General features: G+C 61.3%; 58 protein-coding genes and 1 tRNA gene (1 of these 59 cut by a window edge). 24 read left to right on the top strand and 35 right to left on the bottom strand.

Annotated elements, in window-relative coordinates; genetic code table 11:
• Positions 1-670 carry the 5' portion of a bifunctional phosphopantothenoylcysteine decarboxylase/phosphopantothenate--cysteine ligase CoaBC gene (coaBC, locus tag ACNQ62_RS14670; protein WP_064216354.1) on the bottom strand. It extends 524 nt beyond the left edge of the window, so 670 of the gene's 1,194 nt are visible here — the first part of the coding sequence; the start codon lies at positions 668-670; the stop codon falls past the left edge of the window.
• A 107-nt stretch (positions 671-777) separates the two neighbouring features.
• Entirely contained in the window at positions 778-1,665 is an 888-nt protein-coding gene (locus tag ACNQ62_RS14665; RefSeq protein ID WP_418095148.1) for an RNA polymerase factor sigma-32, read from the bottom strand.
• Between the two features lie 172 nt (positions 1,666-1,837).
• Between ACNQ62_RS14665 and ACNQ62_RS14660 the strand changes: the two genes are divergently transcribed.
• Entirely contained in the window at positions 1,838-2,419 is a 582-nt protein-coding gene (locus ACNQ62_RS14660) for a histidine phosphatase family protein (RefSeq protein WP_348001348.1), read from the top strand.
• Between the two features lie 120 nt (positions 2,420-2,539).
• The gene (locus tag ACNQ62_RS14655) at positions 2,540-4,054 is read left to right on the top strand and encodes a YifB family Mg chelatase-like AAA ATPase (protein ID WP_180828650.1); all 1,515 of its coding nucleotides are present in this window, start codon (positions 2,540-2,542) and stop codon (positions 4,052-4,054) included.
• Here the strand turns inward: ACNQ62_RS14655 and ACNQ62_RS14650 are convergent.
• From ACNQ62_RS14650 to rsmI, 4 genes are read right to left on the bottom strand one after another with little or no spacing between them, the layout of a single operon-like run.
• Positions 4,020-4,937 carry an alpha/beta hydrolase gene (locus ACNQ62_RS14650; RefSeq protein ID WP_418095147.1) on the bottom strand — a complete coding sequence of 306 codons (918 nt, stop codon included), beginning with the start codon at positions 4,935-4,937 and terminating at the stop codon, positions 4,020-4,022. The genes ACNQ62_RS14655 and ACNQ62_RS14650 overlap by 35 nt on opposite strands.
• A complete protein-coding gene (gene gshB / locus ACNQ62_RS14645; protein WP_418095146.1) occupies positions 4,934-5,869 on the bottom strand; it encodes a glutathione synthase in 936 nt (311 codons plus the stop codon). Before gshB ends, ACNQ62_RS14650 begins: the two co-directional genes overlap by 4 nt.
• Positions 5,870-5,927: 58 nt before the next feature.
• Positions 5,928-6,317: a YraN family protein gene (locus ACNQ62_RS14640; protein WP_005851276.1), complete on the bottom strand. Its 390-nt coding sequence runs from the start codon at positions 6,315-6,317 to the stop codon at positions 5,928-5,930.
• A 1-nt stretch (position 6,318) separates the two neighbouring features.
• Entirely contained in the window at positions 6,319-7,179 is an 861-nt protein-coding gene (gene rsmI / locus ACNQ62_RS14635) for a 16S rRNA (cytidine(1402)-2'-O)-methyltransferase (RefSeq protein WP_260004764.1), read from the bottom strand.
• A gap of 89 nt (positions 7,180-7,268) precedes the next feature.
• On the opposite strand from rsmI, the gene ACNQ62_RS14630 reads away from it, so the two are divergent.
• The 3 genes from ACNQ62_RS14630 (at position 7,269) to murJ (ending at position 12,950) form a co-directional block, all read left to right on the top strand.
• On the top strand, positions 7,269-8,453 hold the full coding sequence (locus tag ACNQ62_RS14630; protein ID WP_418095145.1) for a penicillin-binding protein activator: 1,185 nt from the start codon (positions 7,269-7,271) through the stop codon (positions 8,451-8,453).
• Between the two features lie 12 nt (positions 8,454-8,465).
• Complete coding sequence (locus ACNQ62_RS14625) at positions 8,466-11,249, top strand: [protein-PII] uridylyltransferase (protein ID WP_317937590.1); 2,784 nt, start codon at positions 8,466-8,468, stop codon at positions 11,247-11,249.
• A gap of 108 nt (positions 11,250-11,357) precedes the next feature.
• Entirely contained in the window at positions 11,358-12,950 is a 1,593-nt protein-coding gene (gene murJ / locus ACNQ62_RS14620; protein WP_306285426.1) for a murein biosynthesis integral membrane protein MurJ, read from the top strand.
• Positions 12,951-13,037: 87 nt separating this feature from the next.
• On the opposite strand, the gene ACNQ62_RS14615 is transcribed toward murJ, so the two are convergent.
• The gene (locus tag ACNQ62_RS14615; protein WP_037943134.1) at positions 13,038-13,724 is read right to left on the bottom strand and encodes a rhomboid family intramembrane serine protease; all 687 of its coding nucleotides are present in this window, start codon (positions 13,722-13,724) and stop codon (positions 13,038-13,040) included.
• Between the two features lie 75 nt (positions 13,725-13,799).
• On the opposite strand from ACNQ62_RS14615, the gene trpS reads away from it, so the two are divergent.
• The 4 genes from trpS (at position 13,800) to ACNQ62_RS14595 (ending at position 17,369) form a co-directional block, all read left to right on the top strand.
• Positions 13,800-14,816 (top strand): tryptophan--tRNA ligase, encoded by a 1,017-nt coding sequence (gene trpS, locus ACNQ62_RS14610; RefSeq protein ID WP_064216346.1) that lies wholly within the window; start codon positions 13,800-13,802, stop codon positions 14,814-14,816.
• A gap of 137 nt (positions 14,817-14,953) precedes the next feature.
• Positions 14,954-16,060 carry a class II histone deacetylase gene (locus ACNQ62_RS14605; RefSeq protein WP_418095144.1) on the top strand — a complete coding sequence of 369 codons (1,107 nt, stop codon included), beginning with the start codon at positions 14,954-14,956 and terminating at the stop codon, positions 16,058-16,060.
• Between the two features lie 11 nt (positions 16,061-16,071).
• Positions 16,072-16,644 carry a nitroreductase family protein gene (locus ACNQ62_RS14600; protein WP_064216344.1) on the top strand — a complete coding sequence of 191 codons (573 nt, stop codon included), beginning with the start codon at positions 16,072-16,074 and terminating at the stop codon, positions 16,642-16,644.
• Positions 16,635-17,369 carry an EI24 domain-containing protein gene (locus ACNQ62_RS14595; RefSeq protein WP_037964839.1) on the top strand — a complete coding sequence of 245 codons (735 nt, stop codon included), beginning with the start codon at positions 16,635-16,637 and terminating at the stop codon, positions 17,367-17,369. Before ACNQ62_RS14600 ends, ACNQ62_RS14595 begins: the two co-directional genes overlap by 10 nt.
• Here ACNQ62_RS14595 and ACNQ62_RS14590 read toward each other — a convergent pair.
• Complete coding sequence (locus tag ACNQ62_RS14590) at positions 17,302-17,595, bottom strand: DUF1467 family protein (RefSeq protein ID WP_005851259.1); 294 nt, start codon at positions 17,593-17,595, stop codon at positions 17,302-17,304. The genes ACNQ62_RS14595 and ACNQ62_RS14590 overlap by 68 nt on opposite strands.
• A gap of 2 nt (positions 17,596-17,597) precedes the next feature.
• Positions 17,598-18,002 (bottom strand): methylmalonyl-CoA epimerase, encoded by a 405-nt coding sequence (gene mce / locus ACNQ62_RS14585; RefSeq protein WP_005851258.1) that lies wholly within the window; start codon positions 18,000-18,002, stop codon positions 17,598-17,600.
• A 134-nt stretch (positions 18,003-18,136) separates the two neighbouring features.
• Between mce and ACNQ62_RS14580 the strand changes: the two genes are divergently transcribed.
• Positions 18,137-18,856, top strand: a complete 720-nt coding sequence (locus ACNQ62_RS14580; protein WP_005851256.1) for a response regulator — start codon at positions 18,137-18,139, stop codon at positions 18,854-18,856.
• Between the two features lie 7 nt (positions 18,857-18,863).
• Here ACNQ62_RS14580 and ACNQ62_RS14575 read toward each other — a convergent pair whose 3' ends face one another.
• A complete protein-coding gene (locus ACNQ62_RS14575) occupies positions 18,864-19,589 on the bottom strand; it encodes a GNAT family N-acetyltransferase (RefSeq protein WP_132997524.1) in 726 nt (241 codons plus the stop codon).
• A gap of 165 nt (positions 19,590-19,754) precedes the next feature.
• Between ACNQ62_RS14575 and ACNQ62_RS14570 the strand changes: the two genes are divergently transcribed.
• Entirely contained in the window at positions 19,755-19,916 is a 162-nt protein-coding gene (locus tag ACNQ62_RS14570) for a hypothetical protein (protein WP_418095143.1), read from the top strand.
• Positions 19,917-20,032: 116 nt separating this feature from the next.
• Here the strand turns inward: ACNQ62_RS14570 and aspS are convergent, their stop codons facing one another.
• The 4 genes from aspS to ACNQ62_RS14550 form a co-directional block, all read right to left on the bottom strand.
• On the bottom strand, positions 20,033-21,883 hold the full coding sequence (gene aspS / locus ACNQ62_RS14565; protein ID WP_418095142.1) for an aspartate--tRNA ligase: 1,851 nt from the start codon (positions 21,881-21,883) through the stop codon (positions 20,033-20,035).
• Between the two features lie 193 nt (positions 21,884-22,076).
• The gene (locus ACNQ62_RS14560; protein ID WP_005851249.1) at positions 22,077-23,255 is read right to left on the bottom strand and encodes a type III PLP-dependent enzyme; all 1,179 of its coding nucleotides are present in this window, start codon (positions 23,253-23,255) and stop codon (positions 22,077-22,079) included.
• 246 nt (positions 23,256-23,501) lie between these two features.
• The gene (locus ACNQ62_RS14555) at positions 23,502-24,605 is read right to left on the bottom strand and encodes an endonuclease/exonuclease/phosphatase family protein (RefSeq protein WP_005851247.1); all 1,104 of its coding nucleotides are present in this window, start codon (positions 24,603-24,605) and stop codon (positions 23,502-23,504) included.
• Positions 24,606-24,713: 108 nt separating this feature from the next.
• Entirely contained in the window at positions 24,714-25,475 is a 762-nt protein-coding gene (locus ACNQ62_RS14550; protein WP_009825939.1) for a DUF1013 domain-containing protein, read from the bottom strand.
• A 128-nt stretch (positions 25,476-25,603) separates the two neighbouring features.
• On the opposite strand from ACNQ62_RS14550, the gene ACNQ62_RS14545 reads away from it, so the two are divergent.
• Positions 25,604-26,248, top strand: a complete 645-nt coding sequence (locus ACNQ62_RS14545; protein ID WP_418095141.1) for a ribonuclease T2 family protein — start codon at positions 25,604-25,606, stop codon at positions 26,246-26,248.
• On the opposite strand, the gene ACNQ62_RS14540 is transcribed toward ACNQ62_RS14545, so the two are convergent.
• Complete coding sequence (locus tag ACNQ62_RS14540; RefSeq protein ID WP_064216337.1) at positions 26,241-26,861, bottom strand: response regulator; 621 nt, start codon at positions 26,859-26,861, stop codon at positions 26,241-26,243. The two genes, ACNQ62_RS14545 and ACNQ62_RS14540, sit on opposite strands and share 8 nt — an antisense overlap.
• Positions 26,862-27,074: 213 nt before the next feature.
• On the opposite strand from ACNQ62_RS14540, the gene ACNQ62_RS14535 reads away from it, so the two are divergent.
• Together ACNQ62_RS14535 and ACNQ62_RS14530 are read left to right on the top strand one after the other, a co-directional pair.
• On the top strand, positions 27,075-27,554 hold the full coding sequence (locus ACNQ62_RS14535; protein ID WP_306285419.1) for a molybdopterin-dependent oxidoreductase: 480 nt from the start codon (positions 27,075-27,077) through the stop codon (positions 27,552-27,554).
• An 18-nt stretch (positions 27,555-27,572) separates the two neighbouring features.
• A complete protein-coding gene (locus ACNQ62_RS14530; protein ID WP_418095140.1) occupies positions 27,573-30,125 on the top strand; it encodes an ATP-binding protein in 2,553 nt (850 codons plus the stop codon).
• A 67-nt stretch (positions 30,126-30,192) separates the two neighbouring features.
• Here the strand turns inward: ACNQ62_RS14530 and ACNQ62_RS14525 are convergent, their stop codons facing one another.
• The 4 genes from ACNQ62_RS14525 to ACNQ62_RS14510 all read right to left on the bottom strand — a co-directional run bounded on the left by ACNQ62_RS14525 (position 30,193) and on the right by ACNQ62_RS14510 (position 33,366).
• Positions 30,193-31,185, bottom strand: a complete 993-nt coding sequence (locus ACNQ62_RS14525) for an NAD(P)H-quinone oxidoreductase (RefSeq protein ID WP_278374858.1) — start codon at positions 31,183-31,185, stop codon at positions 30,193-30,195.
• A gap of 101 nt (positions 31,186-31,286) precedes the next feature.
• Positions 31,287-31,883, bottom strand: coding sequence for an energy-coupling factor transporter transmembrane component T family protein (locus tag ACNQ62_RS14520; protein WP_037943106.1), 597 nt, complete (start codon positions 31,881-31,883; stop codon positions 31,287-31,289).
• Entirely contained in the window at positions 31,858-32,583 is a 726-nt protein-coding gene (locus tag ACNQ62_RS14515; RefSeq protein WP_418095300.1) for an energy-coupling factor ABC transporter ATP-binding protein, read from the bottom strand. Before ACNQ62_RS14515 ends, ACNQ62_RS14520 begins: the two co-directional genes overlap by 26 nt.
• 84 nt (positions 32,584-32,667) lie before the next feature.
• Positions 32,668-33,366: a COQ9 family protein gene (locus ACNQ62_RS14510; RefSeq protein ID WP_418095139.1), complete on the bottom strand. Its 699-nt coding sequence runs from the start codon at positions 33,364-33,366 to the stop codon at positions 32,668-32,670.
• Between the two features lie 115 nt (positions 33,367-33,481).
• Between ACNQ62_RS14510 and rpsU the strand changes: the two genes are divergently transcribed.
• Together rpsU and trhA are read left to right on the top strand one after the other, a co-directional pair.
• A complete protein-coding gene (gene rpsU, locus ACNQ62_RS14505; protein ID WP_005851231.1) occupies positions 33,482-33,688 on the top strand; it encodes a 30S ribosomal protein S21 in 207 nt (68 codons plus the stop codon).
• Positions 33,689-33,843: 155 nt separating this feature from the next.
• Complete coding sequence (gene trhA, locus ACNQ62_RS14500; protein ID WP_009825931.1) at positions 33,844-34,494, top strand: PAQR family membrane homeostasis protein TrhA; 651 nt, start codon at positions 33,844-33,846, stop codon at positions 34,492-34,494.
• Here trhA and ACNQ62_RS14495 read toward each other — a convergent pair.
• A complete protein-coding gene (locus ACNQ62_RS14495; protein ID WP_005851227.1) occupies positions 34,491-34,952 on the bottom strand; it encodes an Lrp/AsnC family transcriptional regulator in 462 nt (153 codons plus the stop codon). The two genes, trhA and ACNQ62_RS14495, sit on opposite strands and share 4 nt — an antisense overlap.
• A gap of 141 nt (positions 34,953-35,093) precedes the next feature.
• On the opposite strand from ACNQ62_RS14495, the gene ald reads away from it, so the two are divergent.
• Entirely contained in the window at positions 35,094-36,212 is a 1,119-nt protein-coding gene (gene ald / locus ACNQ62_RS14490; RefSeq protein WP_418095138.1) for an alanine dehydrogenase, read from the top strand.
• Positions 36,213-36,284: 72 nt separating this feature from the next.
• Here ald and mscL read toward each other — a convergent pair whose 3' ends face one another.
• The 6 genes from mscL to pheS form a co-directional block, all read right to left on the bottom strand.
• The gene (mscL, locus tag ACNQ62_RS14485; protein WP_005851224.1) at positions 36,285-36,716 is read right to left on the bottom strand and encodes a large conductance mechanosensitive channel protein MscL; all 432 of its coding nucleotides are present in this window, start codon (positions 36,714-36,716) and stop codon (positions 36,285-36,287) included.
• Positions 36,717-36,875: 159 nt separating this feature from the next.
• On the bottom strand, positions 36,876-37,325 hold the full coding sequence (locus ACNQ62_RS14480) for a YtoQ family protein (protein ID WP_243251119.1): 450 nt from the start codon (positions 37,323-37,325) through the stop codon (positions 36,876-36,878).
• A gap of 16 nt (positions 37,326-37,341) precedes the next feature.
• On the bottom strand, positions 37,342-39,741 hold the full coding sequence (gene pheT, locus ACNQ62_RS14475; protein WP_418095137.1) for a phenylalanine--tRNA ligase subunit beta: 2,400 nt from the start codon (positions 39,739-39,741) through the stop codon (positions 37,342-37,344).
• An 83-nt stretch (positions 39,742-39,824) separates the two neighbouring features.
• On the bottom strand, positions 39,825-40,628 hold the full coding sequence (locus tag ACNQ62_RS14470; RefSeq protein WP_418095136.1) for an alpha/beta hydrolase family esterase: 804 nt from the start codon (positions 40,626-40,628) through the stop codon (positions 39,825-39,827).
• Between the two features lie 186 nt (positions 40,629-40,814).
• The gene (locus ACNQ62_RS14465) at positions 40,815-41,345 is read right to left on the bottom strand and encodes a hypothetical protein (protein WP_418095135.1); all 531 of its coding nucleotides are present in this window, start codon (positions 41,343-41,345) and stop codon (positions 40,815-40,817) included.
• Entirely contained in the window at positions 41,346-42,419 is a 1,074-nt protein-coding gene (gene pheS / locus ACNQ62_RS14460; protein ID WP_037954562.1) for a phenylalanine--tRNA ligase subunit alpha, read from the bottom strand. It lies immediately after the preceding gene.
• Between the two features lie 138 nt (positions 42,420-42,557).
• On the opposite strand from pheS, the gene ACNQ62_RS14455 reads away from it, so the two are divergent.
• Positions 42,558-43,781, top strand: a complete 1,224-nt coding sequence (locus ACNQ62_RS14455; RefSeq protein WP_418095134.1) for a YbfB/YjiJ family MFS transporter — start codon at positions 42,558-42,560, stop codon at positions 43,779-43,781.
• A 72-nt stretch (positions 43,782-43,853) separates the two neighbouring features.
• Here the strand turns inward: ACNQ62_RS14455 and rplT are convergent, their stop codons facing one another.
• The 4 genes from rplT to pyk form a co-directional block, all read right to left on the bottom strand.
• Complete coding sequence (gene rplT / locus ACNQ62_RS14450; protein WP_005851211.1) at positions 43,854-44,219, bottom strand: 50S ribosomal protein L20; 366 nt, start codon at positions 44,217-44,219, stop codon at positions 43,854-43,856.
• Positions 44,220-44,234: 15 nt separating this feature from the next.
• Positions 44,235-44,435 (bottom strand): 50S ribosomal protein L35, encoded by a 201-nt coding sequence (gene rpmI / locus ACNQ62_RS14445; protein WP_005851209.1) that lies wholly within the window; start codon positions 44,433-44,435, stop codon positions 44,235-44,237.
• 131 nt (positions 44,436-44,566) lie between these two features.
• A complete protein-coding gene (locus ACNQ62_RS14440) occupies positions 44,567-44,794 on the bottom strand; it encodes a hypothetical protein (protein WP_005851207.1) in 228 nt (75 codons plus the stop codon).
• A 44-nt stretch (positions 44,795-44,838) separates the two neighbouring features.
• Entirely contained in the window at positions 44,839-46,284 is a 1,446-nt protein-coding gene (gene pyk, locus ACNQ62_RS14435) for a pyruvate kinase (RefSeq protein ID WP_418095133.1), read from the bottom strand.
• Between the two features lie 280 nt (positions 46,285-46,564).
• On the opposite strand from pyk, the gene ACNQ62_RS14430 reads away from it, so the two are divergent.
• Positions 46,565-46,879, top strand: a complete 315-nt coding sequence (locus ACNQ62_RS14430) for a DUF1244 domain-containing protein (protein WP_132997512.1) — start codon at positions 46,565-46,567, stop codon at positions 46,877-46,879.
• A gap of 31 nt (positions 46,880-46,910) precedes the next feature.
• On the opposite strand, the gene ACNQ62_RS14425 is transcribed toward ACNQ62_RS14430, so the two are convergent.
• Genes ACNQ62_RS14425 through dgcN form a run of 3 tightly spaced genes read right to left on the bottom strand, consistent with a single transcriptional unit; the run spans position 46,911 to position 49,787 of the window.
• On the bottom strand, positions 46,911-47,771 hold the full coding sequence (locus ACNQ62_RS14425) for a D-amino-acid transaminase (protein WP_005851201.1): 861 nt from the start codon (positions 47,769-47,771) through the stop codon (positions 46,911-46,913).
• A 3-nt stretch (positions 47,772-47,774) separates the two neighbouring features.
• A complete protein-coding gene (gene dgcA, locus ACNQ62_RS14420) occupies positions 47,775-48,740 on the bottom strand; it encodes an N-acetyl-D-Glu racemase DgcA (RefSeq protein ID WP_418095132.1) in 966 nt (321 codons plus the stop codon).
• A 45-nt stretch (positions 48,741-48,785) separates the two neighbouring features.
• The gene (dgcN, locus tag ACNQ62_RS14415; RefSeq protein WP_064216388.1) at positions 48,786-49,787 is read right to left on the bottom strand and encodes an N-acetyltransferase DgcN; all 1,002 of its coding nucleotides are present in this window, start codon (positions 49,785-49,787) and stop codon (positions 48,786-48,788) included.
• A gap of 249 nt (positions 49,788-50,036) precedes the next feature.
• Here dgcN and ACNQ62_RS14410 point away from each other — a divergent pair, with 249 nt between their 5' ends.
• The 3 genes from ACNQ62_RS14410 (at position 50,037) to ACNQ62_RS14400 (ending at position 52,727) form a co-directional block, all read left to right on the top strand.
• The gene (locus ACNQ62_RS14410) at positions 50,037-50,996 is read left to right on the top strand and encodes an L-malyl-CoA/beta-methylmalyl-CoA lyase (protein ID WP_283647047.1); all 960 of its coding nucleotides are present in this window, start codon (positions 50,037-50,039) and stop codon (positions 50,994-50,996) included.
• 74 nt (positions 50,997-51,070) lie between these two features.
• Entirely contained in the window at positions 51,071-51,700 is a 630-nt protein-coding gene (locus ACNQ62_RS14405) for a LysE family translocator (RefSeq protein WP_132997509.1), read from the top strand.
• Positions 51,701-51,764: 64 nt separating this feature from the next.
• Positions 51,765-52,727 (top strand): acetyl-CoA carboxylase carboxyltransferase subunit alpha, encoded by a 963-nt coding sequence (locus ACNQ62_RS14400; RefSeq protein ID WP_005851191.1) that lies wholly within the window; start codon positions 51,765-51,767, stop codon positions 52,725-52,727.
• A gap of 21 nt (positions 52,728-52,748) precedes the next feature.
• On the opposite strand, the gene ACNQ62_RS14395 is transcribed toward ACNQ62_RS14400, so the two are convergent.
• Together ACNQ62_RS14395 and ACNQ62_RS14390 are read right to left on the bottom strand one after the other, a co-directional pair.
• Entirely contained in the window at positions 52,749-53,399 is a 651-nt protein-coding gene (locus ACNQ62_RS14395) for a GntR family transcriptional regulator (RefSeq protein WP_005851189.1), read from the bottom strand.
• A 56-nt stretch (positions 53,400-53,455) separates the two neighbouring features.
• Positions 53,456-54,154 (bottom strand): M48 family metallopeptidase, encoded by a 699-nt coding sequence (locus ACNQ62_RS14390; protein WP_418095131.1) that lies wholly within the window; start codon positions 54,152-54,154, stop codon positions 53,456-53,458.
• A gap of 112 nt (positions 54,155-54,266) precedes the next feature.
• Between ACNQ62_RS14390 and ACNQ62_RS14385 the strand changes: the two genes are divergently transcribed.
• Together ACNQ62_RS14385 and ACNQ62_RS14380 are read left to right on the top strand one after the other, a co-directional pair.
• Positions 54,267-54,593, top strand: a complete 327-nt coding sequence (locus ACNQ62_RS14385) for a TIGR02300 family protein (RefSeq protein ID WP_005851186.1) — start codon at positions 54,267-54,269, stop codon at positions 54,591-54,593.
• Positions 54,594-54,709: 116 nt separating this feature from the next.
• A tRNA-Ala gene (locus ACNQ62_RS14380) sits at positions 54,710-54,785 on the top strand.
• Positions 54,786-54,839 lie beyond the last annotated feature (54 nt).

The following is a 54,839-nucleotide window of genomic DNA, read 5'->3' as shown; positions in this document are numbered from 1 at the left end:
CCGCCAACGCGCGCGCGATCGCTGTGCCCTGCGCGCCCGAGGACCGGTTCGCGATATAGCGGACAGGATCAATCGGCTCATGCGTCGGGCCGGAGGTCACCAGAATACGCCGCCCCTTCAGCGGACCATCGGCCAGCTGCGCCTCTACCGCGGCGACGATCTCAAGCGGTTCGGACATGCGCCCGGGGCCGAATTCCCCGCAGGCCATATCACCATCATTCGGGCCGACCACATGGATGCCATCACCGCGCAGGGTCGCAAGGTTGCGTTGCGTCGCGGGGTGGTCCCACATGCGCACGTTCATCGCCGGCGCAATCAGCACCGGCGTATCTGTCGCCAACAATAGGGTAGAGGCCAGATCATTCGCCACGCCGCTCGCCATCTTGGCCATCAGATCCGCCGTGGCAGGAGCCACCACAACCAGATCCGCGACACGGCTGAGCTGGATATGTCCCATCTCGGCCTCGTCACCCAGATCGAACAAGTCGCGATACAGCTTCTGCCCCGCCAACGCCGAAACAGACAAAGGCGTTACAAACTCTTCGCCCGCGCGGGTCAGCACGGGCGTCACAGTGGCCCCGCGTTCGCGCAGGCGACGGATCAGATCAAGGGATTTGAAAGCGGCAATGCCGCCCCCGATTATCAGCAGAATATGTTTGCCAGCCAGCATGATCGCCCCCGTCGTCGGTATTCGTCCCGACCATAGGGGGGCGGTTCATTTTCCGCCAGCCCGTTCCTGCGGCAGAGCGCGCAGACCGCGGGATCATATCTGGGGGGTCACATCAGGAAATGGCGCACCTCGGAGGATTGTGTCTCAAGCGTTTTGCGCATCTTGCCAAAGGCCGCGGCCTCTAGCTGGCGCACGCGTTCTTTCGACAGGCTCAGCTCGGCACCCAGACTTTCAAGCGTGCGTGGCTGATCGCGCAGCTTGCGTTCGCGCACAATGAATTGTTCGCGTTCGTTCAGGGCCTGCATCGCCGACAAGAGCCAGCTGCGCAGCGTCAGCGTGTCGTGGCTTTCCTCGACACGTTCGGCGGCCTGCGCACTGTCATCGACCAGCGCGTCGATCCACTCGCGGCCCTCATCCTCTGCCGATTGCGTCGCGTTCAACGAAAAGTCAGAGCCGGACAAACGCCCTTCCATCATCTCGACGTCATGCATCGGCACGCCAATCTCGGTAGAGATCATCTGACGCAGCTGATGCTTGTCCAGGGACTCGCCCGCGGCCTGGGCCTCGCGCTCAAGGCGTGCCTGTACACGGCGCATGTTGAAGAACAGCGATTTCTGAGAGGACGTAGAGCCGGTGCGCACCATCGACCAGTTGCGCATGACGTGATCTTGAATGCTCGCCTTGATCCACCAGACGGCATAGGTAGAAAAGCGCACCCCGCGGTCGGGGTCGAACTTGTCGGCAGCTTTCATCAGGCCCAACCCGGCCTCTTGGATCAGATCGTTCATCGACGCGCCATAGCGCTTGAATTTACCCGCCATCGAGATAGCTAGACGCATGTAAGCTGTGATCAGCCGATGCAGCGCTTCCTCGTCGCGTTCGTCCCGCCAGGCATAGGCAAGCTTCAGCTCTGTCTCCGCATCTAAAAGCTCTGCTTTCATTGCGGTGCGGGTCAAAGAAAATTCACGTGATTGCGCCAGCGTCATGATGTCCATCCCTACTATTGAGGCACATCTGTCTGCGCCTTTTCATCTAAACGCGGAAAACCGCCAGTTGGTTCACGCGGAATCAAAAAAGAATCGGCTTTTTTCCGCGCAGCTTGCTTTGACTTTGTGACAATGACGCTAAATAAATCGCAAACCACTGGGCAAATAAGGCGCGCTGATCATGACTATCTGGCATTGGGTGCGCCACGGCCCGACCCACGAGAAAAACTTTGTCGGCTGGCGCGATGTCCCTGCCGATCTGTCCGATGTCGCGCAGCTCGGTCGGCTCAACGCGCATCTCCCGCAGAGGGCCGTGATGGTATCCTCGGACCTCATCCGCGCTTCTGCCACCGCCGATACGCTGGCCTCTGCCAGCCGCCTGCGCCTGCCCCATGACCGCGACCTGCGCGAGCTTGACTTCGGGCTGTGGGACGGCATGCACGCCCGCGATGTATCGCAAAACCACCCCGAGCTCAGCCGCGCCTATTGGACCACCCCGGGTGACATCGCCGCTCCCGAGGGCGAAAGCTGGAACGACGCGGCCCGCCGGATCAACGCCGCCGTTGACCGGATCACACAGGCCCATCCGAACACAGACATCATCGCCGTGGCGCATTTCGGCGTGATCCTGACACAGGTCCAACGCGCGCTTGGCGTGGATGCCCATGCCGCGATGGCCCATAAGATCGACAACCTGTCGGTCACGGATATCCACATCACCCCGCAGGGGTGGGACATCGGCACGATCAACCATCAGGTCTGACGGCCCCGCCCCTACCTTCATTTTGCCAATTAAACTCAAATCCCGCGCTTTCCACGTTCGTTAACGCTTATTAAACACCCCCGCCCTACCCCTGAGGTATCGCAAGACATCAGGGGTAGAATGGTCGCACGGGCATATACGGTCGCATTCCAGGGCATCGACGCGCGCATCGTCGAGGTGCAGTGCGCGCTCTCTGCTGGCATGCCCGCCTTTTCAATCGTGGGCCTGCCCGACAAAGCGGTGTCGGAAGCGCGCGAAAGGGTCCGCGCCGCGCTTGGTGCGATGGCCATCGCCCTGCCTAGCAAACGGATCACGATCAACCTCAGCCCTGCCGACCTGCCCAAAGAAGGCAGCCATTTCGACCTGCCGATCGCGCTGGCCCTGCTGGGGGCGATCGATATCCTGCCGAATGATGTCATCCAAAGCACCGTCGCCTTGGGCGAACTGTCGCTGGACGGGAGCCTGATCCCCGTGATCGGCGCGCTGCCTGCGGCGATGGCTGCGGCGGAAAACGGGCGTAGCCTGCTTTGTCCCGCTGCCTCTGGTGCCGAAGCGGCATGGGTCGGCAATGCGCAGGTGATCGCGGCTCCTAGCCTCGGCGCGGTGGTGCGGCATTATACCGGCCAAACCCCGCTGCCGCCTGCCACACCGGGCGAAGTCTCTCAAAGCCCCAGCCAGCATGACCTGCGTGATGTCAAAGGTCAGGAACGCGCCAAACGCGCCTTGGAAATCGCGGCCGCGGGACGTCATCACCTGATGTTTGTCGGCACGCCCGGCTCGGGTAAATCCATGCTGGCGGCGCGTTTGCCCTCCATCCTGCCCCCGCTGACCCCACAAGAGGCGCTCAGCACCTCTATGATCCACTCGCTTGCCGGGCTTCTGGATGACGGCGGCATCTCGCGTCTGCGCCCGTTCCGCGAACCGCACCACACGGCGTCTATGGCGGCGATCATTGGCGGCGGGCGGCTGGCCAAACCGGGGGAGGTCAGCCTCGCCCATAACGGCGTGCTGTTCATGGATGAATTTCCCGAATTCCCCCGCACCGTGCTGGAAACCCTGCGCCAACCCGTCGAGACGGGCGAGGTGATGATCGCCCGCGCCAATGCACATGTGAAATACCCATGCAAATTCATGCTCGTCGCCGCCGCGAATCCCTGCAAGTGCGGCTATCTCAGCGATCCGTCCCGCGCATGCAGCAAAGCCCCCGCTTGCGGTGAGGATTATATGAACCGCGTCTCGGGCCCGCTGCGCGACCGCTTCGACCTGCGCATAGACGTGCCGCCCGTGGGCTATACCGACCTCGACCTGCCCCCCAGTGCGGAAGGCTCGGCGGAAGTCGCCCAAAGGGTGCAAGCCGCACGCCGCCGCCAGCACGACCGCTTTGCCGACCATCCCACAGCGGCACTGAACGCAGATGCCGAAGGGGACCTGTTGGAACAGATCGCCGCCCCGGATACGGAGGCGCGGCAGCTGCTGTCCCGCGCGGCAGAGCGGTTTCACCTATCGGCACGTGGGTATCACAGGGTATTGCGTGTGGCGCGCACCATCGCGGATCTGGACGGGGCCGGCGACGTGCGCAAACCGCATCTGGCCGAAGCGCTCAGCTTTCGGTTGCCGTCGGTGGCAGTTGCGTGATCCAGCGCGCCAATGCGTCCAGCGTGGCCCGCGCTTCGGGCAAGGTATTGTGGAAGATCGGCCAGACGTGGGGCAGGCCATGCTCCTCTTCCAACGACGCGCTAACACCTTGATCCCGCAAATGCGCTGCCATCCGGCGCGCGTCATCGCGTAGAATCTCTGTGGAACCGACAGTGATCCAGACTGGCGGCGCCTCCGGATAGCTCGCAAGCAAGGGGCTTATATCGGGATCTCGGGGGTCGGCACCGGCCAGATACATCTCTGCCATAAGACCGGCCTGCGCGGCGGGCAATACGGCCTCTCGTGCCGCATTCTCGCGGAAGCTGGCCCCCTCGTGCAGAAAATCGGTCAGCGGTGAAAAGGCAAAAAGCGCGCGCGGCAGGGGGCCACTGCCCGCACAAAGCCGGCTAAGCAGATTGAACGCCAGCGCGCCGCCCGCGCTATCGCCGCCGACAATGATATTCTGCGCCGACACACCGCTGTCGAGCAACGCCTGATAGGCCGCCGCGACATCTTCGATTGCGGCGGGAAACGGCGCTTCGGGGGCAAGACGGTAATAGGGCAATACCGCCACAGCCCCCAGACGCTGCGCCAAGGCCCCCAGCATCGCGCCGTGGGTATCGGGGCTGCCAAACACGAAACCGCCCCCATGAATGTAAAAGATCACCAGATCAGAGCGTGTCTGCGCAGGGGTCACCCGCAGAACCTCGCCCGCGCCAACCAAGCGGCTGCGGGTGATCTGGGTGCCGCGCGGTGCGCGAAACAGCAGCCGCGCGGTCTTCGCAAAATCACGACGTATCTTGTGCACATCACGCGTGCGCGCCAGCTTGCGCTTCTCTACCAAACGTAAATAGCCGTTCAGCAGAGGGCGCAGCACGCTCATGCGCGCTTACGCTCGATCGCTTCCCATATCTTAGCCGCGATATTGGCGCCGTCGAAACGTTCCAGTTCTTGTATGCCCGTGGGGGAGGTCACGTTGATCTCTGTCAGATAGTCGCCAATGACATCGATGCCGACGAAAATCTGCCCCTTCTCGCGTAGCAACGGGCCGATGGCGGCGCAAATTTCAAGGTCACGCTCTGTCAGGCCGACCTTCTCGGGGCGGCCGCCCACATGCATGTTCGACCGGGTTTCCCCCTCTGCCGGGACGCGGTTGATGGCCCCGACGGGTTCGCCATCCACGAGAATCACCCGTTTATCGCCCTTGGACACAGCAGGCAGGAATTTCTGTACGATCAACGGCTCGCGCGAGAAACCGGTGAACAGTTCGTGCAAAGAGCTGAGGTTGCGATCATTCGTGTCCAGACGGAAGACCCCCGCGCCCCCGTTCCCGTATAGCGGCTTGAGGATGACATCCTTATGTTTCGCCTTGAACGCTTTGATCGTGTCCAGATCACGGGCGATTGTGGTGGGCGGGGTCAGCTCCGGGAAATCGAGCACCAGCAGTTTTTCGGGGTAGTTCCGCACCCAGAACGGGTCATTCACCACCAGCGTTGTCTCTTTCAGACGGTCCAGCAAATGGGTCGAGGTGATGTAATGCATGTCGAACGGCGGATCCTGCCGCAGCCAGACCACGTCGAAATCCGCCAGATCAACCTCGCGTTCAGGCCCCAAGGTGGCGTGATCGCCCTGCACCCTCTGCACGGTCAGATCATGACCCCGCGCGGTTATGCGCCCCTCTTGATAGGCGAGGTGATCGGGGGTGTAGTAGAACAGCGCGTGCCCGCGCGCCTGTGCTTCCTCGGCCAGGCGAAAGCTGCTGTCCGCGTTGATGTTCACGTCCCCGATCGGGTCCATCTGAAAGGCGATTTTCATAAGGGGTCTCCCTGTTGTTCCTTTCTAGATGGCGCAGCAGGGCGTGGGGTGCAATGGGTCAGTCGTGCCCGAAGGCGTTTTCAAGGATACGCAGGTCACCGGTCTGATCGACCAACGCCACGTCAAACCGCACATCCGTCAGCGCGCCTTTGGGTTCGCCGCCAATGAATTCTTCGGCGGATCGATAGATACGGCGCATCTGTTTCCGGTTCAGACGCTGCAGGGCGCTGTCATGGCTTTTGCTTTTCTTCACTTCGACAAAGACGATCCCGTCGCCGTCGCGCATGATCAGATCAATTTCGCCTGCCTTACCGCGCCACCGTTCGTGTGCCAGATCAAAGCCGCGGCGGCGGTAGTCATCCGAGACCTGCAGTTCAGCCGCACGACCTGCGTGATAGGAAACAGCGCCTTGAACGGATTTCGCCAATGTCGTCAGTGTGTCGGTCATCTTAGGTTTCTTTCCCCAGTTCCAATGCCGCCTGATACACCTGTCGGCGCGGCACATCATATGCCTGCGCCACCATATCGACGGCATCGCGCATCGAATTCGTTTCCAATGCGTTCGCAAGGTCAGAGGTTAGATCACTTTCGCTAACAGCCGGTAAACGCCCGCGATCGATCAGCACAACAATCTCGCCCTTCGGGGCTTTACCGCTGTAGTGTTCGGTCAACTCATCCAGGGTACCGCGCTGAATTTCCTCGAACTTCTTGGTCAGCTCGCGACAGACAGCCGCCGGACGTTCCGCGCCCAGCGCCTGTGCGGCATCGCGCAGCATCGCCCCCACCCGCTTGGGTGATTCGTAGAAAACCAGCGTGCCTTGGACCTCTTTCAACTTTTGCAGCGCCGTGAGCCGTGCGCCTTTCGCATTGGGCAGGAACCCTGCGAAAAAGAAGGCATCCGTCGGCAGCCCTGCCAAAGCCAGCGCGGTCAGCACCGCCGAGGGGCCCGGGGCGCAGGTCAGCATGAGCCCTGCCTCGCCGACACCGCGGGACAGTTCGAACCCCGGATCCGCGATCAGCGGCATGCCAGCCTCAGAGGCATAGGCGACGGATTGCCCATCGCGGATCGCGGCGACAAGCTTGTCCTGCACGCCACTGCCCGAATGGTCGTGCAGCGCCACAATCTGCCGCCCGTTGAGAGGCACCCCATGGATATCCATCAACTTACGCAGGCTCCGCGTGTCTTCCGCCGCCAGCACATCAGCCGAGGCCAGCACGTCGAGCGCCCGCAAGGTTATGTCGCGGGCAGAGCCGATCGGCACCCCGACAAAGTAAAGCCCCGCCGCAAGGGGAATCTTTTGGTAATTCAAGCTGGACCCGCCTTTCGCACCCTCTATGATCAGTGCATATGTCCCCGGGGCCATCGCCGCCGACCTGCCACCAATGGAGTGACACTGTTATGATCGCTGTTTTCAACATCCTTCGCAAGCCACTGCGGCTTTTGATCCTGCCACTGATCGCATTGGCGCTTGCCGCCTGTGAACCTGTGGCGCTGACCAATATGAACGGGTCCAAGGGCCCCAAAGTCGACTCGAGCAAACCTATTCCGGTGGCCTTGCTGATCCCGCGTGGCGGTTCGGCGGCAGATAACCAGCTGGCGCAAGAGCTTGAGAACGCCGCGCGTCTGGCGATCCGCGATCTGGGCGGCGTGCAGATTGACCTGCGGGTCTATGGCACGGGCGGCAATGCTGGCACTGCGGGCACCGCGGCGGCGCAGGCTGTCACCGACGGGGCTCAGATCATTCTGGGGCCGCTTTATGGCGAGGCCGCAAATGCGGCGGGTAACGCGGTTGCCGCGCAGGGCGTGAATGTCCTGTCCTTCTCGAACAACCCCAGCATCGCGGGCGGCAATGTCTTTGTGCTGGGTCAGAACTTTAACGACACCTCCAACCGTCTGGTCCGCTACGCCAAGAGCAACGGAAAAGACAAGATCCTCGTACTGCACGGTCAGGATCTGGCCGGTCAGCTGGGCCGCGATGCCATCCTCAAGGCGATTGCCGCAAACGGGGCGACCTCTGCCGGTACGGTTGATTACGCGCTGAGCCAAGAAGCCGTAATGTCTGCCGTGCCGCGCGTGAAAGCTGCCGTAGAAAGCAACGGGGCGAATGCGATCTTCCTGACAACATCCTCGGCCAGTGCCCTGCCGCTCTTCGCACAGATGCTGCCAGAGGCAGGGATCAGCGGTGCCACCACGCAGTACATCGGTCTGACCCGCTGGGACATCCCGCCCCAAACGCTGGCCCTGCCCGGCGTGCAAGGTGGCTGGTTCGCCCTGCCCGATCCCGGTGCGACAACCGCATTTTCGCAGCGCTATGCCGCAGCCTATGGCGACACACCGGGCCCGATCGCAGGTCTGGCCTTTGACGGGATCGCAGCCGTGGGGGCCTTGGCGAAATCCGGCAAATCCGACGCGTTGTCCGCGGCACGTCTGACCCAAGGCGCGGGCTTCCGCGGGGCGAGCGGCGTGTTCCGCCTCAAGGCGGACGGCACCGCCGAACGCGGCCTTGCCGTTGCCACGATCCGCAACCAGCAGGTCGTCATCATCAGCCCTGCCCCCCAAGCCTTTGGCGGGGCCGGTTTCTAAGGGACGCCTTTTGTGAAACCCCTTGTTGCACCAGCAGAATCAGGTGAGGCCACCGCGCGTCACCTGATCAGCACCCCCAAACGCATCTTTGACGAAGCGGCTGTTTCCGCCGCGCTCAAGGACGTGCTGGACGGTTTGACCGATCCGGCAGAGATACAGGCCGCCGCCGTCGCCGTTCTGCAAGACGCGCAAAAGAACGGGCGTGCCGAAATCGCCCGCGCCTTTGCGGCGTCACCGTTCAACGCGCGCCCCATGACGTCGGCCTATTGCTACCTCACCGATCAGCTTGTCCGCACGACCCTGCAGATCGCCGGACAACGGCTCCACCCGGTTGACACGCTTGGCCCGAACGACCGGCTCGCCGTGATCGGCGTCGGCGGGTATGGCCGCGGAGAGATGGCCCCCTATTCCGATGTGGACCTACTGTTCCTCATCCCCCAGACGCCCAGCCAGCGCACTGAAAACCTGATCGAATCCATGCTCTACATGCTATGGGATCTCAAGTTGAAGGTCGGCCATTCCACCCGCACCATCCGCGACTGCGTGACCCTTGGCCGCGAGGATTTTACGATCCAGACAGCCCTGCTGGAGCACCGCTTTATCGCCGCCGATGTGGCTTTGGCGCAGGATTTGGATGAAACGCTCAAGACCGATCTTTTTGCAGGCACCGGTCGCAGCTTTATCGAAGCCAAGCTGGAGGAACGCGACGCGCGGCACCGCAAGCAGGGTTTACGTTATGTGGTCGAACCCAATGTCAAAGAGGCCAAGGGCGGCTTGCGCGATCTGCAATCGTTGTTCTGGATCGCCAAACATATCTACAGCGTCGAACATGCCGCCGATCTTGTCGACCGCGGCGTGTTTCTAGAGGAAGAATTCAAGACCTTCGTCGCGGCCGAGAATTTTCTTTGGGCGGTACGCGGACACCTGCACCTCATTTCAGGACGCGCGACCGAACAGTTGACCTTTGACATGCAGGTCGCCGTGGCCGAGGCGATGGGATACCGCGACACGCGGGGCCGCCGCGGGGTCGAGGTGTTCATGCAGGCCTATTTCCGCCACGCCACCGAAGTGGGCGAGCTGACGCGCATCTTCCTCACCAAGCTCGAAGCCTTGCACGTCAAGGCCGAACCCCTGCTCGAACGTATCTTTCGCCGTCGCCCCAAGCTGCGGGACGGCTATGAGGTCGTGGGCGGGCGGCTGGCCGTCACCGATGGCAAGGCGTTCATCAGCGACAAGCTGAACCTGCTGCGCATCTTCGAAGAGGCATTGCGCACCGGCATGTTGATCCACCCCGATGCGATGCGTCTGGTCAAAGCGAACCTCGCCCTGATCGACGACGACATGCGCAACACGCCCGAAGCGCGGCGGATCTTCCTTGATCTGATGCTGAAACACGGCAACCCCGAACGCGGCCTGCGCCGGATGAACGAACTGGGCGTGCTGTCGGCCTTCATCCCCGAGTTTGAACCCATCGTGGCGATGATGCAGTTCAACATGTACCACAGCTATACGGTGGACGAGCATACGATCCAGTGCATCACAAACCTTGCCCTGATCGAGAAGGGCGAGCTGGAAGAAGACCTGCCCGTCGCCTCGTCGATCCTGCAACGTGGGGTGAACCGCAAGGTGCTATATGTGGCTCTCTTGCTGCATGATATCGCCAAAGGCCGCCCCGAAGACCATTCGATCCTCGGAGCCCAAATGGCCCGCAAGATCGCGCCCCGTCTGGGCCTCAACAAGGCCGAGGTCGACACGGTCGAATGGCTGGTGCGCTACCACCTGCTGATGTCGGATATGGCGCAAAAACGCGATATTTCCGATCCGCGCACCGTGCGGGACTTTGCCAAGGCGGTGCAGACCGTCAAACGGCTTGATCTGCTGTGTGTGCTGACCGTCTGCGATATCCGCGGCGTCGGCCCGAACACATGGAACAACTGGAAAGCCGTGCTGATCCGCGGGCTCTACCGGCAAACCAAACGCGCGCTTGAAACCGGGCTCGAAGACCTCAACCGCGAGAACCGCGGCGCGGGGGCCAAAAAGGCCCTGCGTGCGGCCCTTGCCCATTGGCCGCGCAAGGATCTTCAGGCCGAGACCGCACGCCACTACCCGCCCTATTGGCAGGGGCTTCATACGGCATCGCAGGTGGTATTCGCCGAACAGCTCCGCGATATTCAGGACGGTGAAATCCGCATTGATCTGCACCCTGACGATGACCGCGACGCCACCCGCGCCTGCTTTGTCATGGCTGACCACCCGGGCATCTTTGCACGGCTCGCCGGTGCGCTGGCGCTGGTCGGGGCCAATGTCGTCGATGCCCGCAGCTATACCACCAAGGACGGCTGGGTGACCGATGCGTTCTGGATCCAGGACGCCGAGGGCAACCCCTACGACGTCTCGCGCCTGCCACGGCTGCGGCAGATGATCTCCAAGACGCTCAAGGGTGAAATTCTGGCCCGCGATGCGCTGAAATCCCGCGACAAGGTGAAAAAGCGCGAGAAAGTGTTCAAGGTGCCCACGCATATCACCTTTGATAACGAAGGCTCCGAGATCTACACGATTATCGAGGTGGATACCCGCGACCGCCCCGGCCTGCTCTATGACCTCACGCGGTCGCTGTCTGAATCCAACGTCTATATCGCCAATGCGGTGATCGCGACCTATGGCGAACAGGTGGTCGATACCTTCTACGTCAAGGATATGTTCGGGCTGAAATACTATACTGAAAGCAAACAAAAGACGCTCGAGAAACGGTTGCGTGCGGCGATCATCGACGGTGTTGCGCGGGCGCAGGACTGACATCGGCGCTTTCGCGCGGGCATGACGGCTGTGTTCGCATTTCCCTGATTGCGCAGTGCGGCGCCAACGGCTAGGCCATTTGCACCGCAGTTACGGGGCAGCACCACCATGAAACCTATCCGCCTTATGTCCGGCTTCTTCACCGTCGGGATCTGGACCCTCCTCAGCAGGGTCATGGGGTTCGTGCGCGATGTGATGATCGCGGGCTACCTTGGCTCCGGCCCCGCCGCCGAAGCGTTTCTGGTCGCCTTTTCCCTGCCCAACATGTTCCGCCGCTTCTTTGCCGAGGGTGCGTTCAACATGGCCTTTGTGCCGATGTTCTCGAAAAAGCTCGAAAGCGGCGATGATCCGGAGAAGTTCGCGCAGGATGCTTTCGTCGGCATGGCGTTCATCCTGACGCTGTTCACCATCATCGGGATCGTCGCGATGCCGGGGCTGGTGCTGCTGATGGCCTCGGGCTTTGCGGGGGACGAACGCTTCGATCTAGCGGTCGAATACGGGCGTCTGGCCTTCCCCTATATCCTGTTCATCTCCCTCGCCGCACTTGTATCGGGCGTGCTGAACGCCACGGGCCGCTTCATGGCAGCGGCGGCAGCTCCTGTGGTGTTGAACGTCATCTTCATCCTCGCCGTCCTGATCGGGGCCGCCCTTGGCCGCGACGGATCAGAGGCGATCGGCATGGGAATCGACAAGGCCCTTGGCCTGCAGATCGGCGACACGCTGGCGCTGTCTGTCCCGCTGGCGGGGATCGCGCAACTGGCGCTGGTCTGGTGGGCCGCGAAACGCGCGGGCTTCACACTGACCTTCGGCCGTCGCCCCCGCCTGACGCCCGAGCTGAAACGCCTCGCCATCATCGCCGCCCCTGCGGCCTTGGCAGGCGGAGTTATGCAGATCAACCTACTGGTCGGCCGTCAGGTCGCCAGCTTCTACGAAGGGGCCGTGGCCTGGCTCAATTACGCAGACCGCCTCTACCAACTGCCCTTGGGCGTGGTGGGGATCGCGATTGGCGTGGTGCTGCTGCCCGACCTGTCACGACGGCTCAAGGCCGGAGACGAACACGGATCGCACACCCAGATCAGCCGCGCCGCCGAGGTGTCGCTGGCGCTGACCATCCCTTCGGCGGTTGCGTTGATGGTGATCCCCTTCACGCTGGCCACGGTGCTGTTCCAACGCGGGGCCACAACCACAGATGACGCCGCGGCCATCGCCATTGCGGTGGCGATCTACGGGCTCGGCCTGCCGGCCTTCGTGCTGCAAAAGATCCTGCAACCGCTTTACTACGCGCGTGAAGACACCCGCCGCCCCTTCTACTTTGCAGTGGTGGCAATGGTGGTGAACGTGGTACTGGCCGTCGGCCTCAGCCCCGTGATCGGCTGGATAGCCCCTGCCATCGCAACGACATTGGCGGGGTGGGCGATGTTTGCCTTGCTGGCCTATGGCGCACGTGGCTTCGGGTTGGCCGCGAAATTTGACGCGCGTTTTCACAAACGCATCTGGCGCATCATGGCGGCGGCGGCGGTCATGGGCGGCGCGCTCTGGATCGGCAACCTGGCCCTGCAACCCCTGCTCGCCGAAGCCTGGTGGCGCGGGGTCGCCCTGGTGATCCTCATTGCCCTGGCGGCCGTCAGCTACTTCGGCACCGGCCAGCTCATCGGTGCGTTCAAACTGGCCGAATTCAAACGCGCCCTAAAACGCGGCTAACCCGCCCCACTTCTAAATGGCATTAAATCCCGGGGGTCAGGGGGCTGGCCCCCTGCCTGTCACGCCTGCCTGTCCCGCCTGCAAGCCTCACCGATGCCGAATACGCTCCCGCAGCCTGCCCCATTCGCCCGGCGCAAAAACAAAGCTCAGCGCGAAACCACAGGCAAAGCCCAAAAGCTCCGCCACCCACTGGGTGCCCGCGTCAAAGAACACGCCCCAGATCAGTTGCAACCCCATCAGCACGGCAATCAGCGAAAACGCGCGGTACTGCTGTTCCCCTTGCCCCGCCAGCTTGCGCCACATGACAAAGGAATAGCCGCCGATCAGCCCATAAACCGACGGATAGGCACCGACCAGCCAGACCGGATCATCCAGCACCAGCGCATAGACCACCGCCCCGAAAATGCCCGACACAAAGAAGATCGCCAGAAACGCCACCTGCCCCATCGCCTCCGCCACCATCTTGCCAAGCGCCAGCAACAGCACGCAGGCAAAGATCGCATGGGTGAACCCCAGATGGATGAAACTATAGCTCACCACCCGCGACAGGTCGCGCAGGGGGAACTGCATGTTGGCGACCATCCAGTCGAAGACATCGCCCGAAAATCCGAAGTCGCGGATCAAGGCCAGACGCCAGCCCACAGCAGCAGGGCCACCGATGATCCCGGCCTCGGCCAGCGACAGCACGACCTCTATCCCCGCCAGCGCCAGAAAAAGCAGCGTGACGGTTGCGGGCATCGGGTTCACGGGGGGGTGAAAATCTGGGTCTTCCATAGGGCCTCCTTGACGGGCATGGTGCGCATGGGTAAGCCCATCTGGCCGTAGTTTCCAGCCTTATCGGAGCATCCAATGACCGACACCTCTTTCACCCCGCGTGTGTTTTCCGGCATCCAGCCGTCGGGCGATTTGCATCTTGGAAACTACCTGGGCGCGCTCAAACGTTTCGCCGATGCGCAGGACAAGGGGGTGCAGTCGATCTACTGCATGGTCGATCTGCACGCGATCACCGTCTGGCAGGACCCTGCAGACCTCAAGCGCAGCACGCGCGAGCTTTGCGCAGGTTTCATCGCGTCGGGCATCGACCCCGATAAATCCATCCTGATCAACCAAAGCCAGGTACCCGAACACGCGCAACTGGCCTGGGTCTTCAACTGCGTGGCGCGTATGGGCTGGATGGGCCGCATGACCCAGTGGAAGGACAAGGCCGGCAAGAACGCCGAAGCTGCCTCGCTGGGGCTCTTTGCCTATCCCGCGCTGATGGCCGCCGACATCCTGATCTATCACGCGACCCATGTGCCCGTGGGCGAGGACCAGAAACAGCACCTTGAACTGACCCGCGACATCGCGGCCAAGTTCAACCATGACTACGGCGTCGATTTCTTCCCGTTGACCGAACCGGTGATCGAAGGGGCTGCGACCCGCGTCATGTCCCTGCGCGACGGCTCCAAGAAGATGTCGAAATCCGACCCTTCCGACGCCAGCCGTATCAACCTGACCGACAATGCCGACACCATCGCCAAGAAAATCCGCAAGGCCAAGACCGACGCCGATGCGCTCCCCTCCGAAGTGGACGGCCTCAAGGACCGGCCAGAGGCGCGCAATCTGGTGAATATCTTTGCCGCGCTGAACGACCAGACCGTTGAACAGGTTCTGGCCGATGTGGGCGGCCAGCAGTTCGGCACCTTCAAACCCAAACTGGCTGAACTCGCCGTCGCCAAAATGGCCCCGATCAGCACCCGCATGGCAGAGCTGATGGCCGACGAGGCAGAGATCGACCGCATTCTGGCCCACGGTGCCACCCAAGCGCGCGAGATCACCGCGCCGATCCTCAAGAAAACCTACGAGATTGTGGGCATGGTGGGCTAAACCAGCCCGCCCCTTCACCCTTTCCCAAATACTCACTCCACAGGTCCCCCCGCAGCACCAAGGCTGCGGGCCTTGCCCCCATGGACAATCCTTTAGCGTTTTGCCAGCCTTCGCCCGAACCACGAAGGGGATAGACGATGACCACCGGTTTTTTCATGGATGAACGCTGCTTTTGGCACGCAGGTGGCAACTATGCCTTTACCATGCCCGTGGGCGGCTTGGTGCAGCCGCTGGCCGCGGGCGGCCTGCCGGAAAACCCCGAGACCAAACGCCGCCTGCGCAATCTGATGGAGGTCACCGGCCTGATGGCCGAACTCGACGTGCGCAGCGCAGCACCTGCCACCCGCGACGATCTGCTGCGCGTCCATCCGGCTGCCTATCTCGACGACTTCAAGCGCCTTTCCGACGCGGGCGGTGGAGAGCTGGGGTTGCGCACCCCCTTCGCCGCGGGCGGGTTCGAGATTGCGGCGCTGTCCGCGGGCCTCTCCATCGCCGCGGTAGAGGCCGTCGCCCAAGGTGACCTCGACAATGCCTATGCGCTCAGCCGTCCACCGGGGCACCATGCGCTGCCTGATTTCCCCAACGGCTTCTGCCTGCTCGCCAATATCGCCATCGCGATCGAGGCAGCAAAGGCCAAGGGACTGGTGCGCCGCGTTGCCGTGCTGGACTGGGATGTGCACCACGGCAATGGCACCGAGGCGATCTTTTATGACCGCGACGACGTGCTGACGATCTCGCTTCATCAAGAAGGGAATTACCCGCTTGATACTGGCGCGCTGGCGGATCGGGGCGACGGCGCGGGAGCCGGTTACAATATCAATCTGCCGATGCATGCGGGGTCGGGGCATACGGCCTATCTGCATGCGCTCGATCGCGTGGTGCTCCCCGCGCTCGACGCGTATCAGCCCGATATGATCATCGTCGCCTGCGGTTTCGATGCCTCTATCGTGGATCCGCTGGCGCGCATGCAGGCCACAGCGGAAACCTTTGCCGAGATGACACAGCGTATCAAAGCCGCGGCGCAAAAACTTTGCGGCGGCAAGCTGGTGCTCGTCCATGAAGGCGGCTATTCAGAGGCCTATGTTCCCTTCTGTGGCCACGCCACCATTGCAGCCCTCGCAGACAGTGACATCACAGCGCCAGATCCCCATGCGAAGAACTTTCGCATCCGCCAGCCAAGCCCCGCATTCGACGCTTTCCTGCGCGCGTCCATTGACGACATGGCGCAAGAGCTGAACCTATAAGAGAGACCCCGATGCCGACACCCAATCCCGACGCGCTGCATTTCCTGCAAACCCGCCGTTCGCGCCCCGCCAAGACCCTGACCACACCGGTCCCCGACCGCGACACGCTGACCGAGCTGTTGACCGTGGCCTCGCGCGCGCCGGATCACGGGATGCTGGAGCCGTGGCGTTTTATCGTGATCGAAAAGCCTGCGATGGCGCGTCTGGCCGACATCGCCGAGGCACGCGGCACCGCCCTGGCGCTCGACGCCGAGCAGATCCAGAAGGGCCGCGGGCAATTTGATCAGGGCGATCTGGCGGTTGTGGTGGTCGAGGTGCAGAAACCCTCGCCCAAGATCCCGCCGTTGGAACAGACCTATGCCGTGGGCGGGGTCTGCCTTTCGCTGGTCAATGCCGCGCTCGCCTCTGGCTGGGGCGCGAACTGGCTAAGCGGTTGGGTCAGCCACGACCGCGCCTTCATGACCGAGGCTTTCGACCTCGCGGAACATGAACGCATCGCCGGCATTATCCATATCGGCACCGAAACCTCCGCCCCGCCAGAGCGCGGGCGCCCCGACATCACGGCGATCACCACATGGCAATAGCACAGATTTTTCGCGCCTTCGGGCTGGCCGTTGGACAGGTTGGCGATCCAAGCTTTCGCCGCGTGCTGCTGCTGGGTGTCGGCTTGGCGTTGCTGCTGCTCGTCGGTGCGTCTGCGGGCTTTGTCTGGCTGATCGACTGGCTGACCGGAGAGGACAACTGGCTGCCCGTCCTGGGCGAGGTTTCGTGGCTTGACGATCTGTTCAGCTGGGGGGCAGCGCTGCTGCTGATGGTGCTGTCGGTGTTCCTGATGGTGCCCGTCGCCTCGGCCATTACGTCGATGTTTCTGGATGATGTGGCCGACGCGGTAGAGGCCGAACACTACCCCCATCTGCCCCCCGCCACCCCCGTGCCCTTTGGCGATGCGCTGCGCGATACGGTGAACTTCATGGGGGTGCTGATCGGCGTGAACGTCGTGGCGTTGGTGCTGTACCTGATGTTCGCCCCCTTCGCGCCCCTGATCTTCTGGAGCGTGAACGGTTTCTTGCTGGGGCGCGAGTATTTCACGCTTGCCGCGATCCGGCGGGTGGGCCGGACCGAGGCAAAGCGTCTGCGCGGGAAACATGGCCTTACAATCTGGGCCGCCGGCGTGTTGATGGCGATTCCCCTGTCGGTGCCGCTGCTGAATCTGGTGATTCCGATCCTAGGGGCGGCGACCTTTACCCATTTGTTCCACCAATTGGTGTCGGCGCCCCGTGGAGCCACTGCTCCACATCCGCCACGGTGAACCAGCCCGACAGGATGATCCCCGCGATGATCGCCCAAAGCACGATCGACACAGCGGTCGTCCACAGCGCTTTCTTTTTAAGATGGTGATGTTCGGGGGCCCCCGCGTGAGTGCCCTCGACGATCTGGCCCAGATCCCCCTGGGTCTGCACCCGTACTGGCAGCAGGATCATAAAGACCATCGACCAGATCACGGTGAACAGAACGATACCTGACATGACGGCCATGGTTACACCTGCTCCAGCTCGACCAGCGCGCCGTTAAAGTCTTTGGGGTGCAGGAAAATCACCGGCTTGCCGTGGGCACCGATCTTGGGCTCTCCGTTCCCCAGAACACGCGCGCCGCTTTCCTTCAGGCGATCCCGCGCCGCGATGATGTCTTCGACCTCATAGCAGATGTGGTGGATGCCACCGGCGGGGTTCTTTTCCAGAAAACCGTTGATCGGGCTATCGTCCCCCAGCGGGTAAAGCAGTTCGATCTTGGTATTGGGCAGTTCGATAAAGATCACGGTGACGCCGTGGTCGGGTTCGTCCTGCGCAGGACCGACATTCGCACCCAAAGCGTTGCGGTATTGATCCGCAGCGGCCTCAAGGTCCGGCACGGCGATGGCTACGTGGTTTAGGCGACCGATCATCATTCTTCTCCCTCAAATCAACATTTGACCCGGTTTATGGGCTGCCGCTGCCGCAAGAGCAATGCGTCACGTTAACACCGTATTAGCGAAGCGCGCCTAACCATAGGTCACCCACAAAGCATAACGGAGGAATCATGGATACGCTTGAACATCAGGCCCAAAGCCTGCCCGCCCCCACGGCCGACCGCCCGCTTTTGGGCCTTACCGTTCTGGTGATCGAAGACAGCCGCTTTGCCTGCGAGGCGATGCGCCTGCTCTGTCTCCGCTCTGGCGCGCGGATCAGACGGGCCGACAGCCTGCGCGCGGCGCGGCGGCATTTGCAGGTCTACCGCCCGTCGATCGTGATTGCCGATCTGGGGTTACCAGACGGAAACGGCATTGATCTGATTGCGGAACTGGCACAATCGCAGCCCCGCGTGGATGCGCTACTGGCGATTTCGGGGGACACCCACCTGGCGGCGGATGCGCTGGCCGCAGGGGCAGACCGTTTCATGAGCAAACCGTTGCAGTCTTTGTCACAGTTTCAACAGGTCGTGCTGGCCGCCCTGCCCCAGCATCACCGTCCGCTGGGGCTATCCGTGCTTGCCGATGAAACGATCACACCCGACACTATCGCGTTGCAGGATGACATGGCGCATATGGATGACGTTCTGTCCGGCCCCTGTACGCCTCAGACGCTGGAATATGTCGCGCAGTTTCTGACCGGCGTGGCGCGCAGTGCGCGGGACGCAGCACTGGAACAGGCGGCGACAGCGCTGGCAGCACGCAGTACCTTGGGCCTGCCGGCGATAGAAGAACAACGGGTGATCCGGTCGGTCTTGCGCCAACGCCTGATGCGGCAGATCGCGATATAGTCGCGGGTCACGTCAGCGGGTCACTGGACACCCGCACGAGGCTGGTCAGGTCGCCCAACCGTTCGCGCTGCTTGCCCTCTGCGTCAAAGTTTGCAGGGGAAAGCCACGCCTCGAAGGCTTCGCGCAGGCCCGGCCATTCGGCGTCAATCGCCGCAAACCAAGCCGTATCGCGGTTGCGGCCCTTAACGACAGCCGCCTGTCGAAAGATGCCTTCGTAGCTGAAGCCCAAGCGTTGCGCGGCACGGCGCGACGGCATGTTCAGCGCGTTACACTTCCATTCATACCGACGGTATCCCGCCTCGAACGCCCATTTCATCATCAAATACATGGCATCCGTCGCCGCCCGCGTGCGCTGCAACGCCGGCCCAAAGGTGATTGACCCGACCTCTATCGATCCGGCCTCTGGCGCGATGCGCAGATAGCTTGCCACCCCTTCGATATGCCCTGTCTCTAGGTTCTTGATCGCATAGAAAAGCGGGTCGTCTTTGGTTTCGACCTCGCGCACCCAGCGGTGAAACTGGGCAGAGGATGAGAACGGCCCGTCATACATATAATGCCACAGTTGATCCTGACCTTCAAAAGCGCGGAACAGCAGGGCGGCGTGGGCCTCGGCGTTCAGCGGTTCAAGCTGGGCGTAGCGGCCCGTCATCACCGTCCGCGGCGGGCGCGGCGGGACGGAAAAATCTGCAACAGGGGCACCAAGTGGGCCGGGGGGCTGGTCATCTTGTTTCATGCGCTTACGTTAAGGCCAAGCGCTGTCAGCGCCAAGACCCGAATGTCATATGACATCACCCAATCTGGAGCGCAGAAAGGTCCTGTTTTTGCCACAAACGCCTGCGAGGCTGATGGCATCCGCAACCACCAACCCACCCACGTCACCCATCCCAAGGGGCACATCATGTTCACCAAACTGCGCCGCATCTACGCCAAGGAAACCAGTTTCGACTGGACCGTCTTTGCGGCAAATGTGGTGGGTGTGGCGATCGTGGCACTGGCTTTTGCCCATGCGCGCGACTTTGGCGCGCAGGCCGTGGTAGAGGTTGCGCACGCCGGTTTCTGACCTTTGGGCGCAGGCCGGCATGACATAGACCGCCACCCCGACACCACGAGATTCAAACGAAAAAGCCCGCCTTTGGAATATCCAAGACGGGCTTTTCTATGGGTATGTTGCAGGGCTTAGTCCTGCGGGATGACCCGCAGACCCAGCTCCATCAACTGATCCGACTGTGGTTCGCTTGGCGCGTTCATCATCAGGTCTTCGGCGCGCTGGTTCATCGGGAAGAGGATCACCTCGCGGATGTTCGCCTCTTCCGCCAGCAACATGACGATCCGGTCGATACCGGCCGCACACCCACCGTGGGGCGGGGCACCGTATTGGAACGCGTTCACCATGCCGCCGAACCGCTTTTCGACTTCGTCCTTGCCATAGCCTGCGATCTCGAACGCCTTGAACATGATCTCGGGCTTGTGGTTCCGGATGGCGCCAGACACCAGTTCGTAGCCGTTGCACGCAAGGTCATACTGATAGCCAAGCACTTCAAGCGGGTCGCCCATCAGCGCGTCCATCCCGCCCTGCGGCATGGAGAACGGGTTGTGTTCAAAGTCGATCTTGCCGGTTTCTTCGTCTTTCTCGTAGATCGGGAAATCGACGATCCAGGCAAAGGCGAAACGGTTTTCGTCCGTCAGACCCAATTCGGCACCGATAACGTTACGGGCACGGCCCGCGACACCTTCGAAGGACTTGGGCTTGCCGCCAAGGAAGAACGCCGCATCGCCCACGTCCAGACCCAATTGCTGGCGGATCGCCTCGGTACGCTCTGGCCCGATGTTCTTGGCCAGCGGGCCCGCTGCTTCCATGCCACCTTCGACCTCACCGGCTTTCAGCTTGGCTTGGGCTTCTTTCACCGTGATGCCCAGTTCCTGTGCCACGCTGTCGGCGGTTTTCTCGCGCCAGAAGATATAGCCCATGCCGGGCAGCCCTTCTTTTTGCGCAAAGGCGTTCATGCGGTCGCAGAACTTGCGGCTGCCGCCTGTGGGCGCGGGAATGGCGCGGATTTCGGTGCCTTCCTGTTCCAGCAGTTTCGCGAAGATCGCAAAGCCGGAGTCGCGGAAATGGTCGGACACGACCTGCATCTTGATCGGGTTGCGCAGGTCGGGCTTGTCAGAGCCATACCACAGCGCCGCATCTTTATAAGAGATTTGCGGCCATTCCTTATCCACAGCCTTGCCGCCGCCGAATTCTTCGAAAATGCCAGTCAGCACGGGCTGGATGGTGTCGAACACGTCTTGCTGTTCGACAAACGACATCTCGAGGTCGAGCTGGTAGAAATCGGTGGGCGACCGGTCAGCGCGCGGATCTTCGTCGCGGAAACACGGCGCGATCTGGAAATACTTGTCAAAACCGGACACCATCAGCAGCTGTTTGAACTGCTGCGGGGCCTGCGGCAAAGCGTAGAACTTGCCCGGGTGCAGACGCGACGGCACGAGGAAGTCGCGCGCGCCTTCGGGGGAAGACGCGGTGATGATCGGCGTCTGGAATTCTTTGAAGTTCTGGTCCCACATGCGCTTGCGGATCGACGACACAACGTCGGACCGCAGCACCATGTTGTCCTGCATTTTTTCGCGACGCAGATCGAGGTAGCGATAGCGTAGGCGGGTTTCCTCGGGATATTCCTGATCGCCAAAGACCTGCAAAGGCAGTTCTTTCGCCGGCCCCAGCACTTCGATGTCGCGCACGAAAACTTCGATCTCGCCGGTGGGGATCTTGGTGTTGACCAGATCGGCGTCGCGGGCCTTTACCTCGCCATCGATGCGGATACACCATTCGGACCGCACCTTCTCCACCTCGGCAAAGACGGGGGAATCAGGGTCGCACAGCACTTGGGTCATGCCGTAATGGTCGCGCAGGTCGATAAACAGGATACCACCGTGGTCGCGCACACGGTGCACCCACCCGGACAGGCGAACCTTGTCGCCAACGTTTTCCTTGCTCAGATCGGCGCATGTATGGCTGCGATATGCGTGCATGACGGGTCCCTTTCGAGGGCTAGAATTGTTCGGGGCAGGTACACCGTTTGGGGCCGCGGAAGTCAAGAGTTTCCCGTAAAAACGGCACAAACCGCGGGTAAAACCCCCGCGTTAAACCATAGCGCTGAAAATAGATGGGCCGCCTGCTCCTCCCAAAGCAGACGGCCCTTCCCGCGCGACGTTGATGATCCTCTTACAGGACCAGTACATCAAGCGGCGGAAACCCGTTAAAGCCGACCGAACTGTACGAGCTTGTGTAAGCGCCGCAGTTCTTGATCATGACTTTGTCACCGTCCCTTAGGTCAAGTGGAAGGTCAACCGGATTTTTTTCATAAAGCACATCGGCACTGTCGCAGGACGGGCCAGCAAGCACACAGGGGCCGACGGGCTTGCCGTCATGCGGGGTCACAAACTGATAGCGGATCGCCTCGCCCTCGGTTTCGGCCAGACCGGAAAAACGCCCGATATCCAGATACACCCAACGGCGCGCCGCCTCTGCCGATTTGCGCGACACCAGCAACACTTCGGCCGCGATATGCCCTGCCTCTGCGACCATGCCGCGGCCCGGCTCTGCCATCAGGACCGGAATCTCGCCAAAGCGTTCTTTGACAGCGGCAACGACTGCGGCGGCATAGCCGCGCGGCGCATCCACCGGATCACCGTGATAGGCAGGAAAACCGCCGCCGATGTTCAGCAGTTGCAGGTCGTGCCCTGCTTCTTTCGCGGCGTGCCACAGCGGGGCGACCTGATCCAGAACGGGGTGCCAGTATTCGGCGCGACGGGTTTGCGACCCGACGTGAAACGACAGACCATAAGGCACGAGACCCACGGATTTGGTGTACTCCAGCAGGCTTGGCAGCAGCGAGCCCGCGCAGCCGAACTTGCGGGTCAGCGGCCAGTCCGCCATGGAATTCTCGACGATCAGACGGATATAGACGCGCGCGCCGGGGGCGTGCTCTGCGATTTTGTCGAGCTCTGCCTCGCAGTCGGCGGCGAACATGGTCACCCCGATGGAATGGGCAAAGGCGATATCAACGCCGCGTTTGATGGTATTGCCAAAAGAGATTTTCGCAGGATCCGCCCCTTGGGACAAACACAGCTCGATCTCCTGACGCGACGCCGCATCAAAGCCCGAGCCGCGTTCGACCAGCATACGAATGATCTCGGGGGCGGGGTTCGCCTTTACCGCATAGTGGATTCGCGCATCGCCCAGACCGGCTTGCAGCGCGTCGTATTGAACACCCACACGGGCGCGGCTGACGACGAGAGTCGGTTTGTCGAAGCTGTTGTTCCAGATGTAATCAGCCGCTTCGTCATAGTTCGATGCTGCGGATGTGTTCACGGTGGCGGTAGCTGTGGCGTTCATGGTCATCTCCAAAGAGCAAGGAAGGGCGGGAGTACCCTAACATGTCGTTTCAAGAGACGTTACCGTCGCTGCATAGGCGCGGGGTCAATCCGCGGACAGACGGACCGGCCAGAGGCGCGTGCGTTGGCGTCTGTAAGCGCGCATTTACGCTGTTTTCAGATTCGCGCAAGTGGCAAAATACTTGATACGACAATTCGTTTTTCAAGGAGGCACGCAAAGCGCTGCGTACCGGTGAGCGGTGACGGATCGGGGCTATTTTTCCCAATCCGTGCCGATGGCTTCGCGGTCCTTTTCGCGTTCTTCGGCTGCCATTTCCCGCACCTCCGCGCGCTCTTCGGCGTCGCTTTGTTCGGGCGTGGAATTCGACTGTGGCTCCCCTGTCAGGGCAAGCGAGAACAGGATCGGGAAGTGGTCGGACCCGATATTGGGCAAGCGCGACATACGGATCAGGCGGAACTCTGCATCATGGAATAGGTGGTCAAGGGGCCAGCGCATGACGGCAATACCCGCGTGAAACGTGTTATAGAACCCACGTCCGACCCGTGGGTCCAGCAATCCCGATAGCCGCTGAAACCGGCGGGTGGTGGTGGACCAGGCAACGTCGTTCAGATCACCTGTCACGATCGCGGGCAGATCGTCCTTGCTGGCTTCGATGCCGACCAACGCGATCTCTCCGTCGCGGCCTTTGGTGTCGTGATAGGGCACGGGTGGTTCGGGGTGCACGATATACAAACGCCACATCCGCCCTGACGGCATCGCGACCTTGGTCCGGATCGACGGCACATCATCAACCAGCAGGTCCCGCACCTGCGTCTCTGACGGCTCCATCTTGGACATCATGACCACGCCATAGGAGTTATCCTTGGGCACTTTCACCCAATGCGGGTACTGGTCTTTCAGCGCGTCATAAAGCGCATCGACCCAGTCCGGGTCCACCTCAAGCGCGGCGGCGATATCGGGGTCTTCGGTGCGGATCAGGTCGATCAGACGCTGATACTGGCGATTGGATTGTTTCACGTTTGACGCGAGGATGGTGACACGGTTTTCCGCATCGGCGGCCTGTGCCTCGGTCGCATCCACCGATTGGCGCGGCCAGAGCGGCGTGAATTTCAGGATGTAGCCCGTGTGGATTGCCGCAATCACAGCGAGGATCGCCAGCGCCGGGTTGCGATGGTCGGGCTCAAGAAACACCAGCGCCACGGCAGCCAGCGCGACGGTCAACACGAACAGCTGCTCACGGGGGAACGCCATCCCCCGGATCGCGCCGTGCGGTATCTTGCTAAAGGGAAGCACGCTGATCGCAGCAACGAGTGCGACAACGCCCCAAAACAGACCGAGTAGTATCGTCGCCAGCATGCATGCCCCCTACGTCAAAAAAGGGGCGCAGAGCGGTTGCCCTGCACCCCTAGCTCAACACAAGGTTAAGCGGATTTGTTCCGAAGCCGCCAGATGGGCGGAACCGAATTACTTGTCGTCGTCTTCATCCGCGTCGGAACCGCCCTCGGGCAGCTTGAAGAAACTGTCGGCGTCAGAATAGTCGCCGTGGTCTTTTTCTTCGTCATCCGCAGGGTTGCCGGACAGGGTGAACGTTTCCAGACCTTCGATAGAGGTCGGCATCTTCGGTTCCGTATCCATGCCAAGCGATTGTTCGGTGCTGACCAAACGGCGGCGTTCGTCATCGGTCATCAAACCACCTTCGGCGGCTTTCTTGGCAGCGGCTTTCTGGACGGCAGCGTCCAGTTCGGACTGTTTGCACAGCCCCAAAGCCACGGGATCGATCGGTTGGATGTTCGCAATGTTCCAGTGCGTCCGCTCGCGGATCGCCTGAATGGTTGGCTTGGTAGTGCCGACCAGCTTGCTGACCTGACCGTCGGAGAGTTCGGGGTGGAACTTGACCAGCCAGTAGATCGACGCGGGGCGGTCCTGACGTTTGGACAGCGGCGTATAGCGCGGGCCGCGACGTTTCTCTTCGCCTTGGGCAGACGCGTTGAACTTGAGCTTGAGCTTGTGCAGCGGGTTCGCCTGCCCTTTTTCGATCTCTTCTTCGGTCAGCTGGTTGTTGGCAATCGGGTCAAAGCCCTTCACGCCTTGCGCCACGTCGCCATCCGCGATGCCCTGCACTTCAAGCTCGTGCATTTCCACGAAATCCGCGATCTGTTTGAAGCTCAAGGTTGTGTTGTCCACCAGCCATACGGCAGTGGCGCGGGCCATAATCGGTTTTGCCATGTCGGTCTCTCCTTAAAACGCACTTTCCCCGTCGCCTGAAATAGGCTGTCCTGCGGGGCAGAACGGTTTCCATTGTGGGGGAACTTGAACGCCTTATACTCGGACCGGCAAAATAAGGAAAGACCCCAATGCGATTGCTGATCCTGTGCCTGTGTCTGTTGCTGGCCCCGATGCCCCGCCCCGCGGCGGCCAAGGGCGAAATTGCGGGGGGATTTGACTATTACGTGCTGGCGCTCAGCTGGTCGCCCAACTGGTGCGCGCTGGAAGGCGATGCGCGCGATTCCGCGCAATGCGACGCGCGCCACGATCACGGCTGGATCATGCACGGGCTTTGGCCGCAGCTGCATCGGGGGTTCCCCTCCTACTGCCGCACCGCCGAACGCCCCCCCACCCGTGGCATGACCGCCGCCATGGCTGACATTATGGGAACGCCCGGTCTGGCGTGGCATCAATGGAAGAAACACGGCAGTTGTACCGGCCTGTCTGCCACCGGATATTTCGATCTGTCGCGTCAGGCCTATGATGCCGTGACCCTCCCCGCGGTCTTTCGCAAGATCACGGGCGACATCCGCCTGCCCGCCTCGGTGGTGGAGGAAGCGTTCCTGAAAGCAAACCCGACGATGGAGGCCGATGGCGTTACCGTCACCTGCAAAAGCGGCTACATTCAAGAAGTGCGTCTATGCCTGTCAAAAACGCTGGAGCCGGTGCCTTGCGGGCGCGACGTGATCAAGGATTGCACGCTGGATGACGCGCTGTTTACCCCGATCAGATAAACCCGGCACTACGTGCGATCATTGCGGCGTCGGTGCGGTTGCGGGCGTCCAGCTTGCGGCACAGCGTTTTGACGTGCAGCTTGATCGTGACCTCTTGCAACTCTAGGTCGCGGGCGATTTCCTTGTTCGATTTCGCCTCCATCAAGCCGCGCAGAACCTGACGCTCCCGCTCTGACAGGGCCTTTTCAAAATCGGTTTCTTCGGGATCGTCCTTGCCAGACATAAAGTTGACGGGCGCGTAAATCTCGCCCGCGGCCATAAAGCGGACCGCGTTGACCAGTGATTTCGCAGGCAGCGTCTTGGGCAGGAAACCGATCGCGCCCATGGCCAGCGCCTGTTCCGCGATCAACCGCGTTGCCGTGCCCGAAATCAGACCGACAGGCTTTTCCTCGTTGGCTTTCATGACCTTAGGCAGCGCCTCAAGCCCCTTCATGCCGGGCATCGTATAGTCGAGCAGCACCAGATCAAACGGCCCTTCTGCCTCTATCTTGGCCATCGCTTCGGGCAGGTCGCTTGCTGCAACCGTCTCTGTCTCGCCATCGGCGTCCAGAAACATTGCAATCGTTTCGCGGACCATATCGTGGTCGTCCGCAATCAGTATCCGTAATGCCATAAGTTCTTTCCTTCCCTCGCCACCACCTCAATGCTGCTTAAGTAGTCGTAGACCAACTTATGGGCGAATAATAGCACACATGAGGATAGGATAACTGTGTCGAATTTTTGACGGCTATACCTTCGTATAGTAAGAATACCCTTAATCTCAGTCGCTCTCCAAACGGCGTTAACCTAAGGTTGATGTACAAACACAGGGGAAGGATACCGAGTTATGACGTTTCAAGCTTTCACCAAGACAATCACCGCCGCACTGTGCGGTGCCGCATTGGCCACTGCTGTGAGTGCACAAGAAGACGCCGTTCTGACCGTCACGGCAGGCGACATGGAACACACCTATACGATGGAGCAGCTGAAAGAACTGCCCTCGTCCAGCTTCGAGACCGAAACCATCTGGACCGAAGGCGCGCAGACCTTTCAGGGCGTATCGCTCAAGGATCTGATGGACACGCTGGACGTGTCCGAAGGTACGATCGAAGCAACCGCAATCAACGACTATGCGGTCGAAATCCCGATGGAGGATGCGGTGTCCGACGGGCCGATCATCGCCTATGCCAACAACGACAAAGAGATGTCGCGCCGCGGGAAAGGTCCGCTATGGATTGTCTATCCCTATGACAGCGACGTAAAGTACCAGACAGAGACGATCTATAGCCGTTCTATCTGGCAGTTGAACCGGCTGGCGATCAAGTAACCGCAAGGCATGTTCACCATGGCCGATTTGATGCAGCGCGGCCCACAGCGGAACAGGGTAAGATACGTTCTTGCCCTGGCGCTGATGGTCGGCATCCTGCTTGCCGGCTACCTGGCGTTCAACGTCTGGGACCGCGTGCGCGCCCTTGGCAGCGCGCAGCAGGATCATGCCGAATGGGTGTTCTCACAGCTTGAAATCGACTTTCTCAAACTGGATGGTGCCGTTGAACAGGCACGGTCCGGTGATGAAAACGATCTGGCGAACCTGCGCAAACGGTTCGACATCTTCTACAGCCGCACCGAAGTCGCCGAACGCGTACAGCAAAGCGGCGACCTGACCCGCGAAATCCAGAAGATACAAGCGGTTCTGGACACACAGATCCCCCTGATCGACGGCAGCGATGAGGGGCTCGCCGCAGGTGTGCCCGCCCTGTCGGATGCGCTGGACACGGTCGAGGATATGCCGCGCAACATCGGGCTTGCCTCCATCTCCTTTGCCGCCAAAGCGGCGGAGGCCGAGCGCAAAGAGATCGCGCAGCTGATCGAGATCTTGCTGGTGATTGTGGTGACCGTGACCATTGCGCTACTGGGGGCGATCCTCCGGCTGTCGCGCCAGACGATCACGCTCAACCGTGCCTCGCGCGAGGTCGAACGCAACCACTCGCAGCTTGAAACCATGCTACGCGCCTCGCTTGATGCGGTGATGGTGCTGTCGGTAGATGGCGAGATTATCGATTTCAACGGCTCTGCCGAAGAGGTCTTTAGCATCTCGCGCGATCATGCGCTTGGACGCAGCTACATCGAACTGCTGGTCCCCCCTAAACTGCGCCATCGCCAACGGGACAACCTCGCCCATTTCAACGAAACCGGCAAAACGCGGCTGGCCGAAACCGGCCGTCACGAGACAGAGATGATCGACGGCACCGGCCGCATCTTCCCTGTCGAACTTTCGGTGTCGCTGGCGCGGTCAAACGACGCGCCGGTTTTCGTCACCTATATCCGCGACATCACCGACAAACTGCAAAAAGAGCAAGAGATCATCCGCGCCCGCGACGAGGCACTGGATGCCTATCAGGAAAAATCGCGTTTCTTCGCGATGATGAGTCACGAGATGCGCACGCCGCTGAACGGCATCCTCTCCGCCATCCACTTGCTGCATGACGACAAGCTGGACGCCGAACAGCGCAAATACGTCGAAGCCGCACTGAAATCCGGTGACATCCTGCTGGGCCATATCGACGACGTGCTAGCCATCGAACGCAGTGAGGCCGAAACCAACGACAACGAGTTGCAAGCCAGTGATATGGTCGCGCTGACCGCCGGCATGGTCAACACCATGACGCCACTGGCCAAGACATCGGACACGCGCCTGCATCTGGATCAGGACGGGCTGACCGACACACCCATCCTGACAGACCCGCGCGCGGTGCAGCAGATTCTGGTCAACCTCATCAGCAACGCGATCAAATTCAGCCCCGACGACGATATTGTGCTCAGCGCGACCTATGACATGGAAACGGACAATGCGCCGATGCTGCATATCGAAGTGGCAGACAATGGCCCCGGTATCCCGCCCGATGACCTCAAGCGGATTTTCGAGGATTACGTATCGCTCGACAGCCGCTACGAGCGGCGCACAGGGGGCACCGGTCTGGGGCTGGGCATCGTGCGGCGGCTGGTGCACCGTCTGGGCGGCACGATCACCTGCGTCTCCGAGGTTGGCAAAGGCGCGCGGTTTATCGTGCGACTGCCAGCAGACTTCGTGCAGACAGAAGCCCCGCAGCCCGTCGCCCAACCGCAGCTTGATACCGAAGACACCCCCGCGATGAACTTGCTGGTCGTCGACGATAACGAGATCAACCGCGATCTGCTTAAGGCAATGCTGGGCCGTCTGGGTCACGAGGTCACCCTTGCCAGCAGCGGCCCCGAAGGCATCGATCGTGCGGCCGAACAGAGGTTTGACGCGATCCTGATGGATATTTCGATGCCGGGGATGAGCGGGCTACAGGCCACGCAGGTGATCCTTCAAGGGGGCGGGCCCAATGCCGATACCCCGATCATGGCCGTGACCGCCCACGCCCTGCCCAACGAACGCGCGGCCTTTACCGCGGGCGGGATGACCGGCTTTCTGCAAAAACCCATCAACACGCGCCGTCTGAAAACCGCGCTAAGCGAGCTTGTGATGCCCGCCGCTGAGGGTGCCTCTGATGCGGCTGAAGCGATGCACGCCGAGCCGCAGCATCCGGTGTTGAACGCCAATCAGGTGAACGAATTGTTCGAACTACTTGGTCCTGAAAAGCTTGCCGATCGCATTGGCAATCTGCGCCAACGTGTAGAGGGGCAATTGCCGCCCCTAGCCTCTGCCGAGGACCGCGACGATCTGCAACGCAAGACCCACGACCTTGCCGGGTTGTGCGGCATGTTCGGCGCAGAGCGTATGCACGCGCTGCTTGCCACCATCGAACAGGACTGCAAACAGGGCGACGTGGATAAAGCCCGTGATCAGGTCGCCAAAGTGCCCGCGGCATGGGCCGAAACCCTTGATGCGTGGGAGGCGCGCCTGTCGGCGTAGCGCCCCCTGAACGACAAAGGGCACCCTGATATCAGAGCGCCCCTTGCCTCAAATTATTGCCAGCCGCTTAGGCGTTGGCGTCGACCTTCAACACGATCTTGCCGATATGGCCGCTTGTCTCCATGCGGGCGTGCGCCTCGCTCGCGTCCTCGAACGCGTATTCGCTGTCCATCACCGGTGCGATCTTGCCCGCGTCCAGCAGTGGCCAGACCTTCTCGCGCAGCTCTTCGGCGATCTTAGCCTTGGCCAGATCGCTTTGCGGACGCAGGGTGCTGCCGGTCATCGTCAGACGGCGTGTCATCAGCGTGGCAAAGTTCACCTCTACCTTGGGCCCGCTGAGGAAGGCGATCTGCACAAGACGGCCGTCTTCGGCCAGCGCTTGCAGGTTGCGCGGGATGTAGTCGCCGCCGACCATATCAAGGATCAGGTCTGCCCCGCCCTCGGCTTTCAGCACATCAACGAAATCCGAGTCACGGTAGTTGATCGCGGCCTCGGCCCCGAGTTTGGCGCAGGCGTCGCATTTGCTGTCGGTCCCTGCCGTGGCAAAAACCCGTGCGCCGAATTCGCGCGCCAGCTGGATCGCTGTCGTTCCGATGCCCGACGACCCGCCATGCACCAAGAACCGTTCGCCCGCTTTCAGGCCACCGCGCATGAACACATTGGACCAGACGGTGAAGAATGTCTCGGGCAAGCAGGCGGCTTGCTTCATGTCCATGCCCTTGGGCACCGGCAGACAATGGGCCGCAGGCGTCGCGACATATTCCGCATAGCCGCCACCGGGCAGCAGCGCGCAGACCTTGTCACCGACAGCCAGACCGCTGACGCCCTCGCCCACGGCGGACACCACGCCCGAGGCTTCAAGCCCGGGCAGATCGCTGGCAGTGGGGGGCGGCGCATACATGCCCGCACGTTGCAGCGCATCGGGGCGGTTCACACCGGCATAGGCCACTTTGATCACCACTTGCCCGTGAGCCGGCTGCGGCATGGGGCGGTCGGTGGGTTGCAGCACTTCGGGTCCGCCGGCCTTGGTGATCTCTATCGCGCGCATGGTTTCTGTCATCGACTACGTCTCCTCCGTAAATCAGTGTTGCCGCACCATAGGCACGGTTTTCGGCACACACAATGCGAACTGACAGGCGTCAGGTCGCGGAGGGGCTCACGTCAAAGCCCGCCACGGGCACGCAGGGCCTCGGCCACATGTTCGGCGTCGTCAATCGCCAGCACGGTAAACGGGATGATCATCCGCCAGCCGACCCGCTTGGTGGAGCGCGCGCGCCATGACTGCGCCAGCAACTGGCCCTTTTGCGCCAGAACGGGGGTAAAGCGGATGACGAGGGCGATGCCCAGTTCGATTGCGCGGGTCTGGATACCAAGGCGGCGCAGCGGCGTTGTCAGCCATGTCACCACAGCCACCATCTGTGCCAGCTTGGTCGTCATGGTCACCAGATTCGCCAGCGCCACCGCTGTCATCATCCGCAACGTCACGGTCGCACCCGCCATGATGTCATGGGTCACGATATGCCAGACCATGATCAGCACAACGAAGGGCAGCAGCACCCGCAAGCGCGCCAGCCCCACCTTGAAAAACCGCCACCCCGGCAGCGCATAAAGCAACAGGGTCACCGCCAGCGCCGCCGCCTGCAGCGCGGGGTGGGTCAGGCTGAACAGCCCCATCGTCGCCACGCAAAGCGCTGCCAGCTTTGCTCCCGCGGGCCAACCGTGGGCGCGGGTCTCAACCGGGGAGGTGAGTGAAATCATCGCTTTCCCCGATCTGTTGCATCTGTGCCACAAAGGCTTGGGTCACCTGAGGCACCGCGCCGTCCTGCATGATCTGCCCCTGATCGATCCAGATCATCCGGTCATAGGTCGCCAGATGCGCGGGGTCATGGGTGATGTGCACCAGATGCGCCTCTACCGCGTGCAGCACGCGCGTGAGATGCATCATCGTCGGGATATCAAGCCCCGCAAAAGGTTCATCGAGGATGATCAGGCGCGGCTGCATGGCAAGGATCGACATCAGACAGACCAGCTGCCGCTGCCCCTGAGATAGCTGATGGATCGCCGCCTTCGCCCAATGGCTGCGGTTAAAGCGGGCGAGGATATCCGCCGTTCTCTCTGCGGCCTCTTTTGCGGTGTGTTTTAGCTGGGTCAGGCCAAAGCTGATCTCTTCTTCCACCGTGGGGAAGATAATCTGGTGATCGGGGTTCTGGAACAGGATGCCGACCTGCCGCAGCGCCGCCTTGCGATCCTTGACCACATCCACCCCGTTGATCCGCAGCTTGCCCGACGACGGGGCCACCAGCCCCGCCAGCACCCGTGCCAGAGATGTCTTGCCGGACCCGTTCCGCCCGACAATACCAATCCGCCGCTCGGATGCCTGCAGTGTCACATCACATAGCACCGGGGTTCCTTCAGGGGTGTAGGAAACCTTGTCCAGATCGATCAGAAACGGGTGCATATGCGTGAGTACCAATAAGCCGCGCCCGCGCCGGATGCGGACGCCGCAGCACCTAGCAGGTCTGATCTGGCGAGGAAAGCCAGCCTAGGGACGCGGGCTGCCCCAGCTACCGGGAAGATCGCTACGGTTCAGGCGCGAGGGGGCTTTTACATGGGAGAGCAACCAGTTGGGCCCGGCCATCAACATGCTGAGCGTCGGGCTGCTGTTCACCTGCGCCTTGACCTTTTCGATCTGCATCACATTCTCGATCCGCCGATCAAGGAAGGCCCATGTCTCTGCGTGGCCCTCGCTGGTGTCGCCCAGCCAGAACAGCACGGTCGAGGAATAGACCGCGCTCAGCGTGGCGCGTTTGGTGTACCAGTTCACGTCTTCGGACGTATCCCCCAAGGCCGCCCATATGGCATCCGCCGTCCCCCAGACCAGTTTGGCCCCCTCGTGCGCATATTGCGGCAGGGCAAACAGGGTTGTCCCACGACGTACGGCCTCTTTATCCGTGGCGGCTTCAAGACGGAAGCGGACCATAGCGGCAACCTTGGCCGAGAATTTCATCTCGGTCATGTTTTCGGCCTTCATCCGATTGATCATCTGCTGATCGCCCCGCTTGTGATAGGCGACGGCCAGATCAACGGCACCGCGCGGACAGACAGCACGCGCGACGGTCGGGTCCATGCCGGTATCGCTGACCGCAGCCTTGAACGTCGCCTCTGACCAGCCGTCAAACGCGACATGCATCAGCGCGGCATCCAGCAGCTGTTCTTTCGGTGTCTGGGACGTGTTCGTCATAGCGGCCTCCTGAAGGGGTGATTGGCTTTGCTCTAGACAATATAGGTTTCGGTTGCTATATGGCCAGTTCCTGCAAATCCTTGCAACTTCAAACTAGAAAGGTGGTGAAAACCACATGCAGGTTAGTGTTCGCGATAACAACGTCGATCAAGCGCTGCGCGCCCTGAAGAAAAAACTTCAGCGCGAGGGTGTGTTTCGTGAAATGAAGCTTAAGCAGCATTTCGAGAAACCTTCCGAGAAAAAAGCACGCGAGAAAGCAGAAGCGATCCGCCGTAGCCGCAAACTGGCACGGAAGAAATTGCAGCGCGAAGGCATGATGTAAATCATCCAAGCGACGCATAAGAATACGAACCCCCGTTACCTTTCGGTGCCGGGGGTTTTCTTTTGTCTGCCGCTGCGCACGTGGTGACGCATGGGTACAGTAGACAGGACCCGACGGCAGAGCGTATCGCAAAGCGGCCAGAGACAGGACAGACTATGACCCAGCCCACCTACCCCAGCGTTGCCCCGATCCACCGGCGGGCTGATCTGATCGTCCACCTTGTGGGGCTTGCGCTGATTCTGGGGGCTGGCGGCGCGTTGGTGATGAAATCGGCCACATCGCTGCAAACGGCGGTGACGGTCGCGGTGGTAGTCTATGTGCTTTGCGCGCTGGCATCAAACCTTGCATCCTGCGCCTACCACTTCGCGCCGTGGCATGATGCGCGCAAACTCATGCGCAGGATTGATCATGCGGCGATCTACCCCAGCATCGCGGGCACATTTACGCCGTTCTTCGTGCAGGCCGGCACGACATGGACGATCACGCTGCTTTGTGTGTCATGGGGGCTGGCGCTGGTGGCGATGTACAAAAAAATCACCGACCCGCAGGTTCAGGGCAAGTGGTCCACCGCATCCTATCTGGGGCTGGGTGCCATTGGCCTTTGCGCGCTGCCGGACCTGACAGGGGTGCCGCTGGCAACACTCTGGTGCATCATCGGCGGGGCATTTGCCTATGTGATCGGCGTCGGCTTTTATGTGCGCCGCGCCATGCGCTTTCGCTATGCGACGTGGCACGCTTGGGTCAATATCGGCGGCATCGCGATGTTCGCGGGCATCTGGATGGCGCTGTTTCCCTCCGCGATTTAACCGACTGGCAGCGCTGTGGTGTTGCACACCGTGCGCAGCGCAAAGCTGGATTGCATCTGCCCCACACCGGGCAACCGCGCCAAATGCTGGCGATGGATGCGGGCGAAATCCTCGGTATTTTCGGCCACGACCTTAAGCAGGTAATCCGCGGCCCCCGCCATCAGGTGACATTCCAGCACATCGGGAATACGCGCGACCGCCTTCTCAAAGGCGTCCAGCACCTCGTCCGCTTGGCCTTGTAGGGTGATCTCGACAAACACCGTCGTGGGGACGCCCATCTTGCGCGGGTTCAGCAGGGCGACATAATCGCGGATATACCCTTCGGCTTCCAACCGCTGCACGCGCCGGTGACAGGCCGACGGCGACAGATGTACCTTTTCCGACAGGTCAGAGTTCGACATCCGCCCGTTGCGTTGCAGGGCAGTAAGGATGCGGCGATCGATGTCGTCTAGACTCATGTGGCGCAATACTTTCGCGTGAAATGACCAATATGCAGCAGAGTATTCGAAGAGCAAGGGGGATAACGGCCCATAATCCGTGCCCAATTGCGTATCGAGGGGCGTACCGTAATTCAAATGCACCCTCAATAGGATGAACTCATGAAAATCGGTTGCCCCAAAGAAATCAAGCCACAGGAATTCCGCGTCGGCATGACCCCGAATGCCGCTTACGAGGCGGTGAACAAGGGACATGAGGTTGTTATCGAAGCAGGTGCCGGCATCGGCGCTGGTTTTGATGACGCCGCCTATACCGACGCAGGCGCGACGATCCTTGCCACCGCGCAAGAGGTCTTCGAGAGCGCCGACATGATCGTCAAGGTCAAAGAACCCCAAGCGGCTGAACGCAAGATGCTGCGCGAAGGGCAGATCCTGTTCACCTATCTGCACCTCGCCCCCGACCCCGAACAGACCAAGGATCTTCTCGCCTCCGGTGCGACTTGTATCGCCTATGAAACCGTCACCGACCGCAATGGTGGCTTGCCGCTGCTTGCGCCAATGTCCGAAGTCGCCGGTCGTCTGGCCCCGCAGGTGGGCGCATGGACGCTGCAAAAAGCCAACGGCGGGCGCGGCGTGCTGATGGGCGGCGTCCCCGGCGTTGGTCCGGCGCGTGTGGTCGTGATCGGCGGCGGTGTTGTCGGCACCCACGCCGCACGGATTGCCGCTGGTATGGGCGCGGATGTCACCGTGCTTGACCGGTCCCTGCCCCGTCTGCGCTATCTGGATGACATCTATGGCGGCGTGTTCAACACCTCTTACGCCTCGGCGGGCAATACGATCGAACTGGCGCGCGAGGCTGATATGATCATCGGCGCCGTCCTGATCCCCGGGGCCGCCGCCCCCAAGCTGATCAGCCGCGCGCAACTGTCCGAGCTCAAGCCCGGCGCGGCGCTGGTGGACGTGGCGATTGACCAAGGTGGCTGCTTTGAAACCTCGAAAGCGACCACCCACCAAGACCCCGTATACGACGTGGACGGCATCATGCACTACTGCGTTGCCAACATGCCCGGTGCCGTGGCGCGGACATCGACGATTGCGCTTGGCAACGCCACGATGCCGTTCATGCTGGCACTGGCGGATAAAGGCTGGAAGCAAGCCTGCGCCGACGATCCCCACCTCAAGGCAGGTCTGAACGTGCACGCAGGTCAGCTGACCTACGCCGCCGTGGCCGAAGCGCTCGGGATGGAGGCGATCACCGCCGATCAGGCCATCGCCGGTTAATCACCCCCTACGCACCACGCAAAAGGCCCGCAGTGCACCTGCGGGCCTTTTCGTTTCACGGCGTTAAAACGCTTATTTCTTGGCAAGCTCATCGCGAATTTGCAGCAGCACGTCCAACTGGCTGGGGCCAGTCGCCACTTCGGGGGCGACATCATCGGGGCGTTCGGCCAGCGACTTCAGCCGGTTAACGGATTTGACCAGCATGAACACCACAAAAGCGATGATCAGGAAGTTGATGCAGGCCGTGATGAACGCGCCATAGGCAAAGATCGCCGCGCCGGTTTCGCGCGCCGCGTCCAGACCGGTACCCGCAGGCACATCCCCAGACAGCACCACATACATGCTGGTGAAATCAACGCCGCCAAGGACCAGACCGATCACAGGGTTGATCAGATCGCTGACCAGCGAGGTCACAATAGCCGTAAAGGCCGCGCCGATAATGATACCGACTGCCAGGTCCATAACATTGCCCTTGGCAATGAAATCCTTGAATTCTTGAATCATGTCTGTCCCTCGTATGATTGAAAGCCGTGTCTGCTACGTCGCACGACATACTGCGCATGCGTTAGCACAAGTTTTCCAAATAACGATGGGTTTTTGTCGGATAAGCACGGTTTTCCCCCTTACAGAGGCGAAAACCGCGCAATCCGGTGCAAAGCGTGCTTACTCTGGCAGGGAGCCCGTCAGCACATAGCGCAGGATTTGCACGACCTGCGCGGGCTCTTGGGCGACAGCCAAAGCTGCGGCGTCGACCTCTTTCAGCGCGTGCGCGTGGTCGTCCCCATGCAGGATCACCAGAGATTTCCCCAGAGCCGCCGCATAGCCCGCATCAAAAGCCGCGTTCCACTGTTTGTACTGATCGCCAAAACGCACGACCACGACATCCGCCTCTTCGATGCCCTTGCGGGTGCGGATCGCGTTCAGCTGTGCGCCCTTGCGGTCGTGCCAGAACTTGTTTTCCTCGCCCCCCAGAATCGCCACACCGCAGTCGTCGCTGGCCGCGTGGTCGGTGACAGGGCCGGTGAACACAACATCCAACCCCGCCGCGCCATCGATGATCTGATCGCGCCAGTCGGTGTGGATTTCACCCGAGAGATATACATGCAGTGTCATACCGCCTCCGTTCGCTTTAGCCGCGCAGCACGCCGCCGCTGGCTTTGGTCACCTTATCGATGACCTTGGCGCCAACCGCCTCGATATCCGCGTCTTTCAGTGTCTTGTCGCTTGGCTGCATCCGTACCGTGAGGGCGAGCGATTTTTTCCCCTCGCCCAAGGCACCGCCGATGAATTCATCAAAGACGCGCACATCGTCAATCAGGGCCTTGTCCGCCCCCATCGCCGCATTGACCAAGGTCAGCGCGTCAACATCGGCATCCACCACAAAGGCAAAGTCACGTTCCACCGCTTGCAAAGCGCTGGTGTTCAGCGCGGGACGTGTGGCACCGGACTTGCGCGGCAAGGGCACCTCGGCTGGCCAGATGGTGAAGCCCATCGCGGGCCCTTTCACATCCAGTGCCGCCAGCACCCGCGGATGAATTTCGCCAAAGACGCCAAGCACTTTTTTCGGGCCAAGGCAGATCTGCCCGTGACGCCCGGGGTGGAACCAGTCAGCGCCATTGCGGTTGATCTGCACCTTGGCGGGGGCACCGATGGCGGACAAGACCGCCTCGATATCCGCCTTGACGTCGAACACATCGACCGGACGGGATGCGCCATGCACATCTTTGGGGCCGGTGCTGCCGGTCAGCAGACCGCTGATCTGCAGATGCTGATCGCCGGGCTCGCCGCCGGTGAAGACGGGGCCGACCTCGAACAGCGCCATGTCAGGGAAGCCCCGCGCCTGATTGCGGGCCGCGGCCTGCAGCAAGGCGGGCAGCAGCGAGGGGCGCATATGGCTCATGTCATTGCTGATCGGGTTTTCCAGACGGGTGTCATCGGTGCCGCCACCAAACAGCGCGGCAGACGCCTGATCGATAAAGCTGTAGGACACGCATTCGTTGTAGCCCAATGCGGCGCAGGCGCGGCGCGCGATGGCCTCGCGGCGCTGCATCGGCGACAGGACGGGCTTGGGCACGCCGGTCGTCAGGCGCGGCAAGGGGCGCCCTTCAAGCTTGGTGAGTGACGCAATCCGCGCGACTTCCTCGACCAGATCGGCTTCGCCCTGCACATCGGGGCGCCAGCTTGGGACATGCGCCATGTCGCCTTCCAGACGGAAGCCAAGCGCCGTCAGCGTCTTGCGCTGCTCGCTTTCCGAGATGGTCATCCCCACCAACGACTGCACGCGTGCCGCGTCCAGCTTGTAGGCGCGAGAATAGTCCGGCACCTTGCCCGCAACGACAACTTCAGACGCCTCACCGCCTGCGATGTCCAGGATCATCTGGGTCGCATGTTCGATGGCATAAGGCGTCCATTCGGGGTCGATCCCCCGTTCAAAGCGATAGCGCGCGTCCGAGTTGATCTTGAGCGCGCGGCCCGTGTAGGCGGTGCGCACCGGATCGAAATAGGCCGCTTCGACAAAGACATTCACCGTGTCCATGGAACAGCCGCTTTCCGCGCCGCCCATCACACCCGCAATGCTTTCGACCTTTTCGGCGTCCGAAATCAGGGTCATGCCTTCGCTGAAGGTATATTCCTTGTCGTCCAGTCCCATCAGGGTCTCGCCGCCCTTGGCGCGGTGGATGCGCAGGCTGTTACCCGCGACCTTATCCGCGTCGAACACGTGCAAAGGACGGTTGCGGTCATAGGTGAAGAAGTTCGTCACATCGACGAGGAACGAGATCGGGCGCAGGCCAATGGCGCGCAGCTTGTCCTGCAACCATGCCGGCGACGGGCCATTTTTGACGCCGCGGATCACACGACCGTAGAAAACCGGACATTGGTCCAGCGAGTCTTCGTCGATCGAAACAGAGATCGGACACGGGAACTGCCCCTCGACCGCGGGCACATCGCGCTGTTTCAGCGTGCCCAGACCACGGGCTGCCAGATCACGCGCAATCCCGCGCACACCCAAGGCATCGGGTCGGTTGGGGGTGATCGCGATCTCGATCACGGGGTCGACCTTGGCGGGGTCGTTTTCCGCCAGCCAGTCGATGAAACGGTCGCCGACATTGCCCGAGGGCAGCTCGATGATACCGTCATGTTCCTCGGACAGCTCAAGCTCGCGCTCTGACGCCATCATGCCAAAGCTTTCGACGCCACGGATCTTGCCAACGCCAATGGTGGTATCGATGCCCGGCACATAGACGCCCGGCTTTGCCACAACCACGGTGATGCCCTGACGCGCGTTCGGGGCACCGCAGATGATCTGCTGCACGCCTTCGTCGGTATCCACCTGACAGATCTGCAAACGATCCGCGTCGGGGTGCTTTTCTGCCGATTGCACATAGCCCAGCGTAAAATCCGCCAGCTTCGCGCCACGGTCTTCGACGCCTTCGACCTCGAGCCCCAGATCGGTCAGCGCATAGGTGATTTCATCGATCGACGCGGTGGTGTCGAGATGTTCCTTCAGCCAGGACAGTGTGAATTTCATGGCGGTGATCCTCATGCAATGCTTGCGCTAGGGCGTAGCGTTTAATCGGCGCGGTTTCAATGCGGTGCGGCTGCGTTTTGCGCCTAGCCCGGTGTTTTGGGCATCAACCCGTCCAGCTGGTAGCCAAGCCATCCGGTCGGGATGAAATGTCCGCCGGTATGGATGTCCAGCGTCACACTGCGGTCGCCGGCGCAATTGTCCCAAGCGAAATGCGCGAACTCTACCCCCGGGGCGAGGGTCAGCGCGCCGTCCAGCCGGCCCTTGCCGCAGCGGAACGCCTTGCGCCACAGGGCGACGACATTGGTGGTGTCATGCTCAGGCCCGCGCGGCAGGCTCATCCACAGGTCGTTGAGCCCATGCACATGGCGGACCTGACGCGGCGGGTTGGCGCAGGTGCTGGACTGTTTGATCGTGCCCGACATGGTCATCAGCCCCGCGATCCGGTCGCCGCGCGCGCAGGCATAACGCCACGCCATCGCTGCGCCAAAGCTGAACCCCGAGATATAGATCTGGCTTTGATCCACCGGATAGCGTTTCGCCACATCCGCCAGCACCGCGTCAGCAAAGGCGATATCCGCAGGGTCATCCTGCCAGAACCGCCACGCCCGATGCTGCGCCGACGGGGCCACAAGCATCACACCACGGGGCTTTGTCTCGGACCCGATACGCGGATGGTGGATCACCGTGCGCCCGCGCCGCAGGAAAGCGTGAAAATGCATCATGACAGGCAGGGGCGTCACGCCGTCCCAATCGTCGGGCATCAGGATGTTGTAGCTGCGGTCACCTATTTCGCAGACGGTATCCCCGCCGCAGGGCGGGAGGGTTTGGGCGGTGGCGGGAGCGGTAAGGAGCAGACACAGACAGAGCAGAGGTGAGAGGTATTTCACAGGCGTACCCTACAGCAAACTTTAAGGTTATCGATTTCTGAAGTCCGAAAAGCCGGGATGAATTGCACAATTGGAACCATTAAAGCTTTGCCTTAATTGATCTAAGGGCGTCGATAGCTATGCATAACCACTTCTATTAAGTCAGCGTCAGCCTTCAAACTTACCCTGAGTAAGATCCGTAGCGTTTTATGCTGTTTCCTCTTCCACGGGCGTCATCGTGAAAAAAGCATTTATTGCAACTTGAGCCGCCTCTTCAGTTTCATCAGTAATATCCTTTCGGATAGCCAGAATGGCGAGTCTTCTAGCTCGTTGTGACGGTATAAACGCTTCGCGACCTTTTGGATGCTCTTTGCTAGCACGAGCGTGTTTTTCAGACCCCAGCGCACCCAACACGTAGTTTTGGTATTCCAACAAGGTTTCGAGGTATTTCTGACATGCGGAGATAACACCCGGAGGTCCATAAAAAATTACTTCGTAACTCGCAGCAACCACGTTTGGATAAGCCGCAATTATTCCGCGGTCTTCTTCTTCATATAGACTACTTGCAAGCAAAGAGTGGTGGGAGGTGACAGCAAAAACAAAGCGCTGATATGCAGCTAGCTTTTCACTATGCTCTTTGAGCTTCCGGTCTTTCTTCTTTTGATAAGGGTATGCAACAAAGGCGATTAGTAAAGCAGTTCCTGCCGCAACCAATGCCGCTGCCAACGTCCACCACATCTATCGGCTCAAACCACCATGCAGCGTCGGCTGATCCAAGCTTGCAAACCCGTAATGCCGCAACCAGCGCAGGTCTGAATCAAAGAACGCCCGCAGATCAGGAATGCCGTATTTCAGCATCGCGATGCGGTCGATGCCCATGCCAAAGGCAAAGCCCTGCCATTCGTTCGGGTCGATCCCGCCCGCTTGCAGCACCTTCGGGTGGACCATGCCGGAGCCCAGCACCTCCATCCAGCCGTCGCCTTCGCCGATGCGCAGCTGCCCGTCGACCCAGGAACACTGGATATCAACCTCTGCCGAAGGCTCGGTGAAGGGGAAGTGCGAGGCGCGGAAGCGGGTCTTGATGCCCTCGACCTCGAAGAACGCGCTAAAGAATTCCTCCAGCGTCCATTTCAGGTTCGCCATAGAGATGTCTTTGTCGATCGCCAGTCCTTCGACCTGATGGAACATCGGCGTGTGGGTCTGGTCATAGTCGGCACGGTAGACGCCACCGGGGCAGATGATGCGCAGGGGCGCGCCTTCGGCCTCCATCGTGCGGATCTGCACGGGGCTGGTGTGGGTGCGCAGCACGTGGGGCGGACGGTCGTCGCCCTCGGCACGGGCCATATAGAACGTGTCCATCTCGGCGCGTGCGGGGTGGTGGCCGGGGATGTTCAGCGCGTCGAAGTTATACCAATCGGTGTCGATGCGCGGCCCTTCGGCGACTGAAAACCCCAGCTCGGCGAAGATCGCGGTCACTTCCTCGGTCACTTGGCTGACAGGGTGGATCGTGCCCTGACGCGTCGCCCGCGTGGGCAGTGTCACGTCCAGCCATTCGCTGCGCAGACGCTCATCAAGGGCCGCATCCCCAAGTGCTGCTTTCTTCGCGGCAATGGCGGAGTTGATCTCGTCCTTGAGCGCGTTCAGCGCGGGGCCGACTGTCTGGCGTTCTTCGGGCGTCATACGGCCCAGCTCGCGCATCTTCAGGGCGACTTCGCCCTTTTTACCCACGGCGGCCAGACGGATGTCCTCCAACGCGGCTTCGTCGGCGGCACCAGCGATCTGGCCCAGATATTTCGCTTTCAGGTCGTCCATATCGGCCTCATGTCTTTTGCTCGGGCTGGTGCTAGCAGAATTGGCCCCGAATACAAGCGGCAGGGCCATTTGATGCGGGCCTTGTTATGCTGAAACCGCGGGCACATAGTGGCGCAAACCATCAAGGGGGTGCCGCGCGTGGCAGAGATTTTACAACCCGACAGCAACCCGTCCCTGCCCCGACCTGTCACACGGCCCTGGCTGGCGCTGCTTGGCCTGACGCTGGGGGTGACGGTCACAAACGGGTTCGCGCGCTTTGCCTACGGGCTGATCCTGCCCGCGATGAAGACCGAGCTGGACTGGACCTATGCGCAGGCGGGCTGGCTGAACACGGCGAATGCCATCGGCTATATCATCGGCGCGGTGTTGACGCTGCTGCTGATCGGGCGCATCGCGCCTGCGCGGTTGTTCGGGTTCGGCATGGTGACCACGACGCTGACGCTGTTGGCGACGGGGTACGAGGCGACGATGGGCTGGCAGACCTTCTGGCGGATCGCGGCGGGGGTGTTCGGGGCAATGTCCTTTTCCACCGCAGGCGTTCTGACCGCGCGGCTGTTTCCGGGCGACGCGCGCCGCAATGCGCTGGCGATCGCGATCCTGTTCGGCGCGGGCGGCGGTATCGGGATCATGCTGGCAGGCGCGTCCCTGCCCCTGATGATAGAGTTCTGGGGCACCGGATCATGGCGCTATGGCTGGTATATCATCGGCGTGATCAGCTTGGCCTGCCTGCCCCTGTCCCTATGGGCCGCGGCGCGTCTGTCGGTCCCTGCACAGCGCAACACGGCGGCCGGCGGCATCAAGCTGCACCTGATCTGGAGAGAGCTTGCAGGCTACGTCGGTTTTGCCATGGGCTATATCGTCTATCTGACGTTCCTGTCTGCGTGGATGACGGATCAACAGGCGCCGGCGCTGCTGATCTCGGCGGTGTGGATCATCATGGGGGTGGCGCTGATCGCCTCGCCCTTCGTCTGGCGCGGGGTATTGGCGCGGCACGCTTCGGGCAAGCCCCTGGCGATGATCCTGACCGGCATCGCAATCGGATCGGCGCTGCCGCTCGTCCTGCCTGCGGGTGGGGCCGTGGTGATTTCAGCCGTGATTTTCGGGCTTTGCGTCTTCATGGCCCCCGGCGCGATCACCAGCTTTATCCGCCAGAACCTGCCTGCCGAAAGCTGGGCCGCCGCGATGAGCCTGTTCACCGTGGTCTTTGCCATCGCGCAGACCGCTGGCCCCTTCGCCGCCGGTGCCTTGGGCGACCTGACGGGCAATATCGGGTCCAGCCTCTTGGCTGCCGCTGCAATCCTGCTGACAGGGGCCGCTGTGGTGGCGTTTCAAAAACCGCTGCCGCAACAAGACCCCAGCTGATCACCGCACAAACGAAAAACGCCGCCCCGATGTCAGGGCGGCGTTCTAAAACTTGGGGTCGGCAAAGGGCGCTTACGCGGCCAGTGCGTCTTGTGCTTGCTTCACGATGGCACCGAATGCTTCGGGCTCGTTGATGGCCAGGTCGGACAGAACCTTCCGGTCCACTTCGATACCAGCCAGGGACAGACCATTGATGAAGCGGCTGTATGTCAGTGCTTCGTCGTGGCTGCGCACAGCGGCGTTGATCCGCTGGATCCACAATGCGCGGAAGTTCCGCTTGCGGTTCTTACGGTCGCGCGTGGCGTATTGGTTGGCTTTGTCGACCGCCTGACGGGCGACCTTAAAGGTGTTCTTGCGGCGGCCATAGTAACCTTTGGCTGCTTTGATTACCTTTTTGTGACGGGCGTGGGTAACGACACCACCTTTTGTACGGGACATATCGGCTCTCCTATCTTAGCGGTCGTAGGGCATGAAGCCCTTGATGATCTTGGCGTCGGGTGCAGACAAAGCTGTTGTCCCACGCGCGTCACGGATGAATTTTTTCGTCCGTTTGATCATACCATGCTGTTTGCCAGCCTGACCGCCGATGACCTTGCCGGTCGCCGAGATCTTAAAGCGCTTCTTGGCGCTCGATTTCGTCTTCATCTTGGGCATTTCCGTCTCCTTAACTTGAGTTCGGTAAGTGCGCGACTCGGCATGCCACGAAGGCCGGACGCGCGGAACGAAGCTGGCGTATAGGAGGGACAGGGGCCCAAAGCAAGGGCAAAAGCGCGAAACGCCTGCGCTTACCAGAACTTGTAGCGCGCAATCACATGCAAAACGGCGTCTGGCACGTCTTCCAACGCGTAGCCGCCCGGATGGGTGTTGATGGCATAGACGATCATCCCGCCCGCGATCAGCACCGTCAATGCCGACGCGCGCGGCGCACGGCCATCAGAGAAGGCCGACACGACAGAGGGGATAGAAAGCACAGCAAGGGCAAGACCAATCACCAAAATCAGATCAGTATCCATTATTCCTGCCCCTGCTCGATATATTCTTGTTACCTGACCAGAGGTTATTCCGGATCGGTATTAAAGATCAATCGTTCGTCGCAGGGTGCGACGCGCAGGATATTTGTGCTGCCCTCGACGTTGAAAGGCACGCCTGCGGTGACAACGATCAGATCCTCCGGCCCGGCATAGCCTTCGTCACGGGCAACGCGCGCGGCGCTGACCACGGCCATCTTGAAGCGTTCCAGCGTGCCGGTCTGAACGCAATTTACGCCCCAAGTGAGCGCCAGACGGCGCGCGGTCTTGACCAGGGGCGTCAACGCGATGATCGGCACCCGCGGGCGTTCACGTGCGGTCAACAGCGCCGTGGTCCCGCTTTGGGTGAAGCAACAGATTGCCTTGATGTTCGCGGTTTCCGCAATCTCGCGTGCAGCGGCAACGATACCGTCCGCCACGGTCATGCGGTCCACCTTGCGCGACGATTCGATAATCTGGGTGTAGGTCGGATCCTGCTCTACCTCGGTGGCCACGTTATCCATCGTGCGCACCGCCTCGACCGGATAGGCACCGGCCGCGGATTCCGCCGACAACATCACCGCATCGGCCCCTTCATAAATGGCGGTCGCGACATCTGATACCTCGGCCCGGGTGGGGATCGGGCTTTCGATCATCGATTCCAGCATCTGCGTCGCCACGATCACCGGCTTTGCCGCCGCACGGCATTTGCGCACCAGTCGTTTCTGGATCGGCGGCACGTTCTGTACCGGCAGTTCAACCCCCAGATCACCGCGCGCAACCATGATACCGTCGCTCACCGCCAGGATGTCCTCGAACCGGTCCACGGCCGACGGCTTTTCGATCTTGCTCAGCAATGCGGCACGGCCCTTGGCCAGTTCGCGCGCCTCGGTCACATCTTCGGGGCGCTGCACAAAGCTCAGTGCCAGCCAGTCGACCCCCAGCTCGCACACGAATTCCAGATCGGCGCGGTCTTTTTCCGACAGGGCGGCCAGCGGCAGCACCACATCCGGCACGTTCACGCCCTTGCGGTTAGAGATCACGCCGCCGATCATCACTTCGCACTCCGCGAAATCGGGGCCGCATTCCTTGACCTTCAGACGGATCTTGCCGTCATTGACCAACAGCGATGCGCCCGGTTCAAGCGCCTGGAAAATCTCGGGGTGCGGCAGGCACACGCGGCGGGCATTGCCCTCTGCCTCGTCCAGATCCAGCCGGAAGGACGCGCCCTCGACCAGCAATTCGCTGTCCCCCGAAAAGACACCCACACGCAGCTTTGGCCCCTGAAGATCCGCGAGAATACCGATCGTGGATCCCGTTTCTTCTTCGATCTGGCGGATGATCTGGTGCTTGATCCGGATTTCGTCATGGCTGCCGTGGCTCATGTTCAACCGGAACACATCCGCGCCCGCGTGAAACAGTGCCGATATCGTCTCGTGCGTGTCCGAGGCCGGACCCAAGGTGGCAACTACTTTGACATTCCGCGTGCGTTTCATACTGGTGACGTCCCTTTTCATCTGCGGGCTTTGGCAGCCCCTGCGCTTATTGCCACGGGTCTAACACGCGCGGCGGTCAGAGTGGATAGTAAATAAGTTAGCGTTAACATGTGTTAGCGTTAACACTTAGCGAAGATCGCCTGCCCCGTCTATGCCCACCACAGTATGACAGCACGATGACAGCGGACGGCGGAAGGTCGCGCCACATTCACGGCCCGCCGCCTTGAACCCGCACCGGCCAACCCATAGCTTGGCCCCACCCCACACGCAGGAGAGCATAATGCCCACACAACAGGAAATCGAACTTCAGGCCGCTGCGTTTCGCCGGCTGCAACAGCACCTGATGCAAGACCGCACGGACGTGCAGAACATCGACATGATGAACCTGGCCGGATTTTGCCGCAACTGCCTGTCGCGCTGGTATCAAGAAGCCGCAAACGAACGCGGGATCGACATGGGCAAGGATGAAGCGCGCGAGCTGTTCTACGGCATGACCATGGACGCATGGAAAGCCAACTATCAGACCGACGCGAAGGACGCGCAGAAAGAGGCGTTCAAGGTCGCCTTCGAACAGAACGTCGGCGAAAAGGGCTGACCGCGCGCAGCCAGCCCCTTGGCAAGGCGGGTTAGACCGCCGCCTTGCGCATCTCGTCCAGATAGATCTCGCGCAGACGCGGCGCGACCTTGCCCGGTGTTCCATCGCCTAAGGCCACGCCGTCGATCTCGACCACGGGCATGACAAAAGCGCTGGCGGAGGTGGTAAACGCCTCATCCGCCTGCTGCGCTTCGTGGATGGTAAAGTTACGCTCTTCCACCACCATCTGCGCCTCTTTGGCAAAACGCAGAACCGCAGCGCGGGTGATGCCGTGCAAAATCTCGTTGCTCAGGGCGCGGGTGATGATCTTGTTGCCCATCACGATATAGGCGTTGTTGCTGGTGCCTTCGGTGACAAAGCCGTCCTCGACCATCCAGGCATCATCGCAGCCCGCTTTCTTGGCCATCATCTTGCCCATCGACGGATACAGCAGCTGCACCGTCTTGATATCGCGACGGCCCCAGCGGATATCTTCGATGCTGATGATCTTGGCACCTTTCTTGGCAGCAGGGCTATCGGCCAGACCGGGTTTGGACTGGGTAAACAAGACAATCGTCGGCTCTGTCGTCTCGGGATCGGGGAAGGCAAAGTCGCGATCCCCGTCCGACCCGCGGGTGATCTGCAAATAGATCAGCCCCTCGTCGATCTCGTTCACGCGCACCAGCTCGCGGTGGACCTCCAGCAGGTCCTCCTTCGAGATCGGGTTGCGCATCTGTAGCTCGTTCAACGACCGGCTGAGCCGGATGGCATGGCCGTCAAAGTCGATCAGCTTGCCGTCCAGCACGCTGGTGACCTCATAGACCCCGTCCGCCATCAGAAACCCGCGATCAAAGATCGAAACCTTGGCTTCGGTCTCGGGCAGGTATTCGCCGTTCACATATACAGTCCGCATGTCTTATCCCCAAAGCTTGGCCGCAGGCGGATGCACCCCGGCGGCGTCAAATGTCAAAGCGTTGTCGCGGTCTTCGGCCAGAAGCAGCGGGCCGTCAAGGTCCACGACCTTTGCCCCCTGCGCCACCAGCACCGCCGGAGCCATCGCGAGCGACGACCCGACCATGCACCCCACCATGACCTCATAGCCCTGCGCGACAGCCGCATCGCGCAGCGCCAGCGCCTCGGTCAGACCACCGGTCTTGTCCAGCTTGACGTTGACCACATCGTATTTGCCTTTCAGCGCAGCAAGGCTCGCACGGTCATGACAGCTTTCATCGGCACAGACCGGCACGGGCCGCTCCATCCCGACGAGCGCATCGTCATCCCCTGCGGGCAAAGGCTGTTCAACCAATGACACACCCAGCCGCACCAGATGCGGGGCAAGATCGGCATAAACCTCTGCCGACCAGCCCTCATTCGCATCGATGATGATCTGCGCGTCAGGGGCACCGGCGCGCACAGCCTCAAGGCGGGGCATATCATCCGGCGTGCCCAGCTTGATCTTCAACAGCGGGCGATGCGCATGCAAGGCGGCCTGTTCGCGCATCTTTTCGGGGCTATCCAACGACAGGGTATAGGCCGTGATCTCGGGCCCCGGTCGCGCCAGCCCCGCCAGTTCCCACACAGGCTTACCCGCCTGCTTGGCTTGCAGATCCCACAGGGCACAATCCACTGCATTGCGCGCGGCACCAGCCGGCAGCAGGTCATACAGCGCATCACGCGTCAGCGGCCCGCGCAGCGCTTCGATCTCTGCCGTGACCGACTCCAGCGTCTCGCCATAACGGGCATAGGGCACACATTCGCCCCAACCCGTCACGCCGCCATCGGTGATCCGCACCGTGAGCACCTGCGCCTCGGTCCGCGATCCACGCGAAATGGTAAAGACCTGCGCCAGCCGAAAGACATCCCGGCTTACCTCAATACGCATATCCGCTCCTTCATTTTGCCACTTAAACTCTCCCCGAAGGGCCGATCAGAGGGCTGCCAAAGCCTCCGCCAATCTCGCGGCACCTTGGCGGAACGGGTCCACGGCTGGCAAGCCCAAGCGTTGTTCGACCTCGGCCAGATAGGCATCTGCCTCTGCCTCCGACAGATGCTGGGTGTTGATCGAGATACCGACCACCTGACAGCCTGCGTTGGCAACCTTTGCCAGCGTCAGCGCCACATCGCGCACTTCTTCCAACGTGGGCAGCGTGTAGTCGGGCAGTCCGCGCATGGTCTTGCGGGTCGGCTCGTGGCACAGGATCAACGCATCGGGTTGGCCGCCGTGGATCAGCGCCATGGTGACGCCGGAATAGGACACGTGGAACAAGCTGCCCTGCCCTTCGATGATATCCCAGTGATCATCGTCATTGTCGGGGGTCAGATACTCGATCGAGCCGGCCATGAAATCCGCGATCACCGCATCCAAAGGTACGCCTTCGCCGGTGATCAGAATACCGGTCTGGCCCGTCGCGCGGAAGCTGCTTTTCAGCCCCTTCTCTTTCATCGCCGCGTCCAGCGCCAGCGCGGTATACATCTTGCCGACCGAACAATCGGTGCCGACCGCCAGCACGCGCTTGCCGCTGCGTTTGACGCCATTCGCAATCGGGTACTGCACCGACGGGATACGCACATCATGCAAGCTGCGCCCGTGTTTCTCGGCGGCGGCCACGAGCTCTGGCTCGTTGCGCAACAGGTTATGCAAGCCGGATGCCAGATCGAAACCGGCCTCCAGCGCGTCGACCAGCACGGCGCGCCATGTGGCGCTGATGGTGCCCCCGCGGTTGGCGACACCAATCACCAGGGTCTGCGCGCCTGCCTCTTTCGCTTGCGCAAGCGTCATATCGGTCAGACCCAGATCCGCCTTGCACCCGTCCAGCCGCAGCTGACCGACGGCATTTTCAGGACGCCAGTCCTTGATGCCCTGCGCCACTTTAACCGCAAGGTGATCCGGCGCGTCGCCCAGAAAAAGAAGATAAGGTGTTTTGATCATGATCACATGCTCCTGCAATTTGGCTTTGGCTCAGTTTCGCAGCCTTTCGGCGCGATAAGGTTGCAAATGAGTGGTGGGCGCAAGAGATGGCGCAGAAATTTTGCGGGTATCTGCCGATGCGAGCAAGAACTGTGCACAGAAATTCAGCCGCCGATGCTGCAGGTGCGAGATCACCCTTGCAGGGCGCAGCGCAATTTAATACCACCCAAGGCAAGCAAGTCGTAACTTTATTACTCAAGGATTCCGCATATGAGCTTTCGCATCCAGCCTACAGCACCTGCACGTCCCAACCGCTGCCAATTGTTCGGCCCCGGTTCGCGCCCGGCAATCTTCGAAAAAATGGCAAGTTCCGACGCTGATGTGATCAACCTTGATCTGGAAGACAGCGTTGCCCCCACGGACAAGGACAGCGCCCGCGCGAATATCATCAAGGCAATCAGCGATGTAGACTGGGGCGACAAAACACTGTCCGTGCGGATCAACGGGCTGGATACTCCTTACTGGTACCGCGATGTCGTCGACCTGCTGGAGCAAGCGGGCGAGCGTCTGGATCAGATCATGATCCCCAAAGTCGGCTGCGCTGCTGACGTATATACTGTCGACGCGCTGGTTACGGCGATCGAAACCGCCAAGGGCCGCACCAAGAAAATCTCGTTCGAGGTGATTATCGAATCGGCCGCAGGCATCGCCCACGTCGAAGAGATCGCCGCCGCCAGCCCGCGCCTGCAAGCGATGAGCCTTGGTGCCGCCGACTTTGCCGCCTCTATGGGGATGCAGACGACCGGCATTGGTGGCACGCAAGAAAACTATTACATGCTGCGCGACGGGACCAAGCATTGGTCTGATCCGTGGCATTGGGCGCAGACCGCCATCGTCGCCGCCTGCCGGACCCACGGCGTGCTGCCGGTCGACGGTCCGTTCGGTGATTTCTCGGACGATGAAGGTTACCGCGCGCAGGCGCGCCGGTCGGCGACCTTGGGCATGGTCGGAAAATGGGCCATTCACCCCAAGCAGATCGCCGTCGCGAACGAGGTGTTCACCCCCTCTGACGAGGCCGTCGCCGAAGCGCGCGAGATTCTGGCCGCGATGGAAACAGCCAAGGCCAACGGCGAAGGCGCGACCGTCTACAAGGGCCGTTTGGTCGATATCGCCAGCATCAAACAGGCCGAAGTCATCGTGCGCCAGTCCGAGATGATCGCCTCGCGCTAACCCCGCGATACTGAGCAGCGGCGCGAGGCGACCCTCGCGCCGCGACATCTCCCCCGCAGCAAAGCGGGCTTGGCATGCCCCGCGGCTTGGGGCATCAAGGCAGCATGACCATCGATATCCTCTCTGCGCTCGCGCTTTTCGCGTTGATCACCTCTATCACGCCGGGGCCGAACAACCTGATGCTGATGGCATCGGGCGCGAACTTCGGCTTTGCGCGCACGGTGCCGCATATGATGGGCATCACCCTTGGTTTTATGGTCATGTTGCTGCTGGTGGGCTTTGGCCTGATCCGGGTGTTTGACGCCTTTCCTGTGATCTATACGGTGCTCAAGATCCTGAGCCTGATCTATCTGATCTACCTTGCCTATAAGATCGCCACCGCCGCCCCGGTGCAAAGCGCAGACCCCAACGCCAAACCGCTGAGCTTTCTGCAAGCGGCGGGGTTTCAATGGGTCAACCCCAAGGCCTGGGCCTTCGGGCTCAGTATCATCACGATCTACGTGCCCTCTGCCGGCATATTGCCGCTGGTGATCACGGCGCTTGTCGTGGCGGTGATGGCGCTGCCGTCGGTCACCCTCTGGACCCTTCTTGGCGGGCAGATGGCCCGTTTTCTAACCAATCCCCGGCGTTTGCGGGTGTTTAACGTAACCATGGCCGCGCTGCTTGTGGCGTCGTTGCTGCCCGCCCTTTGGCCGGCCAGCTGACAGGTTCCGTTGCAAAGACCGCAAATCAACGCCATATAGCCCTGAACAAAGCGCGGAGCAGGTGATGACACAGTATCTGGATTTCGAAAAACCACTGGCCGAAGTGGAAGGCAAAGCGGAAGAGCTGCGCGCTCTGGCGCGGTCCTCCGAAGGGATGGACGTGAGCGCCGAAGCCAAAACGCTGGACGAAAAAGCCCACCAAATGCTTGACGATCTGTACAAGTCGTTGACGCCGTGGCGCAAATGTCAGGTGGCACGTCACCCCGACCGGCCCCATTGCAAAGACTATATCGAGGCCCTGTTTACCGAATACACCCCGCTGGCGGGGGACCGGAACTTTGCCGATGACCTTGCGGTCATGGGCGGTCTGGCACGGTTCAACGACACGCCTGTCGTCGTGATCGGCCACGAAAAGGGCAACGACACCAAATCCCGTATCGAACGCAATTTCGGCATGGCCCGCCCCGAAGGCTACCGCAAAGCCGTGCGGCTCATGGAACTGGCCGACAAGTTCGGGCTGCCCGTGATCACGCTGGTGGACACCCCCGGTGCCTACCCCGGTAAAGGCGCGGAAGAGCGTGGCCAATCCGAAGCCATCGCCCGCGCGACCGAGAAATGCTTGCAGATCGGTGTGCCGCTGGTTTCTGTCATCATCGGTGAAGGTGGGTCAGGCGGGGCGGTTGCTTTTGCCACGGCGAACCGCGTCGCCATGCTGGAACATTCCGTCTATTCCGTGATCTCGCCCGAGGGCTGCGCATCGATCCTGTGGAAAGATGCCGAAAAAATGCGCGAGGCCGCCGAAGCGCTGCGCCTGACCGCGCAAGATCTGAAACAACTGGGCGTCAACGACCGCATCATCCCCGAACCCCGTGGCGGCGCGCATCGGGATCGGAAAGAGGCAATTGCATCGGTCCGCAAGGCGATTGCCGCGATGCTGGATGACCTGTCGGGCAAAGACCCAAAGGCGCTGGTGGCAGATCGTCGCAAGAAATTCCTCGACCTCGGGGCCAAGGGGCTGGCGGCGTAATCTACGCCGCCCGCTGGTGCATCATGTCGCCAGCATCCGCAGACCTTGGGTCACGTCGGTGCGCACTGCCAGCCGCAGACCGGGTTCGTCGCCCGCGCGCAGCGCCGCGATAATCAGCTTGTGAAAATGCGGCGGCTCTGTCCGTCTGAGCCGCCCATAAAGCGCCCGCATCGTCGGGCCCATCTGCAGCCAGACCGTTTCCGCCATCGCCAGCATCGCAGGGGCCTGCGCCCGCAGGTACAGCGTGCGATGAAATTCCAGATTGGTGCGAATATAGCTCACCGCGTCACGGTGGATCACCGCATCCGAGATGGCATTGTTGATCGCCTGCATCCGGTCGATCAGCGCAAGGTGGGCCCGCGGCAGGGCGCGGCTCGCAAGCTCCACCTCGATCAGGGCACGCAGGGCGGCCAGTTCCTCGATCCGTTCGTTGCTCAGCTCCGGCGTCGATATCCGGCCAGAGGCCGACATGGTCAGCGCCCCTTCCGCCGCCAGCCGCCGCACGGCCTCGCGGGCGGGGGTCATCGACACCTCGTATTCCTTGCCGATTCCCCGCAGGGTCAGCGCCTGCCCCGGGGCCAGATCGCCGTGCATGATGCGGGTCCGCAACTGCCGATAGACACGGTCATGGGCCAAAGGATGCGCATCAAGGGGGCGAGGGTTCAGGTTCATATCGCCGTTGTGATCACGAATCGCCGCTGCGTCAATGTCGCAAACGCGGGCGAAGTCTATGCCTGCGCGGTAAACTTGAACCGGTGCAGGTCGCTGCCGTGGGTGCGCAGCCAGCCACGCGCCTCTTGATAGGGGCCGTAAATCCGTTCGACCTCGGCCCAGAAGGCGGGCGAATGGTTCATCTGCGCCAGATGCGCGACCTCGTGGGCGGCGACGTAATCAAGCACGTCGGGCGGCGTCAGGATCAAGCGCCACGAAAACATCAGCCCCCCGTCCGAGGTGCAAGACCCCCACCGCGACCGCGTATCCCGCAAGGTCAGCTTGTTGTACGGCCGCCCCAGCAGCGCACTATAATCGTCGCAGGCCCCGGTCAGCCGGTCCCGCGCGAGCTCTTTCAAATGCGCGGCAAGCCGGGTCGGCACACGCGCTGCAGGGCCGGGCACGGAAATCGTATCGGTCCCCAGCACCACCCGTCTGCCCTGCCCGGCTTCAACCCGCATCATCCGACCGCCCAAGGGAAACTCTGCCCCGATGCCCACCAGAACATCAGCGCCACGCGCTTCCAGATGTTGGCGAATCCACGCCTCTTTCTCGCGGGCAAAGGCGATTCCCTCTGCCTCTTTCAAGCGCTTCGGCATGGTAAGCGTCACCCGCCCATCCAGCTGCGATATCCGCAATGATATCCGCCGCGCCCGCGCAGAGCGGCGCAGGATCAGCGGGATAGGCGGGTTTCCGGGCAGGACAGGATCAGGCATTTCAGGGTTCCGGGTCGCGATGGGGTGGCGATTGCCTTTGACAGTGCCTATCTCATATGGCACTTGGCCTGAATCATCTATACGCAACAACACTTTCAAAAAGGGGACTTCGATGCCCAATGAAGAATGGGGAACCAAGCGCCTGTGCCCCACAACGGGCAAGCGGTTCTACGACCTGAACAAAGATCCGATCATCAGCCCTTACTCCGGCGAAGTGGTCGAGGTGGATAACTCCAAATCCCGCATGATCGCAGCAGATGCCGAAGATGCCGTCACCGCCAAAGCCAAGAAGGGCGATGTGGATGATGACGAGACATTGGTAGATGACGACGATGTAGATGTGGATCTGGACGACGACATCCTGGACGATGACGACGACGATGATGATACCGTTCCACTCGAAGAAATCGCCGACGTTGCATCCGACGACGAAGATTGATTGAATTTTGCGAGGGCGGGATAGATTTTCCTCTTGATCCCGCCTTCGCGACCGCCTATTCAGCGGCGCATCGGCCTTGAACGGTTGATACACTTCCCGGATCTCTGATCCACGATGGGGCCTTAGCTCAGCTGGGAGAGCGCCTGCATGGCATGCAGGAGGTCAGCGGTTCGATCCCGCTAGGCTCCACCAAACACCACCCTACATCCCAGCATACACGTCACCCACCACGCGGGGCTGACTGAC

It is taken from the genome of Sulfitobacter sp. SBS6 (assembly GCF_048285585.1).
Lineage (GTDB): Bacteria > Pseudomonadota > Alphaproteobacteria > Rhodobacterales > Rhodobacteraceae > Sulfitobacter > Sulfitobacter pontiacus.
Note: the sequence above shows the minus strand (reverse complement) of the source record. Positions and strands in the feature narration are given on the sequence as shown.

Excerpts from the sequence above, each read along its gene's own strand:
- ACNQ62_RS14665 (WP_418095148.1), bottom strand. The coding sequence starts at position 1,665 with ATGGACATCATGACGCTGGCGCAATCACGTGAATTTTCTTTGACCCGC.
- ACNQ62_RS14660 (WP_348001348.1), top strand. The coding sequence starts at position 1,838 with ATGACTATCTGGCATTGGGTGCGCCACGGCCCGACCCACGAGAAAAAC.
- ACNQ62_RS14655 (WP_180828650.1), top strand. The coding sequence starts at position 2,540 with ATGGTCGCACGGGCATATACGGTCGCATTCCAGGGCATCGACGCGCGC.
- ACNQ62_RS14650 (WP_418095147.1), bottom strand. The coding sequence starts at position 4,937 with ATGAGCGTGCTGCGCCCTCTGCTGAACGGCTATTTACGTTTGGTAGAG.
- gshB (WP_418095146.1), bottom strand. The coding sequence starts at position 5,869 with ATGAAAATCGCCTTTCAGATGGACCCGATCGGGGACGTGAACATCAAC.
- ACNQ62_RS14640 (WP_005851276.1), bottom strand. The coding sequence starts at position 6,317 with ATGACCGACACACTGACGACATTGGCGAAATCCGTTCAAGGCGCTGTT.
- ACNQ62_RS14630 (WP_418095145.1), top strand. The coding sequence starts at position 7,269 with ATGATCGCTGTTTTCAACATCCTTCGCAAGCCACTGCGGCTTTTGATC.
- murJ (WP_306285426.1), top strand. The coding sequence starts at position 11,358 with ATGAAACCTATCCGCCTTATGTCCGGCTTCTTCACCGTCGGGATCTGG.
- ACNQ62_RS14615 (WP_037943134.1), bottom strand. The coding sequence starts at position 13,724 with ATGGAAGACCCAGATTTTCACCCCCCCGTGAACCCGATGCCCGCAACC.
- trpS (WP_064216346.1), top strand. The coding sequence starts at position 13,800 with ATGACCGACACCTCTTTCACCCCGCGTGTGTTTTCCGGCATCCAGCCG.
- ACNQ62_RS14605 (WP_418095144.1), top strand. The coding sequence starts at position 14,954 with ATGACCACCGGTTTTTTCATGGATGAACGCTGCTTTTGGCACGCAGGT.
- ACNQ62_RS14600 (WP_064216344.1), top strand. The coding sequence starts at position 16,072 with ATGCCGACACCCAATCCCGACGCGCTGCATTTCCTGCAAACCCGCCGT.
- ACNQ62_RS14595 (WP_037964839.1), top strand. The coding sequence starts at position 16,635 with ATGGCAATAGCACAGATTTTTCGCGCCTTCGGGCTGGCCGTTGGACAG.
- ACNQ62_RS14590 (WP_005851259.1), bottom strand. The coding sequence starts at position 17,595 with ATGGCCGTCATGTCAGGTATCGTTCTGTTCACCGTGATCTGGTCGATG.
- mce (WP_005851258.1), bottom strand. The coding sequence starts at position 18,002 with ATGATCGGTCGCCTAAACCACGTAGCCATCGCCGTGCCGGACCTTGAG.
- ACNQ62_RS14580 (WP_005851256.1), top strand. The coding sequence starts at position 18,137 with ATGGATACGCTTGAACATCAGGCCCAAAGCCTGCCCGCCCCCACGGCC.
- ACNQ62_RS14575 (WP_132997524.1), bottom strand. The coding sequence starts at position 19,589 with ATGAAACAAGATGACCAGCCCCCCGGCCCACTTGGTGCCCCTGTTGCA.
- ACNQ62_RS14570 (WP_418095143.1), top strand. The coding sequence starts at position 19,755 with ATGTTCACCAAACTGCGCCGCATCTACGCCAAGGAAACCAGTTTCGAC.
- aspS (WP_418095142.1), bottom strand. The coding sequence starts at position 21,883 with ATGCACGCATATCGCAGCCATACATGCGCCGATCTGAGCAAGGAAAAC.
- ACNQ62_RS14560 (WP_005851249.1), bottom strand. The coding sequence starts at position 23,255 with ATGACCATGAACGCCACAGCTACCGCCACCGTGAACACATCCGCAGCA.
- ACNQ62_RS14555 (WP_005851247.1), bottom strand. The coding sequence starts at position 24,605 with ATGCTGGCGACGATACTACTCGGTCTGTTTTGGGGCGTTGTCGCACTC.
- ACNQ62_RS14550 (WP_009825939.1), bottom strand. The coding sequence starts at position 25,475 with ATGGCAAAACCGATTATGGCCCGCGCCACTGCCGTATGGCTGGTGGAC.
- ACNQ62_RS14545 (WP_418095141.1), top strand. The coding sequence starts at position 25,604 with ATGCGATTGCTGATCCTGTGCCTGTGTCTGTTGCTGGCCCCGATGCCC.
- ACNQ62_RS14540 (WP_064216337.1), bottom strand. The coding sequence starts at position 26,861 with ATGGCATTACGGATACTGATTGCGGACGACCACGATATGGTCCGCGAA.
- ACNQ62_RS14535 (WP_306285419.1), top strand. The coding sequence starts at position 27,075 with ATGACGTTTCAAGCTTTCACCAAGACAATCACCGCCGCACTGTGCGGT.
- ACNQ62_RS14530 (WP_418095140.1), top strand. The coding sequence starts at position 27,573 with ATGGCCGATTTGATGCAGCGCGGCCCACAGCGGAACAGGGTAAGATAC.
- ACNQ62_RS14525 (WP_278374858.1), bottom strand. The coding sequence starts at position 31,185 with ATGACAGAAACCATGCGCGCGATAGAGATCACCAAGGCCGGCGGACCC.
- ACNQ62_RS14520 (WP_037943106.1), bottom strand. The coding sequence starts at position 31,883 with ATGATTTCACTCACCTCCCCGGTTGAGACCCGCGCCCACGGTTGGCCC.
- ACNQ62_RS14515 (WP_418095300.1), bottom strand. The coding sequence starts at position 32,583 with ATGCACCCGTTTCTGATCGATCTGGACAAGGTTTCCTACACCCCTGAA.
- ACNQ62_RS14510 (WP_418095139.1), bottom strand. The coding sequence starts at position 33,366 with ATGACGAACACGTCCCAGACACCGAAAGAACAGCTGCTGGATGCCGCG.
- rpsU (WP_005851231.1), top strand. The coding sequence starts at position 33,482 with ATGCAGGTTAGTGTTCGCGATAACAACGTCGATCAAGCGCTGCGCGCC.
- trhA (WP_009825931.1), top strand. The coding sequence starts at position 33,844 with ATGACCCAGCCCACCTACCCCAGCGTTGCCCCGATCCACCGGCGGGCT.
- ACNQ62_RS14495 (WP_005851227.1), bottom strand. The coding sequence starts at position 34,952 with ATGAGTCTAGACGACATCGATCGCCGCATCCTTACTGCCCTGCAACGC.
- ald (WP_418095138.1), top strand. The coding sequence starts at position 35,094 with ATGAAAATCGGTTGCCCCAAAGAAATCAAGCCACAGGAATTCCGCGTC.
- mscL (WP_005851224.1), bottom strand. The coding sequence starts at position 36,716 with ATGATTCAAGAATTCAAGGATTTCATTGCCAAGGGCAATGTTATGGAC.
- ACNQ62_RS14480 (WP_243251119.1), bottom strand. The coding sequence starts at position 37,325 with ATGACACTGCATGTATATCTCTCGGGTGAAATCCACACCGACTGGCGC.
- pheT (WP_418095137.1), bottom strand. The coding sequence starts at position 39,741 with ATGAAATTCACACTGTCCTGGCTGAAGGAACATCTCGACACCACCGCG.
- ACNQ62_RS14465 (WP_418095135.1), bottom strand. The coding sequence starts at position 41,345 with ATGTGGTGGACGTTGGCAGCGGCATTGGTTGCGGCAGGAACTGCTTTA.
- pheS (WP_037954562.1), bottom strand. The coding sequence starts at position 42,419 with ATGGACGACCTGAAAGCGAAATATCTGGGCCAGATCGCTGGTGCCGCC.
- rplT (WP_005851211.1), bottom strand. The coding sequence starts at position 44,219 with ATGTCCCGTACAAAAGGTGGTGTCGTTACCCACGCCCGTCACAAAAAG.
- rpmI (WP_005851209.1), bottom strand. The coding sequence starts at position 44,435 with ATGCCCAAGATGAAGACGAAATCGAGCGCCAAGAAGCGCTTTAAGATC.
- ACNQ62_RS14440 (WP_005851207.1), bottom strand. The coding sequence starts at position 44,794 with ATGGATACTGATCTGATTTTGGTGATTGGTCTTGCCCTTGCTGTGCTT.
- pyk (WP_418095133.1), bottom strand. The coding sequence starts at position 46,284 with ATGAAACGCACGCGGAATGTCAAAGTAGTTGCCACCTTGGGTCCGGCC.
- ACNQ62_RS14430 (WP_132997512.1), top strand. The coding sequence starts at position 46,565 with ATGCCCACACAACAGGAAATCGAACTTCAGGCCGCTGCGTTTCGCCGG.
- ACNQ62_RS14425 (WP_005851201.1), bottom strand. The coding sequence starts at position 47,771 with ATGCGGACTGTATATGTGAACGGCGAATACCTGCCCGAGACCGAAGCC.
- dgcA (WP_418095132.1), bottom strand. The coding sequence starts at position 48,740 with ATGCGTATTGAGGTAAGCCGGGATGTCTTTCGGCTGGCGCAGGTCTTT.
- dgcN (WP_064216388.1), bottom strand. The coding sequence starts at position 49,787 with ATGATCAAAACACCTTATCTTCTTTTTCTGGGCGACGCGCCGGATCAC.
- ACNQ62_RS14410 (WP_283647047.1), top strand. The coding sequence starts at position 50,037 with ATGAGCTTTCGCATCCAGCCTACAGCACCTGCACGTCCCAACCGCTGC.
- ACNQ62_RS14405 (WP_132997509.1), top strand. The coding sequence starts at position 51,071 with ATGCCCCGCGGCTTGGGGCATCAAGGCAGCATGACCATCGATATCCTC.
- ACNQ62_RS14400 (WP_005851191.1), top strand. The coding sequence starts at position 51,765 with ATGACACAGTATCTGGATTTCGAAAAACCACTGGCCGAAGTGGAAGGC.
- ACNQ62_RS14395 (WP_005851189.1), bottom strand. The coding sequence starts at position 53,399 with ATGAACCTGAACCCTCGCCCCCTTGATGCGCATCCTTTGGCCCATGAC.
- ACNQ62_RS14390 (WP_418095131.1), bottom strand. The coding sequence starts at position 54,154 with ATGCCTGATCCTGTCCTGCCCGGAAACCCGCCTATCCCGCTGATCCTG.
- ACNQ62_RS14385 (WP_005851186.1), top strand. The coding sequence starts at position 54,267 with ATGCCCAATGAAGAATGGGGAACCAAGCGCCTGTGCCCCACAACGGGC.